The 54,035-nt window shown below is 60.6% G+C and carries 57 protein-coding genes, 1 tRNA gene and 1 pseudogene (1 of these 59 only partly in view); 47 read left to right on the plus strand and 12 right to left on the minus strand.

The window, feature by feature from the left end; translation table 11 throughout:
• The 21 genes from HX869_RS00880 to HX869_RS00980 form a co-directional block, all read left to right on the plus strand.
• Nucleotides 1–344 carry the 3' portion of a YceD family protein gene (locus HX869_RS00880; protein WP_004371317.1) on the plus strand. 184 nt of this gene lie to the left of the window's left edge, so the window shows 344 of its 528 coding nt (coding positions 185–528); the start codon falls outside the window, past its left edge; its stop codon occupies nt 342–344.
• 13 nt (nt 345–357) lie between these two features.
• Nucleotides 358–540, plus strand: coding sequence for a 50S ribosomal protein L32 (gene rpmF / locus HX869_RS00885; RefSeq protein WP_004371305.1), 183 nt, complete (start codon nt 358–360; stop codon nt 538–540).
• A 4-nt stretch (nt 541–544) separates the two neighbouring features.
• A complete protein-coding gene (gene plsX / locus HX869_RS00890; protein ID WP_080673274.1) occupies nt 545–1,555 on the plus strand; it encodes a phosphate acyltransferase PlsX in 1,011 nt (336 codons plus the stop codon).
• Between the two features lie 126 nt (nt 1,556–1,681).
• Complete coding sequence (fabD, locus tag HX869_RS00895) at nt 1,682–2,620, plus strand: ACP S-malonyltransferase (RefSeq protein ID WP_023659248.1); 939 nt, start codon at nt 1,682–1,684, stop codon at nt 2,618–2,620.
• 30 nt (nt 2,621–2,650) lie between these two features.
• Nucleotides 2,651–3,394, plus strand: a complete 744-nt coding sequence (fabG, locus tag HX869_RS00900; RefSeq protein ID WP_004371297.1) for a 3-oxoacyl-ACP reductase FabG — start codon at nt 2,651–2,653, stop codon at nt 3,392–3,394.
• Nucleotides 3,395–3,586: 192 nt separating this feature from the next.
• Nucleotides 3,587–3,823 (plus strand): acyl carrier protein, encoded by a 237-nt coding sequence (gene acpP, locus HX869_RS00905; RefSeq protein WP_004371293.1) that lies wholly within the window; start codon nt 3,587–3,589, stop codon nt 3,821–3,823.
• A 110-nt stretch (nt 3,824–3,933) separates the two neighbouring features.
• Entirely contained in the window at nt 3,934–5,178 is a 1,245-nt protein-coding gene (fabF, locus tag HX869_RS00910) for a beta-ketoacyl-ACP synthase II (RefSeq protein ID WP_004371291.1), read from the plus strand.
• Complete coding sequence (gene pabC / locus HX869_RS00915; protein ID WP_008434963.1) at nt 5,178–5,993, plus strand: aminodeoxychorismate lyase; 816 nt, start codon at nt 5,178–5,180, stop codon at nt 5,991–5,993. Before fabF ends, pabC begins: the two co-directional genes overlap by 1 nt.
• A 1-nt stretch (nt 5,994) precedes the next feature.
• Nucleotides 5,995–7,113, plus strand: a complete 1,119-nt coding sequence (gene mltG, locus HX869_RS00920) for an endolytic transglycosylase MltG (protein ID WP_023659249.1) — start codon at nt 5,995–5,997, stop codon at nt 7,111–7,113.
• A 19-nt stretch (nt 7,114–7,132) separates the two neighbouring features.
• Nucleotides 7,133–7,765 carry a dTMP kinase gene (gene tmk, locus HX869_RS00925; RefSeq protein ID WP_008434959.1) on the plus strand — a complete coding sequence of 211 codons (633 nt, stop codon included), beginning with the start codon at nt 7,133–7,135 and terminating at the stop codon, nt 7,763–7,765.
• A complete protein-coding gene (locus tag HX869_RS00930; RefSeq protein WP_004371282.1) occupies nt 7,758–8,747 on the plus strand; it encodes a DNA polymerase III subunit delta' in 990 nt (329 codons plus the stop codon). The genes tmk and HX869_RS00930 overlap by 8 nt, the downstream gene beginning before the upstream one ends.
• A 63-nt stretch (nt 8,748–8,810) precedes the next feature.
• Nucleotides 8,811–9,596, plus strand: a complete 786-nt coding sequence (locus HX869_RS00935; RefSeq protein WP_017475806.1) for a TatD family hydrolase — start codon at nt 8,811–8,813, stop codon at nt 9,594–9,596.
• 438 nt (nt 9,597–10,034) lie between these two features.
• Nucleotides 10,035–10,688 (plus strand): TetR/AcrR family transcriptional regulator, encoded by a 654-nt coding sequence (locus HX869_RS00940; protein WP_004371278.1) that lies wholly within the window; start codon nt 10,035–10,037, stop codon nt 10,686–10,688.
• Nucleotides 10,689–10,827: 139 nt separating this feature from the next.
• On the plus strand, nt 10,828–11,796 hold the full coding sequence (locus HX869_RS00945) for a GTP 3',8-cyclase MoaA (protein WP_004371275.1): 969 nt from the start codon (nt 10,828–10,830) through the stop codon (nt 11,794–11,796).
• Nucleotides 11,797–11,871: 75 nt separating this feature from the next.
• Nucleotides 11,872–12,477 carry a DUF4823 domain-containing protein gene (locus tag HX869_RS00950; RefSeq protein WP_063027950.1) on the plus strand — a complete coding sequence of 202 codons (606 nt, stop codon included), beginning with the start codon at nt 11,872–11,874 and terminating at the stop codon, nt 12,475–12,477.
• 17 nt (nt 12,478–12,494) lie between these two features.
• Entirely contained in the window at nt 12,495–13,055 is a 561-nt protein-coding gene (locus tag HX869_RS00955; protein WP_102604967.1) for a DUF1285 domain-containing protein, read from the plus strand.
• Nucleotides 13,056–13,125: 70 nt separating this feature from the next.
• On the plus strand, nt 13,126–13,839 hold the full coding sequence (locus HX869_RS00960) for a GntR family transcriptional regulator (protein WP_080673275.1): 714 nt from the start codon (nt 13,126–13,128) through the stop codon (nt 13,837–13,839).
• The gene (locus tag HX869_RS00965) at nt 13,836–14,837 is read left to right on the plus strand and encodes an ADP-ribosylglycohydrolase family protein (protein ID WP_004371263.1); all 1,002 of its coding nucleotides are present in this window, start codon (nt 13,836–13,838) and stop codon (nt 14,835–14,837) included. Before HX869_RS00960 ends, HX869_RS00965 begins: the two co-directional genes overlap by 4 nt.
• A gap of 198 nt (nt 14,838–15,035) precedes the next feature.
• A complete protein-coding gene (locus HX869_RS00970; RefSeq protein WP_008434943.1) occupies nt 15,036–16,502 on the plus strand; it encodes a cytosine permease in 1,467 nt (488 codons plus the stop codon).
• Nucleotides 16,495–17,415 (plus strand): PfkB family carbohydrate kinase, encoded by a 921-nt coding sequence (locus HX869_RS00975; RefSeq protein ID WP_178902606.1) that lies wholly within the window; start codon nt 16,495–16,497, stop codon nt 17,413–17,415. Before HX869_RS00970 ends, HX869_RS00975 begins: the two co-directional genes overlap by 8 nt.
• Nucleotides 17,416–17,453: 38 nt before the next feature.
• Nucleotides 17,454–18,182: a class I SAM-dependent methyltransferase gene (locus tag HX869_RS00980; RefSeq protein WP_177116814.1), complete on the plus strand. Its 729-nt coding sequence runs from the start codon at nt 17,454–17,456 to the stop codon at nt 18,180–18,182.
• 128 nt (nt 18,183–18,310) lie between these two features.
• Here HX869_RS00980 and HX869_RS00985 read toward each other — a convergent pair whose 3' ends face one another.
• The 5 genes from HX869_RS00985 to HX869_RS01005 all read right to left on the minus strand — a co-directional run bounded on the left by HX869_RS00985 (nt 18,311) and on the right by HX869_RS01005 (nt 21,436).
• Nucleotides 18,311–18,691: a Rho termination factor N-terminal domain-containing protein gene (locus HX869_RS00985; protein WP_178902607.1), complete on the minus strand. Its 381-nt coding sequence runs from the start codon at nt 18,689–18,691 to the stop codon at nt 18,311–18,313.
• A 57-nt stretch (nt 18,692–18,748) separates the two neighbouring features.
• Entirely contained in the window at nt 18,749–19,015 is a 267-nt protein-coding gene (locus tag HX869_RS00990; RefSeq protein WP_087692767.1) for a hypothetical protein, read from the minus strand.
• A gap of 48 nt (nt 19,016–19,063) precedes the next feature.
• Nucleotides 19,064–19,411, minus strand: coding sequence for a hypothetical protein (locus tag HX869_RS00995; RefSeq protein ID WP_008434934.1), 348 nt, complete (start codon nt 19,409–19,411; stop codon nt 19,064–19,066).
• A gap of 85 nt (nt 19,412–19,496) precedes the next feature.
• Nucleotides 19,497–20,690 carry an MFS transporter gene (locus tag HX869_RS01000; RefSeq protein ID WP_177081040.1) on the minus strand — a complete coding sequence of 398 codons (1,194 nt, stop codon included), beginning with the start codon at nt 20,688–20,690 and terminating at the stop codon, nt 19,497–19,499.
• Nucleotides 20,691–20,776: 86 nt separating this feature from the next.
• Complete coding sequence (locus tag HX869_RS01005) at nt 20,777–21,436, minus strand: HD domain-containing protein (RefSeq protein WP_178902608.1); 660 nt, start codon at nt 21,434–21,436, stop codon at nt 20,777–20,779.
• A gap of 112 nt (nt 21,437–21,548) precedes the next feature.
• Between HX869_RS01005 and HX869_RS01010 the strand changes: the two genes are divergently transcribed.
• The 6 genes from HX869_RS01010 (at nt 21,549) to HX869_RS01035 (ending at nt 27,487) form a co-directional block, all read left to right on the plus strand.
• Nucleotides 21,549–22,028 (plus strand): GNAT family N-acetyltransferase, encoded by a 480-nt coding sequence (locus HX869_RS01010; protein ID WP_004371239.1) that lies wholly within the window; start codon nt 21,549–21,551, stop codon nt 22,026–22,028.
• Nucleotides 22,029–22,177: 149 nt separating this feature from the next.
• Nucleotides 22,178–22,999 carry an SDR family oxidoreductase gene (locus HX869_RS01015; protein ID WP_004371237.1) on the plus strand — a complete coding sequence of 274 codons (822 nt, stop codon included), beginning with the start codon at nt 22,178–22,180 and terminating at the stop codon, nt 22,997–22,999.
• A gap of 31 nt (nt 23,000–23,030) precedes the next feature.
• On the plus strand, nt 23,031–24,011 hold the full coding sequence (locus tag HX869_RS01020) for a substrate-binding domain-containing protein (protein ID WP_008434927.1): 981 nt from the start codon (nt 23,031–23,033) through the stop codon (nt 24,009–24,011).
• Nucleotides 24,008–25,516 (plus strand): L-arabinose ABC transporter ATP-binding protein AraG, encoded by a 1,509-nt coding sequence (araG, locus tag HX869_RS01025; protein ID WP_178902609.1) that lies wholly within the window; start codon nt 24,008–24,010, stop codon nt 25,514–25,516. The genes HX869_RS01020 and araG overlap by 4 nt, the downstream gene beginning before the upstream one ends.
• 16 nt (nt 25,517–25,532) lie before the next feature.
• On the plus strand, nt 25,533–26,498 hold the full coding sequence (gene araH, locus HX869_RS01030) for an L-arabinose ABC transporter permease AraH (protein WP_004371231.1): 966 nt from the start codon (nt 25,533–25,535) through the stop codon (nt 26,496–26,498).
• Between the two features lie 185 nt (nt 26,499–26,683).
• Nucleotides 26,684–27,487 (plus strand): IclR family transcriptional regulator, encoded by an 804-nt coding sequence (locus tag HX869_RS01035; protein WP_004371229.1) that lies wholly within the window; start codon nt 26,684–26,686, stop codon nt 27,485–27,487.
• A gap of 139 nt (nt 27,488–27,626) precedes the next feature.
• Here HX869_RS01035 and HX869_RS01040 read toward each other — a convergent pair whose 3' ends face one another.
• Nucleotides 27,627–28,679 (minus strand): NAD(P)-dependent alcohol dehydrogenase, encoded by a 1,053-nt coding sequence (locus HX869_RS01040; protein WP_177019619.1) that lies wholly within the window; start codon nt 28,677–28,679, stop codon nt 27,627–27,629.
• Nucleotides 28,680–28,860: 181 nt separating this feature from the next.
• On the opposite strand from HX869_RS01040, the gene HX869_RS01045 reads away from it, so the two are divergent.
• Nucleotides 28,861–29,751: an AraC family transcriptional regulator gene (locus HX869_RS01045; RefSeq protein WP_004371227.1), complete on the plus strand. Its 891-nt coding sequence runs from the start codon at nt 28,861–28,863 to the stop codon at nt 29,749–29,751.
• 192 nt (nt 29,752–29,943) lie between these two features.
• Here HX869_RS01045 and HX869_RS01050 read toward each other — a convergent pair whose 3' ends face one another.
• Complete coding sequence (locus HX869_RS01050) at nt 29,944–31,608, minus strand: electron transfer flavoprotein-ubiquinone oxidoreductase (protein WP_177022185.1); 1,665 nt, start codon at nt 31,606–31,608, stop codon at nt 29,944–29,946.
• 554 nt (nt 31,609–32,162) lie between these two features.
• Here HX869_RS01050 and HX869_RS01055 point away from each other — a divergent pair.
• The 14 genes from HX869_RS01055 to HX869_RS01120 all read left to right on the plus strand — a co-directional run bounded on the left by HX869_RS01055 (nt 32,163) and on the right by HX869_RS01120 (nt 43,833).
• Nucleotides 32,163–32,912 (plus strand): electron transfer flavoprotein subunit beta/FixA family protein, encoded by a 750-nt coding sequence (locus HX869_RS01055; RefSeq protein ID WP_004371224.1) that lies wholly within the window; start codon nt 32,163–32,165, stop codon nt 32,910–32,912.
• 2 nt (nt 32,913–32,914) lie between these two features.
• Nucleotides 32,915–33,844, plus strand: a complete 930-nt coding sequence (locus HX869_RS01060) for an electron transfer flavoprotein subunit alpha/FixB family protein (protein WP_004371223.1) — start codon at nt 32,915–32,917, stop codon at nt 33,842–33,844.
• An 83-nt stretch (nt 33,845–33,927) separates the two neighbouring features.
• Entirely contained in the window at nt 33,928–34,743 is an 816-nt protein-coding gene (locus tag HX869_RS01065; RefSeq protein WP_178902610.1) for an ABC transporter substrate-binding protein, read from the plus strand.
• 9 nt (nt 34,744–34,752) lie between these two features.
• Nucleotides 34,753–35,115, plus strand: a complete 363-nt coding sequence (locus HX869_RS01070) for a DUF4398 domain-containing protein (protein WP_178902611.1) — start codon at nt 34,753–34,755, stop codon at nt 35,113–35,115.
• Complete coding sequence (locus tag HX869_RS01075) at nt 35,112–35,924, plus strand: OmpA family protein (protein WP_004371220.1); 813 nt, start codon at nt 35,112–35,114, stop codon at nt 35,922–35,924. The genes HX869_RS01070 and HX869_RS01075 overlap by 4 nt, the downstream gene beginning before the upstream one ends.
• Before the next feature lie 312 nt (nt 35,925–36,236).
• A complete protein-coding gene (locus HX869_RS01080; RefSeq protein ID WP_008434911.1) occupies nt 36,237–37,676 on the plus strand; it encodes a PLP-dependent aminotransferase family protein in 1,440 nt (479 codons plus the stop codon).
• Between the two features lie 104 nt (nt 37,677–37,780).
• Nucleotides 37,781–38,281, plus strand: coding sequence for a hypothetical protein (locus tag HX869_RS01085; protein WP_004371218.1), 501 nt, complete (start codon nt 37,781–37,783; stop codon nt 38,279–38,281).
• Nucleotides 38,282–38,444: 163 nt separating this feature from the next.
• Nucleotides 38,445–38,699 (plus strand): YkgJ family cysteine cluster protein, encoded by a 255-nt coding sequence (locus HX869_RS01090; RefSeq protein WP_178902612.1) that lies wholly within the window; start codon nt 38,445–38,447, stop codon nt 38,697–38,699.
• A gap of 44 nt (nt 38,700–38,743) precedes the next feature.
• Nucleotides 38,744–39,349, plus strand: coding sequence for an START domain-containing protein (locus HX869_RS01095; RefSeq protein WP_004371215.1), 606 nt, complete (start codon nt 38,744–38,746; stop codon nt 39,347–39,349).
• 79 nt (nt 39,350–39,428) lie between these two features.
• Nucleotides 39,429–39,689: a hypothetical protein gene (locus HX869_RS01100; protein ID WP_008434908.1), complete on the plus strand. Its 261-nt coding sequence runs from the start codon at nt 39,429–39,431 to the stop codon at nt 39,687–39,689.
• A gap of 213 nt (nt 39,690–39,902) precedes the next feature.
• Entirely contained in the window at nt 39,903–40,244 is a 342-nt protein-coding gene (locus HX869_RS01105; RefSeq protein WP_003193463.1) for a ribonuclease E inhibitor RraB, read from the plus strand.
• Nucleotides 40,245–40,669: 425 nt separating this feature from the next.
• Nucleotides 40,670–42,079, plus strand: coding sequence for a circularly permuted type 2 ATP-grasp protein (locus HX869_RS01110; protein ID WP_178902613.1), 1,410 nt, complete (start codon nt 40,670–40,672; stop codon nt 42,077–42,079).
• A 3-nt stretch (nt 42,080–42,082) separates the two neighbouring features.
• Entirely contained in the window at nt 42,083–43,033 is a 951-nt protein-coding gene (locus HX869_RS01115) for an alpha-E domain-containing protein (RefSeq protein WP_004371204.1), read from the plus strand.
• On the plus strand, nt 43,030–43,833 hold the full coding sequence (locus tag HX869_RS01120; protein WP_178902614.1) for a transglutaminase family protein: 804 nt from the start codon (nt 43,030–43,032) through the stop codon (nt 43,831–43,833). Before HX869_RS01115 ends, HX869_RS01120 begins: the two co-directional genes overlap by 4 nt.
• A 104-nt stretch (nt 43,834–43,937) precedes the next feature.
• Here the strand turns inward: HX869_RS01120 and HX869_RS01125 are convergent, their stop codons facing one another.
• Nucleotides 43,938–44,741 carry a cytochrome c gene (locus tag HX869_RS01125; RefSeq protein WP_177041404.1) on the minus strand — a complete coding sequence of 268 codons (804 nt, stop codon included), beginning with the start codon at nt 44,739–44,741 and terminating at the stop codon, nt 43,938–43,940.
• A gap of 681 nt (nt 44,742–45,422) precedes the next feature.
• Between HX869_RS01125 and HX869_RS01130 the strand changes: the two genes are divergently transcribed.
• From HX869_RS01130 to HX869_RS01140, 3 genes are all read left to right on the plus strand, one after another.
• Complete coding sequence (locus HX869_RS01130) at nt 45,423–46,628, plus strand: acetyl-CoA C-acetyltransferase (RefSeq protein ID WP_178902615.1); 1,206 nt, start codon at nt 45,423–45,425, stop codon at nt 46,626–46,628.
• Between the two features lie 16 nt (nt 46,629–46,644).
• Nucleotides 46,645–48,792 (plus strand): 3-hydroxyacyl-CoA dehydrogenase NAD-binding domain-containing protein, encoded by a 2,148-nt coding sequence (locus HX869_RS01135; RefSeq protein ID WP_178902616.1) that lies wholly within the window; start codon nt 46,645–46,647, stop codon nt 48,790–48,792.
• A 203-nt stretch (nt 48,793–48,995) separates the two neighbouring features.
• Entirely contained in the window at nt 48,996–49,724 is a 729-nt protein-coding gene (locus HX869_RS01140; RefSeq protein WP_087692757.1) for an amidotransferase, read from the plus strand.
• A gap of 165 nt (nt 49,725–49,889) precedes the next feature.
• Here HX869_RS01140 and HX869_RS01145 read toward each other — a convergent pair whose 3' ends face one another.
• From HX869_RS01145 to HX869_RS01155, 3 genes are all read right to left on the minus strand, one after another.
• On the minus strand, nt 49,890–50,861 hold the full coding sequence (locus HX869_RS01145; protein ID WP_004371189.1) for a magnesium and cobalt transport protein CorA: 972 nt from the start codon (nt 50,859–50,861) through the stop codon (nt 49,890–49,892).
• A gap of 71 nt (nt 50,862–50,932) precedes the next feature.
• Complete coding sequence (locus HX869_RS01150; protein ID WP_178902617.1) at nt 50,933–51,688, minus strand: 1-acyl-sn-glycerol-3-phosphate acyltransferase; 756 nt, start codon at nt 51,686–51,688, stop codon at nt 50,933–50,935.
• 213 nt (nt 51,689–51,901) lie between these two features.
• The gene (locus HX869_RS01155; RefSeq protein WP_004371187.1) at nt 51,902–52,591 is read right to left on the minus strand and encodes a crotonase/enoyl-CoA hydratase family protein; all 690 of its coding nucleotides are present in this window, start codon (nt 52,589–52,591) and stop codon (nt 51,902–51,904) included.
• Between the two features lie 333 nt (nt 52,592–52,924).
• Between HX869_RS01155 and HX869_RS01160 the strand changes: the two genes are divergently transcribed.
• Both HX869_RS01160 and HX869_RS01165 read left to right on the plus strand, forming a co-directional pair.
• A tRNA-Ser gene (locus HX869_RS01160) sits at nt 52,925–53,014 on the plus strand.
• Between the two features lie 202 nt (nt 53,015–53,216).
• Nucleotides 53,217–53,462: a hypothetical protein gene (locus HX869_RS01165; RefSeq protein WP_178902618.1), complete on the plus strand. Its 246-nt coding sequence runs from the start codon at nt 53,217–53,219 to the stop codon at nt 53,460–53,462.
• Nucleotides 53,463–53,588: 126 nt separating this feature from the next.
• Here HX869_RS01165 and HX869_RS01170 read toward each other — a convergent pair.
• Nucleotides 53,589–54,035 (minus strand): annotated as a pseudogene (locus HX869_RS01170) (hypothetical protein); the annotation flags it as partial.

Here is a 54,035-nt window from a genome sequence, read left to right on the forward strand (position 1 = left end):
ACAGCTTTATCGACACCGAAGTCAAAATGGTTTGCCAGCGTTGTCTTGAGCTGGTCACCCTGCCGATCCACAGCGAATGCAGTTATGCTGTGGTGAAAGAGGGTGCGAATACCCAGTCGTTGCCGAAAGGTTATGACGTGCTGGAACTGGGCGAAGATCCTTTGGATCTGCAGTCACTGATCGAGGAGGAGCTTTTGCTCGCCTTGCCCATTGTGCCTGCTCATCATCCGGAAGAATGCCAGCAGCCGGCGGGTCTCGATGAGCCCGAACCGAGCGAGGACGAGGTAACGCGGTCCAACCCGTTCAGTGTATTGGCGCAGTTAAAGCGTGACCCAAACGTTTAGGAGTTAATCAATTATGGCTGTTCAGCAGAACAAAAAATCCCGCTCTGCCCGTGACATGCGTCGTTCGCACGACGCCCTGACGGCAAGCACTCTGTCTGTAGAAAAAACCACCGGTGAAGTTCACCTGCGTCACCACGTATCGCCAGAAGGCGTATACCGTGGCCGTAAAGTGATCGACAAGGGCGCTGACGAGTAATCACTTGTCTGCTCAAGTCATCGCGATTGACGCAATGGGCGGGGACTTCGGTCCCCGCAGCATTGTTCAGGCCTGCATTGCTTGCCTGTCTGCCACGCCCTCGCTGCACCTGACCCTCGTCGGTCAACCCTCCTTACTTGAAGAACTGATTGCCAGCCATCCGGCGGTGGATCGCGCGCGCCTGACTATTACACCGGCCAGCGAAACCATCACCATGGATGAAAAGCCTGCGCAGGCCTTGCGCGGCAAGCCTGATTCTTCGATGCGGGTGGCGCTTGAGCTGGTACGCGACGGCAAGGCCCAGGCCTGTGTCAGTGCCGGCAATACCGGGGCGTTGATGGCGTTGTCCCGGCATGTGCTGAAAACCCTGCCGGGCATTGACCGGCCGGCGATGGTTGCGGCTATTCCGACCCAGCAGGGCTATTGCCAGTTGCTGGACCTGGGGGCGAACGTCGATTGCAGTGCCGAGCATCTGCTGCACTTTGCCCTGATGGGCTCGGTGGCGGCCGAAGCGCTGGGCGTGGCCCGGCCTCGGGTGGCGCTGCTGAATATCGGCACCGAAGACATCAAGGGCAACCAGCAGGTCAAGCTGGCGGCGACGCTGTTGCAAAGCGCGCGAGGCCTGAACTACATCGGCTTTGTCGAGGGTGACGGTCTGTACCGCGGCGAAGCCGACGTGGTGGTGTGCGACGGTTTTGTCGGCAATATCCTGCTCAAGTCCAGCGAGGGCCTGGCGACGATGATTGCTGCGCGCATCGAGGCCTTGTTCAAGCGCAACCTGGCGTCACGCCTGGTGGGCGCCCTGGCGCTGCCCTTGATGCGGCGCTTGCAGGCTGACCTGGCTCCGGCGCGGCACAATGGTGCGAGTTTCCTCGGGTTGCAGGGCATCGTGGTGAAAAGTCATGGTTCGGCGGGGGTGCAGGGTTTTCAAAGTGCCATCCAGCGCGCCTTGATCGAGATCCAGGAAAACCTGCCGCAACGCTTGCACGGCCGCCTTGAGGATCTGTTGCCTTAGGCGAATCGGGCCGGAAATGCTTAAATGTGACCGGCCAGTTCAATTGACCATCCAATCTGTCAGTTTCTTGCGCTCCCACGTGTGGGGCGCCAATTTCCGACGACCAGATCATTAGGGGCTTGTTACATGTCTACATCCCTCGCATTCGTCTTTCCAGGGCAGGGTTCGCAGTCCCTCGGCATGTTGGCCGAGCTGGGCGCGGAACATCAGTTGGTCCTGGACACTTTCAAGGAAGCCTCCGATGCCTTGGGTTACGACCTGTGGGCACTGACCCAGCAAGGGCCGGAAGAGCTGCTCAATCAAACCGACAAGACCCAACCCGCCATCCTCACCGCCTCCATCGCCCTGTGGCGTCTGTGGCTGGCTGAAGGCGGCGCACGTCCGGCCTACGTTGCCGGTCATAGCCTGGGCGAATACAGCGCCCTGGTGGCCGCTGGCAGCCTGACCCTCGGTGAAGCGGTCAAGCTGGTGGAGCGTCGTGGCCAGTTGATGCAGGAAGCGGTTCCTGCCGGGCAGGGCGGCATGGCTGCCATTCTCGGCCTGGAAGATGCTGACGTGATTGCCGCCTGCGCCGAAGCGGCCCAGGGCGAAGTGGTCAGCGCCGTGAACTTCAACTCCCCTGGCCAGGTGGTGATCGCCGGCGCCAAGGCGGCGGTAGAGCGCGCCATCGAAGGCTGCAAGGCTCGTGGCGCCAAGCGTGCGTTGCCGTTGCCGGTCAGCGTGCCGTCCCATTGCGAACTGATGCGCCCGGCTGCCGAGCGTTTCGCCGAGTCGATCGCTGCGATCAACTGGCAGGCGCCGCAGATTCCGTTGGTGCAGAACGTCAGTGCCGCCGTGGCCTCTGACCTGGAAACCCTCAAGCGCGATCTGCTGGAGCAGCTGTACAAGCCGGTTCGCTGGGTTGAGTCGGTGCAGACCCTGGCCGCCAACGGCGCCACCCAATTGGTAGAGTGCGGCCCGGGCAAAGTCCTCGCCGGCTTGAACAAGCGTTGCGCCGAAGGCGTGTCGACTTCCAACCTCAATACCCCGGATGCCTTCGCTGCCGCTCGCGCAGCCCTGGCCTGACGTTAATTTCCGAACCTAGGAGAAGCCTGCATGAGTCTGCAAGGTAAAGTTGCACTGGTCACCGGCGCAAGCCGTGGCATTGGCCAGGCGATCGCCCTGGAGCTGGGCCGTCTGGGCGCTGTGGTCATCGGTACCGCAACCTCCGCCGCCGGCGCTGAACGTATTGCCGCGACGCTGAAGGAAAACGGCGTCCAGGGCACCGGTCTTGAGCTTAACGTGACCAGCGATGAGTCCGTGGCGGCCGTATTGGCTGAAATCACGGCGCAATTCGGTGCACCGGCTATTCTGGTGAACAATGCCGGTATTACCCGCGATAACCTGATGATGCGTATGAAAGACGACGAGTGGCATGACGTCGTTGATACCAACCTGAACAGTCTGTTTCGCCTGTCCAAGGGTGTTTTGCGCGGCATGACCAAGGCTCGTTGGGGTCGAATTATCAATATTGGCTCTGTTGTGGGTGCCATGGGCAACGCAGGCCAAGTAAACTACGCAGCCGCCAAGGCCGGTCTGGAAGGTTTCAGCCGTGCATTGGCGCGTGAAGTAGGCTCGCGGTCGATTACGGTCAACTCGGTGGCCCCAGGGTTCATCGACACCGATATGACCCGCGAATTGCCTGAAGCGCAGCGTGAAGCGTTGCTGACGCAGATTCCGCTGGGCCGTCTGGGCCAGGCTCAAGAGATCGCGAATGTGGTCGCTTTCCTGGCATCCGACGGTGCGGCATACGTGACTGGGGCTACAATCCCGGTGAACGGCGGGATGTACATGAGTTAAATTGTGACGGATCGCTTCAAAAAAATGTCATACGAGCTGTCTAAAATCCGTTATAAAGCTGCAATCTATTTATAGGCAGATGGCCAATAGGGTACGAGGGTGAAGCTTTCAGTTGAAAAGCTGAAAAGTCTTTCTATACACTTACCCACTGGCCAGCTGCCTGAATTTGTCCATTAGGAGTGAAAACAAGGTATGAGCACCATCGAAGAGCGCGTCAAGAAAATCGTTGCCGAGCAACTGGGCGTTAAAGAAGAAGAAGTGACCAACAGCGCTTCCTTCGTTGAAGACCTGGGTGCCGACTCCCTTGACACCGTTGAGCTGGTGATGGCTCTGGAAGAGGAATTCGAGACCGAAATCCCGGACGAAGAAGCTGAAAAAATCACTACCGTTCAAGCTGCTATCGACTACGTTACTAGCCACCAGGCGTAATAGTTTGTAATCGTCGCTTGCTGTGATGGAAAAACCGCACTGCCCTATGGCGTGCGGTTTTTTCCTTTAAGCCTGATGCAAAGTGTCGTCATTAGAAAAAGGAGAGTGCTGTGTCGCGTAGACGCGTCGTAGTCACCGGTATGGGTATGTTGTCGCCACTGGGTACGGATGTGCCGAGCAGTTGGCAGGGCATTCTGGCTGGCCGCAGTGGTATTGGTCTGATCGAACACACGGACCTTTCTGCCTATTCCACCCGTTTTGGCGGCTCGGTAAAGGACTTCAATGTCGAGGAATATCTCTCGGTCAAAGAGTCCCGCAAACTCGACCTGTTCATTCAATACGGCCTGGCAGCCGGTTTTCAGGCGGTGCGTAATGCCGGCCTGGAAGTCACCGACGCCAACCGTGAGCGCATCGGCGTGGCCATGGGTTCGGGTATTGGCGGTCTGACCAATATCGAAGAAACCAGCCGCACCCTGCATGAGTCCGGCCCTCGCAGAATTTCACCGTTCTTCGTGCCTGGCTCGATCATCAATATGATTTCCGGTTTCCTGTCCATCCACTTGGGTGCCCAGGGGCCCAACTACGCCATTTCCACGGCGTGCACCACGGGCACTCACTGCATCGGCATGGCGGCGCGCAATATCGCCTATGACGAGGCCGACGTGATGATCGCCGGCGGTGCCGAGATGGCCGCCTGCGGTTTGGGCATGGGCGGCTTCGGCGCGTCCCGTGCGTTGTCGACCCGCAATGACGAGCCGACCCGTGCCAGCCGTCCGTGGGACAAGGGCCGCGACGGTTTTGTTCTGGCCGACGGTGCCGGTGCGCTGGTACTCGAAGAGCTGGAGCACGCGAAGGCCCGTGGCGCCACCATCTACGCCGAGCTGATTGGTTTCGGCATGAGCGGTGATGCGTACCACATGACCTCGCCTCCGTCGGACGGCGCGGGTGCTGCACGCTGCATCACCAATGCGTTGCGTGATGCCAAGGTCAACGTTGACCAGGTGCAGTACATCAATGCCCATGGCACTTCGACCCCGACCGGCGACCTGGCGGAAGCCGAGGCCATCAAGTCGGTATTCGGCGAGCATGCCTACAAGCTGGCGGTCAGTTCCACCAAGTCCATGACCGGTCACCTGTTGGGTGCGGCGGGCGCGGTCGAGGCAATCTTCAGCGTGCTGGCCATCAAGGATCAGGTCGCTCCGCCGACCATCAACCTCGATGAACCGGATGAGGGCTGCGACCTGAACTTCGTGCCTCACGAGCCGCAGAAGATGCCGATCGACGTGGTGCTGTCCAACTCGTTCGGTTTTGGCGGTACCAACGGTTCCCTGGTGTTCCGCCGGTTCGCCGAGTGATGGAGAGCTGGGTCGACGGTCAGCCGGCGGGCGCAGTGCCCCTGAAAGACCGTGGCCTGGCATACGGTGATGGGCTGTTCGAGACCATTGCCGTCAAGGCCGGGCAGCCCGTGCTGCTTGACCGCCACCTGCAGCGCCTTGAAGAAGGTTGCAGGCGGCTGGCGATTGTTGCGGATCAACCCCTGATCCGCAGCGAATTGCTGGCCTACGCCGCCGCCCTCGGTGACGGTGTACTCAAGTTGATCCTGACCCGTGGCGACAGCCAGCGCGGTTATGGCATCAGTGCTGGCGCTCCGGCGCGGCGCATTCTGCAAGGCAGTCCACCTGCCACTTATCCCCCGGAACATGCAGCGTCAGGCATCCGCCTGTTTGCGTGTACCACGCGTTTGTCCGAGCAACCGTTGCTCGCCGGCCTCAAGCACCTCAATCGACTGGAACAGGTGTTCGCCCGCGCCGAATGGCAGGATGCCGAACACGCCGAAGGTTTGATGCTGGATATGTCCGGTCGAGTCATCGAAGGCGTCTTCAGCAACCTGTTTCTGGTGCGTAACGGCGTGTTGCTGACCGCTGATCTGAAACGCTGCGGCGTCGCCGGCGTCATGCGGGCCGAGGTGTTGGCCCAGGCGCAGGCGTTGGGCATTCCGACGAGCGTGGCCGATATCAGCCTTGAGCAGCTGCAACAGGCCGATGAAGTCTTGGTGTGCAACAGCGTATATGGCATTTGGCCGGTGCGCGGATGTGCTGCGATGAGCTGGCCGGTTGGGCCGCTCACCCGTAAACTGCAGGGCATTGTTCGCGCACTATTGGATATTTGATTTGAGACGTAAATTTGTATTGTTGCTGGAGATCGGTCTGGTCCTGGCGGGTTTGCTGCTGGGCGCTTCGGCCTGGAAGCTGAACTCGGCCCTTGAGCAGCCCTTGAATCTGACCCAGGAGCAATTGCTGGACGTACCGGCTGGCGCGACGCCCACCGGCACCTTCAATCGCCTGGAAAATGACGGCGTGCTCAAGGATGCGTTCTGGTTGCGTCTCTACTGGCGCTTCAACCTCGACGGCCAGCCGCTGCACAGCGGCGAATACCGCATGACCCCGGGCCTCACCGCCGAGGGCCTGATCGGCTTGTGGCAGCGTGGCGAAGTGGTGCAGTACAGCATTACGCTGGTGGAAGGCTGGAACTTCCGCCAGGTGCGCGCGGCCCTGGCCAAGCATGAAAAGATCGAGCAGACCCTGTCCGGCCTGAGTGACAGCGAGGTGATGGAAAAACTCGGCCACCCGGGCGTATTTCCTGAAGGGCGCTTCTTCCCGGACACCTACCGCTTCGTGCGCGGCATGAGCGACGTCGAACTGCTGAAAAAATCCTACAACCGTCTGGACGATGTCCTCGCCCAGGAGTGGAGCAAGCGCGCGGCCGATGCGCCGTACACCGACCCCTATCAAGCGCTGATCATGGCCTCGCTGGTGGAGAAAGAAACCGGCGTGCCGGAAGAGCGCGGCCAGATCGCCGGGGTATTCGTGCGGCGCATGCAGATCGGCATGCTGCTGCAAACCGACCCGACGGTGATCTACGGCCTCGGCGAGCGCTACACCGGCAAGCTGACCCGCGCACACCTCAAGGAAGCCACGCCCTACAACACCTACGTGATCGCCGGCCTGCCGCCGACGCCGATCGCCATGGTCGGGCGTGAGGCGATTCATGCTGCGCTGAACCCGGTGGCGGGCAGCAGCCTGTATTTCGTTGCCCGCGGCGATGGCAGCCATATTTTCTCGGATAACCTGGATGCGCATAACGCAGCAGTGCGTGAGTTCCAGATGAAGCGCCGCGCCGATTACCGTTCCAGCCCGGCGCCGGCGGCAAAGCCTGCGGACGCGCCTCTGGATACGCCCGCCGAGCCGGCTCCGGCACCCGATGACGCCGCGCCGCAAAGCCCGCAATGACTCTGACTAAGGACTGCCTGTGACTGGCTTGTTTATTACCCTGGAAGGCCCGGAAGGCGCCGGCAAGAGCACCAATCGTGAATACCTGGCCGAGCGCCTGCGCGCCGAAGGTATCGAGGTGCTGCTGACCCGTGAGCCTGGCGGCACGCCACTGGCCGAGCGTATCCGTGAAGTGCTGCTGACCCCGGGCGACGAACAGATGAACCCCGACACCGAACTGTTGCTGGTGTTCGCCGCCCGCGCCCAGCACCTGGCCGAAGTCATTCGCCCGGCACTGGCCCGGGGCGCCGTGGTGATTTGTGACCGGTTTACCGATTCCACCTATGCCTATCAGGGCGGCGGCCGTGGCTTGTCCCTGGAGCGCATTGCGGCCTTGGAGACCTTCGTCCAGGGCGATTTGCGGCCCGACCTGACCCTGGTGTTCGATCTCCCGGTGGAAGTCGGCATGGCCCGTGCCACCGCCCGGGGTCGCCTCGATCGTTTCGAACTGGAAACCCGAGTCTTTTTTGAAGCTGTGCGCGGCGCGTTTCTCAAGCGCGCCGAAGCCGACCCCGCTCGTTACTACCTGTTGGACGCCGCACAACCGTTGACTCAGGTTCAGCAGTGCATTGACGCCCTGTTGCCGAAGCTTGTGGAGCGTGTCCGTGGCTGAAGCCTACCCGTGGCAGGACAGCCTCTGGCAGCAACTGGCGGGCCGTGCCCAGCACGCCCACGCCTACCTGCTCCACGGCCCGGTGGGCATCGGCAAGCGCGCCCTGGCCGAGCGGCTGATGGCCAGCTTGTTGTGCCAGCGGCCCAACGGCCTGGAAGCCTGCGGCGAATGTAAATCCTGCATGCTGCTCAAGGCCGGCAGCCACCCGGACAACTATCTGCTGGAACCGGAAGAGGCCGACAAGGCGATCAAGGTCGACCAGGTGCGTGATCTGGTCAGCTTCGTGGTGCAGACCGCGCAGATGGGCGGGCGCAAGGTGGTGCTGATCGAACCGGTGGAGTCGATGAACATCAACGCCGCCAACGCCTTGCTCAAGAGCCTGGAAGAACCGTCCGGCGATACCGTGCTGCTGCTGGTCAGCCACCAGTCCAGCCGCCTGCTGCCGACCATTCGCAGCCGCTGCGTGCAGCAGGCCTGCCCGTTGCCGAGCGAAGCCATGAGCCTGCAGTGGCTGGCCCAGGCGTTGCCGGACTGCGGCGAGGCGGAGCGCGTCGAGTTGCTGACCCTGGCGGCCGGTTCGCCCCTGGCGGCGGTCAAGCTCCAGGCCCAGGGCGTGCGTGAACAGCGTGCGCTGGTGGTGGACGGGGTGAAGAAACTGCTCAAGCAGGAAGTGTCGGCCACGCAACTGGCCGAAAGCGCCTGGAAAGACATTCCCTTGCTGCTGCTGTTCGACTGGTTTTGCGACTGGTCGAGCCTGATCCTGCGCTACCAGCTGACCCAGGACGAAAACGGCCTTGGGCTGCCGGACATGCGCAAAGTCGTGCAATACCTGGCGCAGAAGAGCGCCCAGGACAAGGTGCTGAACATCCAGGACTGGATCCTCGCCCAACGCCAGAAGGTCCTCGGCAAGGCCAACCTCAATCGCGTGCTGTTGCTTGAGGCCTTGCTGGTGCAGTGGGTCGGTTTGCTCGGCCGCCGTTAATTTCAGTGGCCGACGGGTGTATCGTTGGCCAGACACTTTCCGTGACTCAAGTTGTAGATCCCTATGCTCGTAGATTCCCATTGCCACCTTGATCGCCTCGACCTAGCCCAGCACGGCGGCTCCCTCGACGCCGCCCTTGAAGCTGCGCGCCAGCGCGGGGTAGGGCACTTCCTGTGCATCGGCGTCAGCGCGGAAAACGCCGCCGACGTCAAAGCCCTGGCCGATCGTTATGCCGATGTCGACTGCTCGGTGGGCATTCACCCGCTGGACCTCAAGCCCGGCGAAGCCCCGGCCCTCGACTGGCTGCTCGGTGAACTCAATCACCCGCGCGTGGTGGCCATCGGTGAGACCGGCCTGGATTACCACTACGAACCGGAAGCTGCCGAGTTGCAGCAGGCGTCGTTCCGTCTGCACCTGCAAGCCGCCCAGCAGACTGGCAAGCCGGTGATCGTCCACACCCGTGGCGCCCGTGCCGACACCCTGACCCTGCTGCGCGAAGCCGCGCTGCCCCAGGCTGGTGTGCTGCATTGCTTCACTGAAGACTGGGACATGGCCAAGGCCGCGCTGGACCTTGGTTTCTACATTTCCTTGTCGGGCATCGTGACCTTCCGCAACGCCGATGCCCTGCGCGATGTTGCACGCCAGGTCCCGGCAGACCGCCTGCTGGTGGAAACCGATTCGCCGTACCTGGCGCCAATTCCTCATCGCGGCAAACCCAACCTGCCGGAATATGTACGGGATGTGGCGGATTACCTGGCGATGCTGCGGGGCGAGTCCTACGAGCGCTTTGCCGAGCAGACCACCGAGAACTTCAAGCGCCTGTTCCCGCTGGCCCACGTCGGCCACTGAATCGCAGGCAAAAAAAACCCGGGTTCTGGGGGGTGAATCCGGGCTAAGACCATTAGGAGTAAAACAAGGGTACGCAGTCCGTCGGTACCCAGGTCGACGCGTCACTTGGGGGAGATGCCACGCCGACATTTCAAGTATTGATCAGTATCCGATTCAGTCCAGCCACATCTGATCGTTTTTTAAACAGATTTGGAATACGCCCGCTTCGGTTGAGTTCTCATTGGATGCGATGCACACGCGCCAATCACCTGTTTTATTTCTGACTCGAATCGGCACATTCGTTGGCGTGCTGTAAGTTAAGTGCAAAGGTTGTTCATATAGGCGTTGCCCAACGACCGTTCAGTCGGGATAATCCCGCGCACCGGGTAAAACGTTCCGACAAGCACGGCTTGGGGAGCGAACGCCCTTCCAATATCCATCTCTGCAGACCTTTTTCTTATGCACAAAGAACCCCGCAAGGTCCGTGAGTTTCGCCGCCGCGAGCAGGAAATTCTCGACACCGCACTCAAGCTGTTCCTCGACCAGGGTGAAGACAGCGTCACCGTCGAGATGATTGCGGATGCCGTGGGTATCGGCAAAGGCACCATCTACAAGCACTTCAAGTCCAAGGCCGAGATCTACCTGCGCCTGATGCTCGACTACGAGCGCGACCTGAACGAGCTGCTGCACTCGGCCGATGTCGACAAGGACAAGGAAGCGCTGTCCCGCGCCTACTTCGAGTTCCGCATGCGTGACCCGCAGCGCTACCGCTTGTTTGATCGCCTGGAAGAAAAAGTGGTGAAGGGCCATCAGGTGCCGGAAATGGTCGAGGAGCTGCACAAGATCCGTGCCTCGAACTTCGAACGCCTGACCCTGCTGATCAAGGGCCGTATCAGCGAAGGCAAGCTCGAAGACGTGCCACCGTATTTCCACTACTGCGCCGCCTGGGCGTTGGTGCACGGCGCCGTGGCGTTGTACCACTCGCCGTTCTGGAGCAATGTGCTGGAAGATCAGGAAGGTTTCTTCCAGTTCCTGATGGACATCGGCGTGCGCATGGGCAACAAGCGCAAGCACAGCACCGATTTGCCGAACGCCGAAACGCCGGCCACTTGAATCATTCGCCAGCGTGATGGCGATATGATTTCCTGCCCAGCGCAGTAACCCAGGAATATACTCAGGCAAGGACCTTGCTAAAACTTGATTTTTCAGTCAGGTTTTAGTGCGCCCGAATTATCCTCTGCCGGAGTGATCCATGATCGTTGATCGTCAAGGCAGGCGATTCCGCAATTTGCGGATCAGCCTGACCTCAGCCTGCAATTACGCCTGTACCTACTGCGTGCCCAACGGCAAGCGGCTGGTGGCTGCGCAGGACGAACTGTCGGCCGAGGCGATGGCGCGGGGTGTCGAGTACCTGATCGAGGCCGCCGGCATCGAGCGCCTGCGGATTACCGGCGGTGAACCGTTGGTCAGCCCCAAGCTGGAAGCCTTCATGGGCGCGGTGGGGCAGATGGGGCTCAGTGATATCAGCCTGACCACCAACGGCCAACTGCTGGCGCGCAAACTGCCGCTGCTGGTGGACGCCGGGATTCGCCGGATCAACGTGTCCCTCGACACCCTGGACGCCGACGCCTTCCGCAGCATCGCTCGCGGTGGCGACCTGGCCACCGTGCTCGATGGCATGGACCAGGCGAGCGCCGCCGGAATCAAGATCAAGGTCAACATGGTGCCGCTGCGCGGCCAGAACCTCGACCAGGTGATGCCGCTGCTCGACTACTGCCTGGAGCGTGGCTACGAGTTGCGCTTTATCGAATTGATGCGCATGGGCCACCTCGCCAACGATTCCAACGCGTTCCTGCAGCAATTCGTCAGCCTTCAGCAATTGCTCAGCCTGATCGGCGAACAGTACGAATACCTGCAAGCCAACGCCCCGGTGGACGCCACTGCCGTGCGCTACGAAGTGCCCGGCAAAGGTTTCTTCGGTGTCATTGCCAACGAAAGCGTGCCGTTCTGCCGGACCTGTTCGCGTTTGCGCCTGTCGTCCACTGGCTGGCTGCATGGCTGCCTGTCGTCGAGCAACCGCCACTACGTCGGCGACCTGCTGGACAAACCCCGCCACCAGGCCCTGCCGGCCTTGCAGCGCTTGTTGGTCAAGGCCTTGGGTGACAAGCAGGAAGTGGCCTTCTCCGGCGGCGCCACCATCATGAAGATCATCGGCGGCTAGTCTCGCAAGCTGGCGCAAAATCTGCATCTCGTGCCCATTCGCCGGTTTTCCGTCACCGGCCTCTGGAGAATTAGGATGCGTAGTCTGGTTTTGGTGCTGGCGTCACTCGCGCTGGGTGGCTGCATGACCGTCAGTGATATGGCCGAAGGCACGCGCTATCAGATGAGCGATGCCGGGCTGCTGGACCACAGCGATACTCGCCGCGTCAATTCGGTCCGCATACAGCCGGACTCCTTCGTCTTCATCGCCCAGGGCGCCTTCACCCCGCCGGGCAGTGCTTATCCACGGCCTAACGTGGTGGCCGAGGAAGCCTTCAACGGCTTTGTCGAATATTTCCCGATGGTCCGCCGCGCCCGCAAGCCGGAAGGCCTAGAGCAGGCGATGTCGGAAGCCCGCGCGGCGGGTGCGCATTACCTGCTGTACTGCCGCTTCGCCCAGGCGGATGACCGTATCGGCAACGCCGATGAATGGTCTGACCAGGAGGCGGTGGATCGCCTGGGTATCGACACCGGAACCATCCAGGTCATGTTGATCGAGACCAGTACCCAGTATTTGATTGATACTGTGCGCATCCATAGCCGTGGCGGTTTACTGACGTTCCACGACAACAAGCCAGATGACCTGATCGGCAAGCCCCTGGCGCACTACGCGCGCAGCCTGTTGGGCATGAGCGATCAGTAAGACACAAGGAGAGCAGCATGACCGATTCGGCCAAGGCCAATGAGTTGTTGGCGCAATTGCCCAAGGGCAAGGGGCCCGCGCCGGTGCATCTGTGGAACCCGGCGTTTTGCGGCGATATCGACATGCGCATCGCCCGCGACGGCACCTGGTTCTACATGGGCACACCGATTGGCCGCAAGCCGATGGTCAAGCTGTTCTCCAATATCATTCGCCGCGATGGCGATGATTATTTCCTGATCACCCCGGTGGAAAAGGTCGGGATCAAGGTCGATGACGCGCCCTTTGTCGCCGTGACCCTGGAAGTCGAAGGGCAGGGCGAGAGCCAAGTCCTGCGCTTTACCACCAATGTCGATGAACAGGTCGAAGCCGGTATCGAACATCCGCTGCGGGTGATGATTGACCCGGAAACCCAGGAACCCTCGCCGTACCTGCGGGTGCGCACCAACCTCGAAGCCTTGGTCCATCGCAATGCGTTCTATCAGTTGGTGGAGTTGGCGGTGACCCGTCCGATCAACGGTAAGAACTGGCTTGGCGTCTGGAGCGGCGGGGTATTTTTCCCCATCGGCCTGGAGCCCTGAGGCTGATTTCTCGCTCTCCCTGAAATAAATCGCTTGCTGTAGCCGGGCGCTTTCGGTTATCAATTTGTACATGATTAGACATGTCCGATTTGATAAGAAAAAACGCGTCGTCGACGAGCTGATCCGCCGTATCGAGGGTGGAGTGATGGCTGACGGTGTCCTGCTGCCGGGCGAGCACCAACTGGCCGAAGAGTTTTCCGTCAGCCGCGGCACCCTGCGTGAAGCCCTGGCCGAACTCAAGCGCCGCAGCTACATCGCCACCCAAAGCGGTGTCGGCTCCATCGTCACCTTCGACGGCATGGTGCTCGACCAGCGCAGCGGCTGGGCCCAAGCCCTGGCCGACACCGGCGCGGTGGTGACCTCCGAAATCCTGCGCCTGGAAGCCGTCACCCGTCCGGACCTGCTCAGCCGTCACGGCAGCGACCAATTCATCGCCCTCGACCGCCGCCGTCGCGCTGCCGACGGCACGTTCGTGTCCCTGGAGCGCTCGCTGATGCCGGCCTCGGGTGGCCTGGAAAGCCTGCCGCAAGTCGGCCTGATCGATAATTCCCTGACCATCACCCTGGCGGCCTATGGCTATGTCGGCGCCACCGGCAACCAATGGATCGGTGCCGAGCCTCTGAACGAAGAAGACGCCCAGCTCCTGGGGCGCCCGGTGGGCACGGTGTTCCTCAAGGCCCTGCGCACCACCTACGACCGCCAGGACCGCTTCATGGAATCCGTCGAAAGCCTGCTCGACCCTCTGCATTTCCGCTTGCACCTTCAATTTGGAACACCGACATGACCGCCACCACCCGCGCCCTCGGCGCCTTCTACGGCCTGGCCTTGGGCGATGCGTTGGGCATGCCCACCCAGTCCCTGAGCCGCGAGCAGGTCAAGGCGCGTTTCGGCGCGATCACCGGCCTGGAAGATGCCGACGCCGATCAGCCGATCGCGCCGAACATGCCCAAGGGCTCGATCACCGATGACACCGAACAGGCGATCCTCGTCGGCCAGTTGCTGGTGGACGGGCAGGGCAGGATTGAACCCACCGAACTCGCCCAACGTTTGATCGACTGGGAAGCGGTGATGCGCGCCAAGGGTTCCCAGGATTTGCTGGGCCCCTCGACCAAACGGGCGATCGACATGATCCTGGCGGGCCATACCCCGGAAGAGTCCGGGCGCTACGGCACCACCAACGGCGCCGCCATGCGCATCACCCCGGTGGGCATCGCGGCGGACGTCAACGACCCGGCGCAGTTTATCCAGGCGGTGATCCAGGCGTGCCAGGTCACCCATAACACCAACCTGGGCATCTCCAGCGCGGCGGCGGTGGCGGCGGTGGTTTCCGCCGGGATCAACGGCGTCGATCTGGGCGAAGCGCTGAACATCGGCACGCAGATCGCCCAGCAGGCGGAAAACCACGGCCACTGGATTGCCGGCGGGCGCATCGCCACCCGCATCAGTTGGGCGCGCACCTTGAGTGTCGACAGCGGCGACAAGGCGCTGTTTACCGACCTGCTTTACGAATTGATCGGCACCTCCGTGGCATCCCAGGAATCGGTGGTCGTGTCGTTTGCCCTCGCGCAGCAAGTCGCGGTGGGTGAAATGAACGCCATCGAAGCCCTGTGCATGGCCGCCAGCCTCGGCGGCGACACCGACACCATCGCCGCGATTCTCGGCGCGATGCTCGGTGCGTGCCTGGGGATGCAGTGCTGGCCTGAGGCGATGATCGAACAGGTCAAGCAGGTCAACCGCCTGGACCTGGAACCCTTGGTCCAAGGCCTGCTCGAGCTGCGCTGAGCACCGCAGATCGAAAAATGTGGGAGCTGGCTTGCCTGCGATAGCGGTCGATCAGTTGATGAATCATCGACTGACACCACGCTATCGCAGGCACGCCAGCTCCCACACTGATCCAGTCGAGTCAGGATGACCGGCACACAGATTCAACTTGCCAACCTGCCACAACCACAAAAAAACAGGCATCAGGAGCACCCCACCATGAGTACGTCCTCTTCCGGCCAAAGCGCCGGGCAATTGGAAACACGCGGCATCGAGCCGGTCCCGGAAGGCGAGTGCAACGGCCATCCGCTGCAACTGTTCTGGGTCTGGTTTGCGGCCAACATCAGCATCCTCGGCTTGCCCCTGGGCGCGACCCTCGTAGCGTTTCGCGGCCTGGCGATCTGGCAGGCAATCATCGTGGCGATCCTCGGCGCCGCCGGCTCGTTTGCGGTGGTGGGCATCATCTCCATCGCCGGCCGTCGTGGCCGTGCACCGAGCCTGACCCTGTCCCGGGCGATCTTTGGCGTACGCGGCAATATCGGCCCGACCCTGGTGTCGCTGATGTCGCGCCTCGGCTGGGAAACCGTCAACACCACTACGGCTGCGTTCGTGCTGTTGTCGTTGTGCTCGATCCTGTTCAATTCGCCGGTTGCCGCCAAAAGCGCTCCGGTACTGACCCTGCTGTTCATCGGCATCTTCGTGCTGCTGACCCTCGCCGTGTCGGGCCTGGGCCATGCCACCTTGCTGGTGATCCAGAAGTGGGCCACCTACGTATTCGGCGCACTAAATATCCTGGTGGGCGGTTTCCTCTGCGCCACCATCGACTGGAGCGCGGTATTCAACGCCACGCCTGCGCCGTTGAGCGCGATGATCATCGGCGTCGGCACCATGGCCGCCGGTACCGGTATCGGCTGGGCCAACGCCGGTGCCGACATGTCGCGCTACCAGCACCGCAGCGTCAAGGCCGTGCGCCTGGTGGCCTCCGCGGCATTCGGTGCGGGGATTCCGCTGGTGCTGTTGATCACCCTCGGCGGTTTGCTGTCGGTGGGCAACAACGACCTGGCGTCGGCCACTGACCCGATCATCGCGATCCGCGACATGCTGCCGACCTGGATGGCGGTGCCGTACCTGATCACCGCGTTTGGCGGGCTGTTGCTGTCGAATAACCTGTCGGTGTACTCGGCGGGGCTCACCACCTTGACCCTCGGCTTGAAGGTCAAGCGCGTACACGCGGTGATCGTCGACATCGTCGCGATCTTCGCCGGTTCGATCTACTTCATGCTGATCGCCGACAGTTTCTACGGCCCGTTCATCACCTTCATCTCGTTGCTGGCGGTACCGATCACCGCCTGGGTCGGGATCTTTGTCGTCGACCTGATTCATCGCCACTACTACAGCCCCAAAGACCTGCTGGACGTAACGCCAAGCAGCGCCTACTGGTACCGTGGCGGAGTTGAATGGCGTGCGTTCGGCGCCTGGGCGATTGCGATCGTGCTGGGCTTCAGCTTCACCACCATCGGCACCACGGCCGAGAATATCTGGTTCGCCGGTCCGCTGTCCGATTCGTGGCTGGGCCACAACGGCCTGGGCTGGATCGTCACCTTCCTGGTGGCCGGCGGGATTTATGCGGTACTGGGTGGCGCGGCTGATCGTCGTCCGGCTTTGGTAGAGAGCGCTAATGTCTAGATTGCTGCACAGCGGCCAGGTCATCGTCGACCTGGTCATGTCCCTCGACACATTGCCCGCCACCGGCGGCGATGTATTGGCCAACTCCGCCAGCTTCGAAGCCGGCGGTGGCTTCAACGTGATGGCCGCGGCCCGACGCAATGGCTTGCCGGTGGTCTACCTGGGCCGCCATGGCACCGGCCGCTTCGGCGACCTGGCGCGCGCGGCGATGCAGGCCGAGGGCATTGAAATGGCCTTGGCCGCCAGCGACGACAAGGACACCGGCCTGTGTGTGTCCCTGACCGAAGCCACCACCGAGCGTACCTTCATTTCCCATATCGGCGCTGAGGGTGACTTGCTCGCGCAAGACCTGGCCAATGCGGTACCACGCGACGACGACTACGTGTACGTCAGCGGCTACAGCCTGCTGCTGGAAGGCAAGGCCCAGGCGTTGCTCGATTGGCTGTTGGCGTTGCCGCGCGAGATCAAGGTGGTGTTCGATCCGGGCCCGCTGGTGAAGGCACCGGACTCGGCCTTGATGGTCGCCCTGTTGCCGCGTATCGATATCTGGACCAGCAACGGTCCGGAAGCGCTGGCCTTTACCGGCGCGAGCGATCTGGCGGGGGCATTGCTCAAGCTCAACGAGCACTTGCCCGCCGACACCTTGCTGGTGGTGCGCGATGGACCGAATGGCTGCTGGATCAGCCGCAATGGCCAGGCCGAGCATGTGCCGGGATTCAAGGTCAAGGCGGTGGACAGCAACGGTGCCGGCGATGCTCACGCCGGGGTGTTTATCGCTGGCCTGGCCAATGGTTTGGCGCCAGCTGTCGCGGCACGTCGCGCGAACGCGGCGGCGGCCTTGGCGGTCACGCGCTGGGGGCCGGCCACCTCACCGGGCATGGCTGAAGTGGATGCGTTGTTGAGCGAGGGCTGATTCGGCAGAATAGTCGCCATTCAGCACGGAGCAGCGTCATGACTCAGAACATCTACGACACCGAGGTTTTCTTCGAGGGCTACAGCAAAATGGGCCGCTCGGTAGAAGGCCTCGCCGGCGCGCCGGAGTGGCCGGCGTTGCAATCCATGCTGCCGCCGATGCCAGGGTTGAAAGTGGTGGACCTGGGTTGCGGCTACGGCTGGTTCAGTCGCTGGGCGCAGGAGCAGGGCGCCGAACAGGTGCTGGGGCTGGATGTCTCGCAAAAGATGCTGGCGCGGGCAAAGGAGATGACCTCGTCGTCGGCCATCACCTACGCCATTGCCGACCTGGAAAAACTCGAGCTGCCTGACGCCACTTTCGACCTGGCCTATAGCTCATTGGCTTTCCATTACATCGTCGATCTTAAGGGCCTGTTCGCGCGTATCCATCAAGCGTTGGTCCCGGGCGGGCGGTTGGTGTTTTCCATCGAGCACCCGATTTTCATGGCGCCCCGGCAACCGGGCTGGCTGATTGATGAGCAAGGGCGCAAGAGCTGGCCGGTGGACAGCTACCAGTTGCAAGGACCACGGGTGACAAACTGGCTGGCGGAGGGTGTGATCAAGCAACATCGCACCGTGGGCACGTTGCTGACGCTGTTGATCCAGGCGGGGTTTACCCTGACTCATGTCGACGAGTGGGGCCCGAGCGAAGCGGACCTGAAAGCCCGCCCCGCACTGGCAGAAGAGCTTGAACGCCCAATGATGCTACTGGTGGCCGCCCACCGCTGATTCCTTGGGTGAAAACCCGACCAAAAATGTGGGAGCGGGCTTGCTCGCGAATGCGGTGGCTCAGCCAATGAATCTGGCACTGATACACCGCTTTCGCGAGCAAGCCCGCTCCCACATTTTGTTCCGCGTTAACCGGCCTTTTTCAGCGCCTCAATCAACTCATCCTTGCGCATGGTCGAGCGCCCGGGAATGTCCTTGGCACGCGCTTCTCTCAGCAAGCTTTCCTTGGTCTGCGTACCCAGCGAAACCCTGCTGTTACGCGGATGCCCCTCACGGCTGGCAGCAGCCCGCTTGGCCGACTCATGCCGGTCCAGGGACTTCTTTGCCGGCGCCTTGCGCTGGCCTGAACCGCCGGCCTTTTCGCCGCCGCCAGACTGCTTGTTGACGGTGGCCCAGGCCCGCGCCTCGGCTTCTTCTTTCGACAAGCCCTGGTGCTCATAACTCTCTTCGATATGGGCGGCCTTGCGCTTCTGTTCGGTGGTGTATTTGGCTTTGCTTCCACGAGGCATTGCGATACTCCTTCTGGCCCTCATACAAGATACAAGGGCCAGACCAGGCAAGGTGTGTTATTGGCTCGCTTCGCTTTCAAGCTTGCGAGCCGCTTCCACGCCGGACGCGGTGAGCTTGATCGGCAGGTTCAGCGAATGTTCACCGGCATCGTTGCAGGTCACATGGCCTTCCTTGATCCACCCGCGGTCCTGCAAGGTGGCCAAGGCGCTGGCCACCACTTTTTCACCTCGGTAGTTGTCCAGCACTTCTTTGCCCAACCCACTGGGATGAGCGTGGAGCAGACGGGTGAGGACTTCTTTTTCAAGGTTGTGATCGACGTTCATGCATACCTCTTCACTGGGAAATGGTTGGGTGTTCGTCTTTCTTGCGCATTAAGGCGCGGGCTGTTTTGGCGCGCCGGGGATGTTGGAGTCATCGCCTTTATTGATCGAGGGCGAAGTGGCACCTGGTCCCATTTTGCCGTTGGGCACCGCACCGCTGTTGCGATTGGTGTCGTCGCCCTGGGTGCGTGGGTCCCTGCTGTTGTCGATGATGGCGCCGCCGTTGGTGTCCATGCCGGTACCCATCGAGTCCTTCGACTCCTGGGCGGCCGGGTTGGGCGGGCTACCGACAGGGTCGGTCGGGCCGGTGCTGGAACCTGTGGAGGCGGCAAAGCTGCTCAGCGAAACAGCAGACAGCAAACCGGTGAGGGCGAGGGCGGCAAATTTGGAAGTCGTCATGATGGTGTCTCCATATGATTAATGTCCTTACCTGATATTGGTCCGCCCTCGTTTGTGATTCGTGCCTCGATACCGACGAACGGTCTTAGGTCGCTTGTAAGATTTTGTGTGACGAGATTCGGCGCCAGATCAACCGCGCCACCGTGATCAGCCAATTGAGCAGCGCCACCGCCAGTACGCTCATCAACAGGGTCGGCATGCCGTATTCGACGATGACCTTGCCCGCCAGCAGCGGGAAACCGAACACCCCGATAAAGTACGCCAGGCTGAACAGCAGCAACGCCTGGGAGGTGGTGCCGGCGGGTGCCTCGTTGGCGGCCAAACCATTGATCACCGAATACGTCAGGCCGTAACCGACGCCCAGGGTGACGGCTGCCAGCAGGTAGCTGTAGTTGCCGCTGACTCTGAACCCGAACAGGAAAATCGACACCAGCATCAACCCCGACAACACACACGCCGCCCAATACGGATCACGCTTGACCACGATGCCGGCGATCAGCAGGCGGCTGGTAATCGCCGCACTCATGAAGCCCAGGAAGAACAGCGAATAGTCCAGCCCGTGCAACGCCGCGTAGCTGGTCTGGAAACTCGACAGCCCGCCAAACACGCAACCGCCGAGGCCCACCATGATGATCGCGAACACCGCTTTCGATGACAGCACCTGGCGCGTGGCCGACCAGGAAATCTTCGCCACCGGCGCGGTGTGTTGACTCAGCGCGCGACCCAGTCGCCAGAAAATCAGCACACCCACCAGGCTCGCCAGCGCTGCTATATGAAAGGCCGCCGTCAGCGAAAAATCCAGGGCACTTGCCGCCCGCCCCAGCAGTGGCCCGGAGCCGATTCCGGTCATCATGCTGCCCGACAGCAGGGCAAAATACTTGGCCCGTTGCGCCGGTTCCACCAGCATCGCGACGATGATCGGCCCCAACGTGTAGAACACGCCCCAGCCCAATCCCAACGACAAGCCAAAAAGCATCAAGCCCTCGCCGAACCCCGGCGCCAGCGCAAAGCCCAGGCACGCCACCACCAGCAATACGCCGAGCAGGGCGATCGACCTGGCAGCCCCCAGCAGGTCGGCCAGATGCCCGGAAACCAGCACCGCCACAAAGGTGCTGAGCATCGCCATGGAGATCACGCTGCCGGCGTCGTGTTCGTTGCCGCCGCGCGAATGGATCAGCAGCGACAGCAAGAATGTCGAGCCATAGGACAGGGAAAGCAGGTAGCTGGCGAGGCAGAAAAGGGCGAACAGTTTTCCGCCGACGGCAGGTGAGGCGTGCATGGAAGAGCCTTGCATCTGTTGGATTTATGCCCAACTTTTTACCATGCACGGCACGTGGGATTGTTCTGTGGTTCGCGGTGCTTGCGTTAGCCCGCAGCGGAGTATGGTGTGCCGATTTCTTCGATGAACAGATCCATGAATCCCTTCAGCCGTTCATGGCGCGCCAGGGCCATGCGTTGCCCCGTCGGCGTCTGAAATCCGCCCGCCAGATGCAGCAGCTTGGTCTGGAAATGGTCGAGGCAAAAGCGCTTGTCGTTGTACTCACGGCGCTGTGCCGTTGGGTCTGCCGGATCATACAGCCCGCTGCCCATGCGCCCGGCGATGTAAAACGTGCGGGCCACGCCGATCATGCCCAGGGAATCCAAGCGGTCGGCATCCTGCATAATCTTTGCTTCAAGCGTCACCGGCGTCAGGCCCGCCGAAAAACTGTGAGTCTCGATGGCATGCGTCACCGCTGCAATCGTCTCGGGCTGCCACGCCAGCCCCTGCAAAATCTGCCCGGCCTTGTCCGCCGCCAATGTTGAGGCCTTGGAACGCAACGGCGAATTCTTCTCCACCGCGACGCAGTCATGGAGCAGCACCGCCGCCAGCAGCACCTCCAGATCGCCACCTTCCTCTGCCTGGATCGACCGCACGTTGTGCCACACCCGTTGCAAGTGGGACAGGTCGTGGGCGCCGTCTTCGGAAGGCTCAAGGGCGTGAGGCAATAACGTCGCGGCGAGGTCGGTCAAGGGCGTGAAGGGCATGGGGGTTCTCAAAGGTCGATGGCCTGCAGGTTAGCCGTGAATCAAATTGCACTGCAATCGGTCATTAAAGCGCCTTAGTATGTGTGCTCTCTTTCCCTGACAAGGCCTGCCCATGACCATCGAGATTCGCCCCGCCGTGCCCAGCGATGCTGCGCAGATCCTGACCTTCATCACCGAGCTGGCCGACTATGAAAAAGCCCGGCACGAAGTGATCGCCAGCGTGGTGGACATCGAGCGCAGCCTGTTCAGTGAAGGTGCCACCGCCCACGGCCTGATCTGCCTGCGCGACGGTTTGCCGATCGGCTTTGCGGTGTTTTTTTTCAGCTATTCCACGTGGCTGGGCAGCAACTGCCTGTACCTCGAAGACCTGTACATCAACCCCGAGCAACGCGGTGGCGGGGCGGGCAAGAAGTTGCTGCGCCACCTGGCGAAAATCGCCTGTGACAACGGCTGCGGGCGTTTCGAGTGGAGCGTGCTGGACTGGAACGAGCCGGCCATCGCGTTCTACAAATCCATCGGTGCCCAGCCCCAGGAAGAGTGGGTACGCTACCGCATGGAAGGCGACGCCCTGAGGGATTTCGCACAGGGTTAAGTGTGCATAAAGGACCGGCTTTTAAAGCCGGTTTTTTTATATATTTGCTCACTATATGGGATGATAATTTATATATTGAGATATTCAGGTTTCTGGGTTTATAGTCTTGCGCATCAGCACTCACTACCAAAAACAAAACAGGTGAAGCGATGCAGGCACAACCGTTGTCGTTACCTCCGGTGCCCGAGCCGACGTACGGCGAGCGACTGAAGAACAAAGTCGTGGTCATCACCGGTGCCGCCCAAGGCATTGGCGAGGCTATCGTCGCCTGCTTCCAGGCTCAGCAGGCGCGCCTGGTGATCGGTGATATCCAGGGCGAGAAGGTCGAGCAGGTCGCCGCCCACTGGCGCGAACACGGCGCCGAGATCTACGCACAACCTGTCGACATCACTTCCAAGGATCAATGGCGCGCCCTGGTGGACGTCGCTATCGAACGCTTTGGCCGCGTCGATGTGCTGGTCAATTGCGCCGGCGTCAACGTGTTCCGCGACCCGCTGGAAATGACCGACGAAGACTGGCGCCGCTGCTTCGCCATCGACCTCGACGGCGCCTGGTACGGCTGCCGTACCGTGTTGCCGCACATGATCGAGCAAGGCATCGGCAACATCATCAACATCGCCTCCACCCACTCCAGCCACATCATTCCCGGCTGCTTCCCGTACCCGGTGGCCAAGCACGGCTTGCTCGGGCTGACCCGCGCCCTGGGCATCGAATACGCGCCCAAGGGCATCCGCGTAAATGCCATCGCGCCGGGCTATATCGAAACCCAACTCAACGTCGATTACTGGAACGGCTTTGCCGACCCGCACGCCGAGCGCCAGCGTGCCTTCGACCTGCACCCGCCCAAGCGCATCGGCCAGCCGATTGAAGTGGCGATGACGGCACTGTTTCTTGCGACCGATGAGGCGCCCTTTATCAATGCCACCTGCCTGATGATCGATGGTGGGCGGTCGGTGATGTACCACGATTAAAACTTTTCCAAATAACAAGAAGAGGTGGTTCATGCTCAAGAAAACACTAGGCACCCTTGCCCTCACGATGGCGCTCAGCGGCCTGGCCTCTGCCGAAGAAGTAAAGATCGGCTTCCTGGTCAAGCAGGCGGAAGAGCCCTGGTTCCAGACCGAATGGGCCTTCGCTGAAAAAGCCGGCAAGGACCATGGTTTCACCGTGATCAAGATCGCCGTGCCCGACGGCGAGAAAACCCTGTCCGCCATCGATACCCTGGCCGCCAACGGCGCCAAGGGTTTCGTGATCTGCCCGCCGGACGTGTCCCTGGGCCCTGCGATCATGGCCAAGGCCAAGCTGAATAACCTCAAAGTGCTGGCGGTAGACGACCGCTTCGTCGACGCCAAGGGCAAGCCCATGGAAGACGTGCCTTACGTCGGCCTGGACGCCTACAAGATCGGCCAGAAACAAGGCGAAGCCATGGCCACCGAAGCCAAGCATCGCAACTGGGACTGGAAGGACACCTACGCCGTCATCAATACCTTCGACGAGCTGGAAACCGGCAAGAAGCGCACCGACGGTTCGGTAGAAGGCCTCAAGGCCGCCGGCCTGCCGGTTGACCATATCCTGTTCACCGCGCAGAAAACCCTCGACGTGCCGGGCGCCATGGACTCCACCAACTCGGCCCTGGTGAAACTGCCCAGCGGCGCGAAAAACCTGCTGATTGGCGGCATGAACGACAGCACCGTACTGGGCGGCGTACGCGCCACCGAAAGCGCCGGCTTCAAGGCCACAAACGTGATTGGCGTGGGCATCAACGGCACCGACGCCATCGAAGAACTGAAGAAATCCGACACCGGTTTCTACGGCTCGATGCTGCTCAGCCCCGATGCGTCCGGCTATAAAACTGCGACCTCGATGTTCGAGTGGGTGACCAAAGGCACTGAGCCTGCCAAGTTCACCGCACTGGATAACGTGACCCTGATCACCCGCGCCAACTTCAAGGAAGAGTTGAGCAAGATCGGTCTGTGGAAATGAACAGCGCCGCTGCAGAGAGCCTGCGCTTCAACGGCATCGGCAAGGAGTTTCCCGGGGTGAAGGCCCTGGCGCAGATCAGCTTCGAAGCGCGGCCCCATTCGGTGCATGCGCTGATGGGCGAGAACGGCGCGGGCAAGTCGACCTTGCTGAAAATCCTCGGCGGTTTTTATCCGCCCAACAGCGGCAGCTTGCAGTTGGGCGAACGCAGCGTGAGTTTCAAGTCGGCGGCCGACAGCATCGCCAGCGGCATCGCAGTGATTCACCAGGAGCTGCAACTGGTGCCGGAAATGACCGTCGCCGAGAACCTGCTGCTGGGGCATATGCCGTCGCGCTTTGGCGTGGTCAATCGCGGGGCGATGGTGCGCAAGGCACGGGAACTGCTCAAGGGCCTGGCGGATGAAATCGATCCGAACATGCGCCTGGGCAGCCTGTCCCTCGGCCAGCGGCAACTGGTGGAAATCGCCAAGGCCATGTCGCGCAACGCCCATGTGATTGCGTTCGACGAACCCACCAGCAGCCTCTCGGCCCGTGAGATCGAGCGGCTGATGGTGATCATCGCCCGGCTGCGGGATGAAGGCCGGGTGATCCTCTACGTGTCGCACCGCATGGAGGAGGTGTTCCGCATTTGCGACGCGGTGACGGTGTTCAAGGACGGGCGCTTCGTGCGCACGTTCGAGGACATGACGCAGTTGAGCGTCGACCAGTTGGTCAACTGCATGGTCGGGCGCGATATCCAGGATATCTACGACTACCGGCCGCGCGAGCACTGCGGTGAAGCGCTGCGAGTCGAAGGTTTGCTCGGGCCGGGGTTGCAGGAACCGGTGAGCCTGCAGGTGAACAAGGGCGAGATTCTCGGGCTGTTCGGCCTGGTGGGGGCCGGGCGTACAGAGTTGTTGCGCCTGCTCGCCGGGCTGTCCCGCAGCACCCAGGGGACCCTGGTGCTGCATGGCCAGGCGCAGACGTTCAAGACACCACGGGATGCGATTGCGGCGGGGGTGTTGCTCTGCCCCGAAGACCGCAAGAAGGAAGGCATCGTGCCCCGCGCGAGTGTTGCGGAGAACATCAATATCAGTGCGCGGCGTGACCATGCGCGCTTCGGCTGGCTGATCCAGGGCGGCTGGGAACGCACCAACGCCCAGCGGCAGATCAGCGCGCTGAACGTGCGCACGCCGTCGGCGGACCAGCCGATTCTGTTCCTGTCGGGCGGTAACCAGCAGAAGGCAATTCTCGGCCGCTGGTTGTCGATGCCGATGAAAGTGTTGCTGCTGGACGAGCCGACCCGCGGCATCGATATCGGTGCCAAGTCGGAGATCTACCAGATCATTCACAACCTGGCGGCCAGTGGCATCGCGGTGATCGTGGTATCCAGCGACCTGATGGAAGTGATGGGCATCTCCGACCGCATCCTGGTGATGAGCGAAGGCGCCCTGACCGGCGAATTGACCCGCGATCAAGCGGACGAAGCACGGCTGCTGCAACTGGCTCTTCCGCGTACGCGGGACTGAAGAATACGAGGTGGGTATGTCACAGGTAAAAACTGCAAGAAGCTTCTGGCCGGGGTTCAACCAGCGCAAGTTTCTCGATGATTGGGTCATGCTGCTGGCGGCCTTGAGCATCTTTGTGCTCAGCGCCATCTTCATCGACAACTTCCTCTCGCCGCTGAACATGCGTGGCCTGGGTCTGGCGATTTCCACTGTGGGGATTGCGGCCTGCACCATGCTGTTTTGCCTGGCGTCGGGGCACTTCGACTTGTCGGTGGGTTCGGTGATCGCCTGTTCGGGCGTGGTGGCGGGGATCGTGATTCGCGACACCGACAGCGTGTTCTTCGGCGTGTCGGCGGCGTTGGCCATGGGCCTGGTGGTGGGACTGATCAACGGCATCGTGATCGCCAAGCTGCGGATCAACGCGTTGATCACGACGCTGGCGACGATGCAGATCGTGCGTGGGCTGGCGTATATCTTTTCCAACGGCAAGGCGGTCGGCGTGATGGACGAAAACTTCTTCGTCTTTGGTAACGGCCAGCTGTTTGGCGTGCCGGTGCCAATCGTCATCACCGTGCTGTGCTTTGTGTTTTTTGGCTGGTTGCTGAACTACACCACCTACGGGCGCAACACCATGGCCATCGGCGGCAACCAGGAAGCGGCGCTGTTGGCCGGGGTGAATGTCGACCGCACCAAGATCATCATCTTTGCCGTGCACGGGGTAATCGGCGCGTTGGCCGGGGTGATCCTGGCGTCGCGGATGACCTCGGGGCAACCAATGATTGGCCAGGGGTTCGAGTTGACGGTGATCTCGGCGTGCGTGCTGGGCGGGGTGTCGCTGAGCGGCGGGATCGGGATGATCCGGCATGTGATTGCCGGGGTGCTGATTCTGGCGATCATCGAGAACGCGATGAACCTGAAGAACATCGACACCTTCTACCAATACGTGATTCGCGGCTCGATCCTGCTGTTGGCGGTGATTATCGACCGCATGAAACAGCGATAAAAAGGGCGCCACACGACCAATGTGGGAGCGGGCTTGCTCGCGAAAACGGTGTGTCAGTCAGCCTATGCATTAACTGGAAAACCGCATTCGCGAGCAAGCCCGCTCCCACATTTTGATCTCCTCTGTTTTGCTGGTCCGCATTTGCCATAATGCTCGCCGTTTTCGTACTTCCCAATAGGCCCGATATGCAGGAAAACGCCCAAACTCCCGTCAAAGAAGCCGCGCCCACCGGCACTCAAACCCTGCTTCGTGGCCTGGGCGTGGTGCAGGCAGTGGCGGCCGGTGCGCGGGATCTGAAGGAAATCGCCAAGCGCATCGGCACCACCCGCAGCACCACTCACCGCCTGGCCAGTTGCCTGGTGGAAGAACGCTACCTGCGCGTAGTGCCGCAAGTCGGTTATCTGCTGGGCCCCAAATTGATCGAGCTGGGTTTCCAGGCCCGTGAAGAACTGCCTTTGGTCAGCCTGGCAGTGCCGTATCTGGACGAGTTGTCGGCGTTGACCGGCGATACCATCCACCTGGCTATTCGCGAATACGACGACGTGCTGTACCTGCACAAGAACCCTGGCCGCAACGGCCCGGAAATGCGCTCGCGCGTCGGCCATCGCATGCCGCTGGCGCGCACCGGGATCGGCAAGGCGTTGCTGCTGGATGACAGCGTGGAAGAGTGGCAGCGCCTGTATCAGGTCAGCTTGCCGACGGGCGGGAAGAATCTGCAGTGGCCGCAGCACCCCGAGCAATCCTGGGCGCAGTTTGAACAGCGCATGCAGGAATACGTGGCGGGCGGTTATGCGTTCGACCTGGAAGACAACGAACCGTCGATCCGTTGTGTCGCGGCACCGGTGCGCGATGCCAGCCGGCGAATCGTCGCCGGCATCAGCATCGCCAGTACCGTGCCCTACATGCCGCTGGAGAAAATGGCCGAGCTGATCCCTGTGATCAAACAGGTCGCAGCACGGCTGTCAGCGGAGTTGGGCGCGAAGGCCTGATCAGGCCGTGATCGTTCCCACGCTCCGCGTGGGAATGCCGCTTCGGACGCTCCGCGTCCAGCAGGACTTGAGCCCTGCGCAACGGTGACGCAGAGCGTCACAGCATGCGTTCCCACGCAGAGCGTGGGAACGATCATGATCAGGCCTTCAGGGTCGCCATGTCGATCACGAAGCGGTACTTCACATCACCGGCAATCATGCGGGTGTAGGCTTCGTTGATCTGGCGGATGTCGAGCATCTCGATGTCGCAGGTGATGCCGTGCTCGGCGCAGAAATCCAGGACTTCCTGGGTTTCGGCAATCCCACCGATCAACGAACCGGCCAGCACCTTGCGGCCCAGCACCAGCTTGGCAGCGTTGACGGGCGGGTCGACCGGCTCGATCAAACCTACCAGGATGTGCACGCCGTCAAAGCGCAGTACGTCGAGGTAGGGATTCAAGTCGTGCTGCACCGGGATGGTGTCCAGCAGGAAGTCGAAATGCCCGGCAGCGGCTTTCATCTGGGCTTCGTCGGTGGACACGATCACGTGGTCGGCGCCCTGGCGACGGCCTTCTTCAGCCTTGCTCGCGGAGCGGGTGAACAGCGTCACTTCCGCGCCCATGGCCTTGGCGAACTTGATGCCCATATGGCCCAAACCACCCATGCCCAGAACGCCAACCTTGTCGCCAGCCTTCACGCCGTAGTGCTTGAGCGGCGAGTAGGTGGTGATGCCGGCGCAGAGGATCGGCGCGGCGCTGGCCAGGTCGAGCTTGGCCGGGATCTTCACCACGAAGTGCTCGCTGACCACGATGCTGTCGGAGTAGCCGCCCATGGTGTTGCTGCCGTCGACCCGGTCCGGGGTGGCGTAGGTCATGGTCGGGCCTTCGAGGCAGTATTGCTCGAGGTCCGCGTGGCAGGCGTCGCAGTGACGGCAGGAGTCGACCATGCAGCCAACACCCACCAGGTCGCCGACTTTGTGCGCGGTGACGCTGGCGCCGACGGCGGTGACTTTACCGACGATCTCGTGGCCCGGCATCAGCGGGTACACGGCGATGCCCCATTCGTTGCGTGCCTGGTGGATGTCGGAGTGGCAGACGCCGCAGTAGAGAATTTCGATCGCCACGTCATCGACGCGCGGGCTACGGCGTTCGAAGGACATGGGGGCGAGGGGAGTGGTGGCCGATTGAGCGGCATAACCGATGGCGGTGTACATGGAGAAACCTCGCAGGTGCAGTAACAGGTGAGGTGGCGCATTCTCCGCGCCGTGCCTGGGTGCGGCCATGGCGATTGCTCCGAGTCTCATGCCTATTCGTCCGGGAGTGCACCTGGATTGGATCGTTGTGGCGCCAGACCTGCGATGATGGTCTCATCCCCTTTTTCGCGAAGTTTTTGCCATGTTGTTGACCCGCCATGTCGATGCCAATGCCGCGTTGGTTGCCTTGATCGAACCCCTGACACCCCGTGATGGGTTCTCGCCCACGAACCTGCCGGGCGTGCAGGTATTGCGTGCCAGTTGCGATGTGGCGCGGGGCCCGCAGATTTATGAACCGAGTCTGATGATCGTCGCCCAGGGCAGCAAGGTCGCGTACCTGGGCCCGCGTACCCTGGAGTACGGCGCGGGGCATTACCTGATTCAGGCGATGCCGGTGCCGTTCGAATGCGAGACTTTTGCCATGCCGAATGCACCGCTGTTGGGGGTGACGGTGGGCATTGATCGGGTGGTGCTGGGTGAGTTGGTGATGGCGATGGGGATCCAGAGCGGGCCACCGCCAGCGGCGCAAACGTTGGAGTCGATGAGTTCGGTGGTGCTGGACGACGCCATGCGCGGCTGCGTCGAACGCCTGTTGCAGTGCCTGCACGATCCGCTGGAGAGCCGGATCATGGGCCCGGCGCGGGTGCGGGAATTATTGTTCACCGCATTGCGCGGGCCACAGGCGGATGTGTTGCGCGCGCTGGTGGAGCAGCAGGGGCAGTTTTCGCGGGTGGCGACCTCGTTGAATCACCTGCATGCCCATTACGCCGAGCCGCTGAATATCGAGACGTTGGCAGGTTATGCGCACATGAGTGCGTCGACCTTTCACGAACACTTCAAGCGCTGCACGCTGTTGTCGCCGGTGCAGTACCTCAAGCGTTTGCGGTTGCTCAAGGCACAGCAGTTGCTGTTGGTGGAGGGCATGGGCGTGGCGCAGGCGGCCCACAGTGTGGGGTATCAGAGCACGTCGCAGTTCAGCCGGGAGTACAAGCGCTACTTCGAGCGCAGCCCTGGGGATGAGCGGGCGGCGTAACTCTCCCGGGCACAATTCGGTCAAAAATGTGGGAGCGGGCTTGCTCGCGAAAGCGGTGGTTCAGCCAAAACATCTGTGACTGATACACCGCTTTCGCGAGCAAGCCCGCTCCCACATTTGACCGAGTCGATGGGTCTTTTTCCGGGCTACAAAAAAGGCCCCCATTTGGGAGCCTTCTGTTCAAGCAGCGGATTACATATTCGGGTAAGTCGGCCCACCCGCACCTTCCGGCGTCACCCACGTAATGTTCTGCGAAGGGTCCTTGATGTCACAGGTCTTGCAGTGCACGCAGTTCTGGGCGTTGATCTGGAAGCGCTTCTCGCCGTCTTCCTTGGTGATCACTTCATACACGCCGGCCGGGCAGTAGCGCTGCGCCGGTTCATCGTAAAGCGGCAGGTTGGTGCCGATCGGGATGCTCGGGTCTTTCAGCTTCAGGTGGCACGGTTGTTCTTCTTCGTGGTTGGTACCGGAGATGAACACCGAACTCAGCTTGTCGAAGCTCAGCTTGCCGTCGGGTTTCGGGTAGTCGATCTTCTTGCTGTCCTTGGCCAGCTTGAGGCAGGCGTAGTCCGGCTTGGTATCGTGCAGGGTAAACGGCATTTTGCCGCCGAGGATGTTCTGGTCGAACCAGTTGAAGCCGGCACCAATGATCGGGCCGAACTTGTGCATCGCCGGGCCGAAGTTACGGCTGGCGAACAGTTCTTCGTAGAGCCAGCTGTTCTTGAAACTGTCGACGTAAGCGGTCAGTTCGTCACCGCCTTCGGATTCGGCGAACAGGCGGTCAGCCACGGCGTCAGCGGCGAGCATGCCGGACTTCATCGCGGTGTGGCTGCCCTTGATCTTGGCGAAGTTCAGGGTGCCCAGGTCGCAGCCGATCAGCGCGCCGCCCTTGAACACCATTTTCGGCAGCGAGTTCAGGCCGCCTTTGCAGATGGCACGGGCGCCGTAGCTGATGCGCTTGCCGCCTTCCAGGTACTGGGCCAGCACCGGGTGATGCTTGAGGCGCTGGAATTCGTCGAACGGCGACAGGAAGGTGTTGCTGTAGGACAGGTCGACGATCAGGCCGACGACCACCTGGTTGTTTTCCAGGTGATAGAGGAACGAACCGCCGGTGTTCTCGGCGCTCATGATGTCCAGCGGCCAGCCGGCGGTGTGCACCACCAGGCCTGGCTGGTGTTTGGCCGGGTCGATTTCCCAGATTTCCTTCAGGCCGATGCCGTAGTGCTGGGCGTCGGCGTCGCCGTCCAGGTTGAAGCGCTGGATCAGTTGCTTGCCGATGTGGCCACGGCAACCTTCGGCGAACAGCGTGTACTTGCCACGCAGTTCCATGCCCGGGGTGTAGACGCCTTCTTTCGGGTTGCCTTCACGGTCGACGCCCAGGTCACCGGTGATGATCCCGCGCACCACGCCGTTTTCGTCGAACAGCGCTTCCTGGGCGGCGAAGCCTGGGTAGACTTCCACACCCAGGTTTTCGGCCTGCTGGGCGAGCCAGCGGCACAGGTTGCCCAGGGAAATAATGTAGTTGCCTTCGTTGTGCATGGTCTTGGGCACAAAGAAGTCAGGCACTTTGGTGGAAGCTTCGCTGGAGCGCAGTACATAGATGTCATCACGCACAACAGGGGTGTTGAGCGGTGCACCGAGTTCTTTCCAGTCCGGGAACAGTTCGTTCAGGGCACGGGGTTCAAACACGGCACCGGACAGGATATGAGCGCCGACTTCGGAGCCTTTTTCGACCACGCAGACGCTGATTTCCTTACCGGCTTCGGCGGCCTTCTGCTTCAATCGGCAGGCGGCAGACAGGCCTGCCGGGCCAGCGCCGACGATGACCACGTCGAATTCCATGTATTCGCGTTCCACAGGCTATCTCCTACTCAAGGCTCAACGGCTTTTTTTTCTAATGGGTGGAGGTTCGGTGATCCGTCCCACAATGCCTGCATCAATCTCATGCAAAGGGCAGGGGACGACCCACCTTTCTCTCTAGGTGGCGCATTATATCTACACCACTCTCAGCGTCCAATACAAACGTTTGTTTGAATTGCCCGCAAGCTAGGTAAATCAAAGCAACGCGGCTTATAACTGACCATTTTGGCGTATTGACCGGAATAGGCGTTCCGGTCAATATACGGTCGGTTTTGCGCATCCCGTAGGCAGACTGTGGGTTTCAAGGCCACCTCGAAAGACAGGCTGAAGGCAAATAAGGGTGACGCGCGAGCCACGATGGCGCGCAGTTTACACGCCACGATAATGAATGACCTCTCAGTCACCGCTGACGAACGGTCATCACTCCCGTGAGCAAGGTCCCCCGCCGACGATTGCCGGTGTTTTTGGAGGTGCCCTTGTGTGCCGATGAGCATCAAACCGCCAGGTTCGCCTAGGCGACTTTCTTTTCACCGGAGAGTAACGAGGAATCCATGAAGGTTCTTGTAGCTGTCAAACGCGTTGTCGATTACAACGTGAAAGTTCGCGTCAAGGCGGACAATTCCGGCGTCGACCTCGCTAACGTCAAGATGTCGATGAACCCTTTCTGCGAAATCGCCGTGGAAGAAGCCGTACGCCTGAAAGAGAAAGGCGTTGCGACTGAAATCGTCGTCGTTTCCATCGGTCCGACCACTGCTCAAGAGCAGCTGCGTACCGCCCTGGCGCTGGGTGCCGATCGCGCCATCCTCGTCGAATCCGCTGAAGAGCTGACTTCCCTGGCCGTTGCCAAGTTGTTGAAAGCCGTTGTCGACAAGGAACAGCCATCGCTGGTGATCCTCGGCAAACAAGCCATCGACAGCGACAACAACCAGACTGGCCAGATGCTGGCTGCACTGACCGGTTACGGCCAGGGCACCTTCGCCTCGAAAGTCGAAGTGAGCGGCGACAAGGTTGCCGTGACCCGCGAAATCGACGGCGGCGCGCAGACAGTTTCCCTGAAACTGCCGGCCATCGTCACCACCGACCTGCGTTTGAACGAGCCGCGCTACGCGTCCCTGCCAAACATCATGAAAGCCAAGAAGAAGCCTCTCGAAGTGCTGACTCCGGATGCTTTGGGCGTTTCCACCGCCTCCACCAACAAGACCGTCAAAGTCGAAGCGCCGGCTGCACGCAGCGCGGGCATCAAGGTCAAGTCGGTGGCTGAACTGGTCGAGAAACTGAAAAACGAAGCGAAGGTAATCTAACCATGACTATCTTGGTAATCGCAGAACACGACAACAAGGTCGTGGCTCCGGCCACCCTGAACACTGTTGCCGCCGCCGCCAAAATCGGTGGTGATATCCACGTGCTGGTCGCTGGCCAAAACGTTGGTGCCGTGGCTGAGGCCGCTGCCAAAATCGCTGGCGTGAGCAAAGTACTGGTTGCCGATAACGCAGCCTACGCTCACCAATTGCCGGAAAACGTTGCGCCGCTGGTTGCAGAGCTGGGCGCTGGCTACAGCCACATCCTGGCTGCCGCCACCTCCAATGGCAAAAACATCCTGCCGCGCGTTGCTGCGCAACTGGACGTTGACCAGATCTCCGAGATCGTTTCGGTAGAAAGCGCCGACACCTTCAAGCGTCCGATCTATGCCGGTAACGCCATCGCTACCGTGCAGTCTACTGCGTCGGTAAAAGTCATCACCGTGCGTGCCACCGGTTTCGACCCGGTGGCTGCTGAAGGTGGTTCGGCTGCGGTTGAAGCTGTGGCCGCTGCCCACGACGCTGGCACTTCCAGCTTCGTTGGCGAAGAGCTGGCCAAGTCCGATCGTCCGGAACTGACCGCTGCCAAGATCGTCGTTTCCGGCGGCCGCGGCATGCAGAACGGCGACAACTTCAAGCACCTGTACGCCCTGGCCGACAAGCTGGGCGCTGCGGTCGGCGCTTCCCGCGCAGCCGTCGACGCAGGTTTTGTACCGAACGACATGCAGGTCGGCCAGACCGGCAAGATCGTTGCGCCACAGCTGTACATCGCCGTCGGTATCTCCGGCGCGATCCAGCATTTGGCCGGTATGAAAGACTCCAAGGTGATCGTTGCGATCAACAAGGACGAAGAAGCACCGATCTTCCAAGTAGCTGATTACGGCCTGGTGGCGGACTTGTTCGAAGCCGTACCCGAGTTGGAGAAGCTGGTCTAATCCAGCCGCTTCACTTATAAAGAGCCCGGTCTTTTGACCGGGCTTTTTTTTGCCCGGTAATTTTTCAACTGGAGAACCCTGCCATGGAATTGCGTCCCTGGACTGTACTGCTGGCCCTGTCACTGCTGCCGGCGGTGTCGCTGGCGGCGGGCAAATGTGATCGCCTGGTGATCACCGGCAGCCCGGACGCCCCGCCTTATCTGTGGCGTGATCCCCAGGACCCCACGCACTTGATCGGCGCCACCGCCGACATGCTGCAGCAAGTGGCCAAGGACCTCGGGGTGAAAATCGACCTGCTGTACGGCGGCAAACGTTCCCTGGCGCTGGAAGAAGTGCGCAGCGGGCGCATGGACATCCTCGCCGACGCGCCATTGACCCTCGACGCCCTGGACTCCCTCGACTACATCCACCCGGCATTGGTGCAAACCGATTATCTGGTCTGGACCCGCAAGGATTCCTCCCTGGCCTACAGCCAGGCCAGCGACCTGCAGGGCCACAAGGGCGCGGTGTCGGAAAGGGCGCGCCTGAGCCGCGACTTTGAAACCTTCGCCGGTGAGCAACTGACCCTGCAGCGCCTGCCCAGCCTGACCCCGGCGTTCCAGAAACTGCTATTGGGAGAAGTGGACTACGTGCTCGCCGGACGTTATTCCGGCATGGCCATGGCCCAGACGTTGGGCATGAGCAACGACCTGGTGGCGCGGGAAATCCCCATCGACCAGCCGGGCCTGTACCTGGCCATTTCCCACAACTCCGCCTGCAACGATCCGTGGTTGCGCGGACAGCTCGCCAAAAAGATGACAGAATTGCCCGCGTCCGGTCTGGCGGAAACCGCGCTGCAGAGCAATCTTGAGCGCTGGAAAGCGCAGTTGCAGCAACCCGTCGGCACCCCAACAAAGTAGGGATTTTCAGTGACTATTCGACCTCTTTTCGCGGCCCTCGCCGTTGTAGCTCTGGCGGGATGTGCAGCCGATCCTGCGCCGAATGAACAAATGCGCCTGACCCGGCAAGCCCTGGAACAAGCCAGCGCCGTGGGCGCCGTTGCCAGCGATTCGCCCGAGCTGAAGCTGGCGGAAGACAAGTTCACCCAGGCCCGTGCCGACATGGCCGATGAATCCTACAAGGACGCCCGCATGCAGGCTGAAGAAGCCGAGCTGGACGCCCGCCTGGCGGAAGCGCGGGTGCTGACCCGCAAAAGCCAGGAGCAACTGAACGTGCTCAACACCCGCATCACCCGCCTGCGCAAGCAGTTGCAGTTGGGAGACGCCCAATGAGCCCGTTGATGCGTGGGTTGAGCTGTGTGGTGTTGCTGGGCAGTGCGCTGGGTGGTTGTGCGACGCACCCCGACAGTAACCTCGCCTTGCAACAGGCCAGCACTGACTTCCAGAAGGTCAAGGAAGATTCGAATGTGCTGCGTATCGCACCCAAGGACGTGATTCGCGCCGGTGAGTCCCTGGCCCGTGCCGACCGTTTCTCCAGCTTCTGGGGCAGCGGCGCCGATGTGGCGCATTACGCCTACCTGAGCCAGCGCTACAGCGCGATTGCCCGGGAACACACCGAGCAGGCACTCAACCAGGAGCGTGGGGTCAAGCTGGAGCTGGAACGCCAGCGCCTGCAACTGGCCCTGCGTGAAGCCAAGCTCTCCAGCGTTCAGCAACAGGGCAAATGGATTGAGGCGCAGATATCCAGCCTGACCACCGTCCAGCCTGATCGCGGGCTGGTGATGACCCTGGGTGACGTGCTGTTCGATACGGGTGATGCAGAGCTGCAAAACTCGGCCAACCGCACCGTGCTCAAAGTGGTGCAGTTCCTGCAACTGAACCCCAAGCGCGTGGTGCGCATCGAGGGTTACACCGACAATACCGGCGGCGAACAGGAAAATATCAAACTGTCCCGGGACCGCGCTCAAGCGGTTGCGGATGTACTGAGCGACCTGGGGATCGACGAAAAACGCATTCAGGTCGAAGGCTACGGCGATCAGTATCCGGTCGAAGCCAACGCGTCTGAGCGGGGCAGGGCGCAGAACCGTCGGGTAGAAATTGTGTTCTCCGACGAAAAAGGCCAGCTGGGCGCTGCTCGCTGAACCTGATTCTCAAGGTGAAAGGTGATTCCTGTGGGAGCTGTCGAGCCCCAGCGAGGCTGCGACAGGATCGCCTCGGTGCACCTGCGAGACCGCAGCGCCTGCATCGCAGCCTCGCTGAAGCTCGACAGCTCCCACATAAGCCCGGTCGCTGATCGGGTTTTTTATGCCCGCGATTCAGTTCGCAACCCTTACAGTTTTTTCTATCACTGCCGCCCGCGCTCGACTATTGTGGCAACTGTCCCCGTACACTTCTAAACTGTGCCGGTATGTTTCACACAAAAATAAAATACCCGTGAAATCGAGTGCTGCGTCATGACCAATCTGTTGCTCTACCAACGTATCGCCCAGCAGCTGGCTGAGGATATCCGCCGCGGTGTCTATCAACCGGGCGAGCGCGTGCCTTCGGTACGCAAAATGAGCTCCCAGCTCAACGTCAGCCACGCCACCGTGTTGCAGGCCTACGCGAACCTGGAAGACCAGGGTTTGATTCGCGCGCGGCCGCAGTCCGGGTATTACGTGCACCAGACGCCGGCGCTCACTGCGCCCACGCCGGACATCGCCCGGGTCGAGCGTCCAGGGTTGGTCACCCGCAGCAGCATCATTCAACAGGTGTTGGTGGAATCCCGTCGCGAAGGCGTGTTCCCGCTCGGCGCCGCCGTGCCGAGTGTCGACTACCTGCCTGTGCGCGCGCTGCATCAGCAACTGGCCAAGGTCACGCGTTTCCAGAGCCCGCGGGCGTTCAGCTACATGTTCAGCCCGGGTTTCGAGCCGCTGCGGCGCCAGGTGGCGATCCGTATGCGCGATGCCGGGGTGGTGGTCGACCCCTCCGAAGTGGTGATCACCCATGGGTGTGTCGATGCATTGCAGATGTCGCTGCGGGTGCTGACCCGCCCCGGCGACCTGATCGCCGCCGAATCGCCGACCTATTACGGCTTGCTGCAACTGGCCGATCTGCTGGGCCTGAAGGTCATCGAAATCCCCAGCGACCCGGCCACCGGCATGAGCCTGGAAGCCCTGCAACTGGCAGCCAACCAATGGTCGATCAAGGCCCTGGTGCTGACCACGCGCCTGAGCAATCCCCTGGGCGGCACCATGCCCGAAGAGCGGCAGAAACAGTTGCTGCGCCTGGCCTCGGATTTCGATATCCAGGTGGTCGAGGACGATATCTATGGCGAACTGATGTTCGAACTGGGCCGCACCAAGGCCCTGAAAGCCTACGACCGTCTGGACCGGGTCATCTATTGCTCGAGTTTCTCGAAGACCCTGTCACCGGGCATTCGCATTGGCTGGATGATTGCCGGCAAGTACCAGCAGGAAATCCAGCGCCTGCAAATGTTCAGCACCCATTCGGCCTGCAGCGTGACCCAGATGGGCACGGCGGCGTACCTGGAGAATGGCGGTTACGACCGCCACCTGCGCTATATCCGCCAGGAGTACCGCAAGAACCTCAGCGCGTTCCAGCTGGCCGTGCAGCAGTATTTTCCCGAAGGCACCCAGATGACCCGCCCGACCGGCGGTTTTATCCTGTGGGTCAGTTTGCCTGGACGGGTCAATACCCAGGAACTGCACGTGCGCGCCTTGCAGCAGGGCATCAGCATTGCACCGGGGCTGATCTTCAGTAATACGGAACAGTTCAACCACTGTATTCGCCTGAACTGCGGCACCCCGTGGAACCGCGAGGCGGAGCGCGCCTTGATGACCCTCGGGATGCTGGCAAGCCAGTTATGCCAGGAGACTGCGGCGGGTTTTTGAGGCATGGAAAGGGGACACGACGGGTAGCTGGCTAATTACCATGCTTGTCATACCGTCCTCAACAAGCGAGCATATGGCCTTCTGCCGTTAATGCTGCTGGCGATATGACTTATACCTTTCCTGCTGCCCTGCTGATCTGCGTGTTAAGCCTGTGTAACGCTGGCGCTGTCCTGGCGGCTCCCGCCGGTGAAGCGGCACCTGCTGCCAGCTCCCAGCAAACGGTGCCGGCGAAAAAAGCCGCTGCGGCCAAGAAGGCACCGGTCGCGAAGAAAGCCCCCGCAAAGAAAGCAACGCCGGTTAAAAAACGTGCGCCTATCGCCAGCAAGTCAAAGTCGGCCCACGAAGTCGCCAAGACGCCGCTGCCGCCCGCAGAGCTGGATTTGAGCCTGCCGTCGAACATGGTTCGCCACCTGCAACCCCTCGGCACCATGCCGCAGCCGAAGAACGTGCCGCTGCTGCCGCCGATGTTTGCCGAAAAGCCCACTGACAACAGTGCCTTCCAGATCAACGGGCGCCTGCTCAGCAATGAAATGCAGCTGCAACTGCGCAACGAAGAACGCCGCGAAGTTGAAGGTGCGGCGCTGGATTTCCAGTTCAAGCAATAAACCCGACGAGTAAACGTGACGCGCACCCCTGACCTTCTGTCGCAGACTGGTCAGTCACTTTTGTTTTCGGTGAAAAACCCCTGTTAAGCCAATTTAAAACGTCTGTTTAAGGGCGTAGTCTTACGTGGCCATCAACACTTGAGTTGTCGAGGATCTGTTCGTCATGAAATGCCGTCAAGGCTGTGGCGCTTGCTGCATTGCCCCATCCATCAGTTCTCCGTTGCCGGGAATGCCTGCCGGCAAACCGGCGGGCGAACGCTGCCTGCATCTTTCGGTCGAACAACTGTGCCAGTTGTTTGGCCAGCCTGAGCGGCCGGCAGTGTGTAGTTCGTTCCAGGCGGATATCGAGGTCTGTGGCAGTAGCCAGGCAGAAGCGATCAGGTTGATCGGCTGGTGGGAACAGATGACGGCGGCTTAGTGGGCTGTTCAAAGTACTGAACTTCAACAATAAGGAATAAGACCATGGGTTCACTGAAACGAATTGCTGTGTTGTGCGGTTTTACCGCGTTGTTCGCTGCCGCAGCGCATGCTGAAGACTGGCAGACGGCCAAGGATGAAGACGGCATCAAAGTGTCCTTGAGTGAAATTGCCGGTTCCAAGTACAAGGCTTATCGCGGTGTGACGACCATCAAGGCGCCGCTGGCCAAGATCCAGGCGCTGCAGGAAGACGTGGCGGGGGCCTGTTCCTGGATCCACGAATGCAAGTCGCAGAAACTGCTCAAGCAGGAAGGCGACAAGAGCTGGACCTACACCCAGTTCAAGGCACCGTTCCCGGTGACCGATCGTGACTCGATCCTGGAAATCACCACCACCAAGGCTGCCGATGGCACCGTCACCCGCAAGCTGTTGGAAGTGCCGACCTACCAGCCAGAAGTCAAAGGCTACGTGCGCGTAGCCCAGGTCGATGGTTACTGGAAGCTGGTGCCTAAAGGCGACAACCTGACCGAAGTGACCTACCAGGTGCACACCGAGCCAGGTGGCAGCGTGCCGTCTTGGTTGGCCAACAAGTTCGTGGTGGACGCACCGTTCAACACCTTGAAAGCCCTGAAAGAACACGCTGAAAAATAACTGCAGTTGATCAGGTGCCTCCTGCCTTGAGTGGAACGATTTCCAGGCCCTCAAGGTCCAGATAGATGTAAGCCCACCCATGGGTTTTATCGAGGAGGCTCTGATGCCAAAGTGGAACGTTTCCTTCACCAATGATCATGGTGAGTCGGTAGTCGAGCAATTCGAGTGCGAGCAAAAACCCACGCTTGAAGAAGCTGCGCGCCTGGTTCGCGCCCGCGTATCACCGGTGCTGGAGGAACTGGATCTCAACGATCTGGAGGGGCGTATCGCCGAACCCACGGTCAAGATTCTGAAAGATCAAAACAGCATCAAAGACCTCAACGTCGAACCCGCCGCCTGAATATTCCCTGTACGCCTTTAAACAGACTCTGGTGGAGGTGATAGCTTCGCGCTACTCTGCAATGGAGATCAGCGAATGAATCGCTAAGGTCTGGTCTTGTCAGCTACATGCTTGTCTCCCAGCGGCGACGTCACTGCCGTAACACCCGCGCCCTTGCAGCGCGGGCCTTGGGAAGCACGGAAAGTCTATCCATCGGTTTGAGGAGGACGTTTCATGAGCACAGCCTATCAAGAAGACATCAGCACCAACGTGTTGCGCCGCATGAAAGAGGGCGGCTTTGACTTCTCGCGTTTCCACCCCATCGAGTTCTACGCCATTTTCCCGGATGAGGAACGTGCGCGGCGGGCTGCGGGTCGGTTTCGTGGGGAATCCCTGAATGCCCAGGTCAGCGCGCGGGATGACGGCGCCTGGTACCTGGAATTGAGCAAAATCATGTTCGCCACCTACGACGGCATAGGAGACTTCGAGCAGGACTTTGAGGCGGTGGTCGAGCCCTTGGGCGGAATCATCGAGGGATGGGGCGTGAAACAGGAGGTGCGTGGGTTACCCATGTAGCGGCATGAGCAATAACACAGCGTATCGGCTGACCTTTGGGTCGGCCGTTTTTGTTTCTGGCGCGGGAAAAATCCTGCGCAAAAAAAAGCCACCCGAGCAGGGTGGCCAAAGGGAAGATCGCAAAGGAGGAGAGCGATTCGGTACAAGCGGTAATGCGCAATGGATGAAGCTGTAGGACGCGTCCTGTTCAGCTGATGGAGGTGATTATCCGCGGGGTTTGCCGGGCAGTGAAATCAACTCTGACTATGCTGGTGATAGTCATGGCCTGCATTGCAATGAGGCGCCGCCCATGACAGCGGGCATTTGCTGCACCGGGACGGTGCGATGAGACCTGCGTCTATATCCAACTGATTGATACTTAAGTGTTTATGCCGCTGGCACGGGCCTTGCGATGGTTCTGGCGTCCGGGTGACAAGGAGTACGGCATGATCCGCACTTATTATGATGAGATGTACGACGGGGCAGGGCAGGTGCGCCCCCATTACCGCGAATTTGCCCGCTGGTTGGCCGACACGCCGGCCGAACTGCTGGCCCAGCGCCGGCGCGAAGCCGATTTGCTGTTTCACCGGGCCGGTATCACCTTCACCTTGTATGGCGATGAGCAAGGTACCGAGCGCCTGATCCCCTTCGACACGATCCCCCGCAGCATCCCGGCCAGTGAATGGCGGATCGTCGAGCGCGGCTGCATCCAGCGGGTCAAGGCGCTGAACATGTTTCTCGCCGACCTCTACCACGAACAACGCATTATCAAGGCCGGGATCATCCCCGCCGAGCAAGTCCTGGCCAACGAGCAGTACCAGTTGGCGATGCAGGGCCTGGACCTGCATCGGGATATCTATTCCCACATCTCAGGTGTCGACCTCGTACGCGATGGCGACGGCACTTACTACGTCCTCGAAGACAATCTGCGCACCCCCAGCGGCGTGAGCTACATGCTCGAAGACCGCAAGATGATGATGCGCCTGTTCCCCGAACTGTTCGCGGCCCAGCGCATCGCGCCCATCGACCACTATCCCAACCTGTTGCTCGACACCCTGAAAAGCTCCAGCCCGCTGGATAATCCCAGCGTGGTGGTTCTCACCCCGGGGCGTTTCAACAGTGCGTTCTTCGAGCATGCATTCCTGGCCCGGGAAATGGGCGTGGAACTGGTGGAAGGCGCCGACCTGTTCGTGCGTGATGACCGCGTGTTCATGCGCACCACCGATGGTCCCAAGGCGGTGGATGTGATCTACCGTCGCCTCGACGACGCGTTCCTCGACCCGCTGGCCTTCAACCCGGACTCCATGCTCGGCGTACCGGGCCTGCTGGCCGCGTATCGCTCGGGCAACGTGGTGTTGGCCAATGCCATCGGCACCGGGGTGGCGGATGACAAGTCGGTGTACCCCTTCGTCACCGAGATGATCCGTTTTTACCTGGATGAAGAACCGATCCTGAAGAATGTTCCGACGTTCCAGTGCCGTAATCCCAGTGAACTGTCCCACGTACTGGCCAACCTTCCGGAACTGGTGGTGAAGGAAACCCAGGGCTCCGGTGGCTATGGCATGTTGGTCGGTCCGGCCGCCTCGGCGGCGGAAATCGAAGCCTTCCGCGCACGCATCAAGGCCAAGCCCCACGCCTATATCGCGCAACCGACCCTGTGCCTGTCGACATGCCCGACCTTCGTCGAAAACGGCATCGCGCCACGCCACATCGACCTGCGCCCGTTTGTGCTGCAAGGCAAGGAAACCCGTGTGGTCCCCGGCGGCCTGACTCGTGTGGCGCTGCGGGAAGGCTCGCTGGTGGTCAACTCGTCCCAGGGCGGCGGCACCAAAGACACCTGGGTGGTCGAGGATTGAAATATGTTGAGTAGAACTGCCTCGGATTTGTATTGGATGTCACGCTACTTGGAGCGCGCGGAAAACCTCGCGCGGATGCTCGATGTCAGTTATTCGCTGTCGCTGATGCCCCAGGACGGGCGCGGCGATGGCCTGCATGAACTGGCGATGCCGCTGCTGATCACCGGCACCCTCGACGATTACCGCGAGCGCCACGGTGAACTGCACGCCGAACGCCTGCTGCACTTCTTCGCCCTGGATGCGGCGAACCCGGCCAGCATCTACAGCTGCCTCGGCGCTGCACGCGCCAGTGCCCATGCCGTGCGTGGGCGAATCACCGCCGACATGTGGGAAAACATCAACGCCACCTGGCTGGAAATTCGCGACATCGCCCAGCAAGGCCTGAGCCGCTACGGCATGAGCCGGTTCTGCGAGTGGGTCAAGGAACGTTCCCACCTGTTCCGCGGTGCCACCTACGGCACCATCATGCGTAACGACGCCTTTCGTTTTATTCGCCTGGGCACCTTTATCGAGCGCGCCGACAACACCCTGCGCTTGCTCGACGCCCGCTATGAAATGGCCGGCGACCAGGCCGAAGCGGTCACCGATGGTACCGCCCATGCCTACTATCAATGGAGTGCGTTGTTGCGGGCGTTGTCGTCGTTCGAGGCCTACACCGAAATCTACCGTGATGCCCCCGGCGCCCGACAAGTCGCCGAGCTGTTGCTGCTGCGCGCCGACGTGCCGCGGTCGCTGCGGGCCTGCAGTGAAGAGATCGACCAGATCCTTGGCAGCCTGCCCGGCATCAACGGTCGCCCGGCCCAACGCCTGGCAGCGGAAATGGACGCACGCCTGCGCTATACCGCCATCGACGAAATTCTCGAGGAAGGCCTGCACGCTTGGCTGACCGACTTCATCCCGCTCGTGCGCGAGCTGGGCGATGCTATTTACAGTTCCTACCTGGAGGCGGCATGAGACTTTCCATCAGCCACGAAACCACCTACCACTACGAAGACCAGGTGCGTGCCAGCATCCAGTACCTGCGGCTCACGCCCCACGACAGCGAGCGCCAGCATGTCCTCAGTTGGCAGTTGGACTTGCCCCGGCCGGTACGGGCGCAACTCGACCCGTTCGGCAACATCCTGCACGTGTTGACCCTGGACGAGCCCCATGAAGCCATCATCATTGGCGCCCGTGGCCAGGTGGATATCGACGAATTGCGCGAGGCCGAACATGAAAGCCAGTCGGCCTTCCCGTTCCTGCGCTGCACCCGGTTGACCGAGCCGGACGAGGCCCTGCGCAGCTTTGCCGAAAAGCATTGCCATCAACGCCGCGACCGCAGCGTATTGATCGACCTGATGCACGCGCTGAACCAGTACATGACCTATTCGCCCGGCTCTACCGAAGTCGACACCTGTGCGGCCAAGGCGTTTGCCGGGCGTGCCGGGGTGTGCCAGGACCACACCCACGCCTTCCTCGCCTGTGCCCGCAGCCTGGGGATTCCGGCGCGTTATGTGTCGGGGTATTTGTACAGCGAAGACTGCGAGCACCTCGCCAGCCATGCCTGGGCTGAAGCGTGGCTGGATGACGCCTGGTACAGTTTTGACGTGACCAATCAACTGGCGCGGCCGGAGCGGCATTTGAAGCTGGCGGTGGGTCTGGATTACCTGGACGCCTGCCCGGTACGAGGCATGCGTCGTGGGGGAGGGCATGAGCAGATGCATGCCAAGGTATTTGTAGCGCCGACACCGGTGATTTCGGTGCAGCAGCAGTAGGATCCAGGGAGAGAGGGAGCTGTGTGTAGCAGGAAAGCTCTCTGTGCCAGGAAAGCTTTTTGTGGCGAGGGAGCAAGCTCCCTCGCCATAGATTTACCTGAGCCTTAAGGCTGCTTTCTGCCCGCCATATGCTTCAAATACCCCACCAGCAGATCCAGGTCCGCATCCGGCAGCACGCTGGTGGCAAACGCCGGCATCTTCGCCTGTGGCCAGTGCCGCATGCTTTGCGGATCGCGGATGTAGCGCTTGAGGAAATCCCCGGCAAAATATTCAGTGGGGTTGTAAGGAATATTCAGGTCCGGCCCCACCTGCGCATCGCCGGCCCCGTTCAGGCGATGACATGCCAGGCAGTTCTTCTGGAACAGTGCGAACCCCTGATTCACCGGGTCATTCGCCGCCAGTTTCGGATCCGGCAACAACGCCGGGAAGCGCTCCGCCACCGTCTTCAACTGCTTGATCCCGGAAATCTGAAACGGCCATTGCTCAGGGCTGATATGCCCGGCCTGTGGATCGGTCCACACCAGGTAAAACGGCCCGGCACTGGGCTTGCCGTCTGCCAGTGGCGGCCACGGATGCGCCGGATCTTCCACCGCCAGCCAGGCCCGCGCGCCGCTTTTTGATAGCAGCGGTGCCGCCGTCAGTTCCGCGGCAAAGCCGTCGAGGGCCACTGCCTGCAGATGATTTTCCGGCGTGATGCCCGGCAACAGTGCTGCCAGCGGCACTGCGCGATACGTCATGTTGCGCTTGTAGGAAACGTCATCAACGATCTGCACCGTCTGCACATCCGGACGCTTGAGCAGTTCGGTGGTTTCCCAGGTTTTGCTGGCGTGATCCAGCTCGACGGTCAATTTCGCGGCGTGCGCCGGCAAGGCCAGCAGCAGGATCAGGAGGACGATGATCTGTTTCAAGGAAGGGCCACATATCGGAAAAGGCGGTGGAACTCACGATACCGCAAAATCACAAAATCTCGGCGCGCAAAACGGCAGCCCCTGACGGGATCGCTATACGCAATATCCCGAAAGGCGCTGCCAAAGGCTGCGATCCTGGCGCTGTGTCTGCGCAGAATATGGGGTGTGAGAGGTCACCCAATGACCTTGGTGAGGTTGGGCAAGATCAGAATCAGGGTGGTGGCGAACAGAATAAGTCCCGCCTGACGTACTTTCGAATGCTTGAACATGGCTGACTGCCTTTTGTTGTTATTCCTGAGCGTCAAATGCGTGCCGGTCGATTCAACTATGACGGTGCTACATGACTCTTTTCTTACAGTTCCTACAGGTGCTCCAGCAAAACCCGGCAGCAACCTTTAACTTCTCTTACAGATTCAACCTTAGAGCCCTCGTTCTATATGGCTTAGATCCATTTCGTCTCATCACCTGAAGAAAACTTATTAAAAAGGCATGAGGCCAATTGCCAGCCAGACGCCAGCCCTACGGCTAGACAGCTAAAACGATTAATCAGCCGATTCCCGTAGCCTCCTACCGTTCGTCTGAGCGTGAGCGTCAAGGTCAATGAGCGGTTCGGTCATTGAATCCGGCGCCCTGGCGCCTAAGGTAAGGACACGATTCGTTGCATAGTGATTCGAGGACGTCATGACCCAAGCTTTGATCTTTGATGCGATACGCACGCCCCGGGGCAAAGGCAAGGCGGATGGCGCCCTGCACAGCGTCAAGCCGGTGAACCTGGTGGCCGGTTTGCTGACGGCACTGCAACAGCGCACCGACCTCGACACCCGGCAAGTGGATGACATCGTCCTGGGCTGTGTCACACCGATTGGCGACCAGGGCGCCGACATCGCCAAGACCGCCGCCTTGGTGGCGGACTGGGATATCAGCGTCGCCGGTGTGCAGATCAACCGGTTTTGCGCCTCGGGCCTGGAAGCCGTGAACCTCGGCGCGATGAAAGTGCGCTCCGGCTTTGAAGACCTCGTGGTGGTGGGCGGCGTCGAGTCCATGTCCCGAGTGCCCATGGGCAGTGACGGCGGCGCCTGGGTGCTCGACCCGCAAACCAATATGCACAGCCACTTCACCCCGCAAGGCATCGGTGCCGACCTGATCGCCACCCTGGAAGGCTTCACCCGCCAGGACGTCGACGCCTTTGCCCTGCACTCACAGCAGAAAGCGGCGCGGGCCAGATCAGACGGTTCCTTCAACAAGTCGCTGATCGCCGTGCAGGACCAAAATGGCATTGTGCTGCTGGATCAGGACGAATTCATCCGTGCCGACTCCACCTTCGAAGGCCTGGGCAAACTCAAGCCCAGCTTCGAAATGATGGGCCAGATGGGCTTCGACGCCACGGCGTTGCGGGTCTACAGCCACGTCGAACGCATCAATCACGTGCACACACCGGGCAACAGTTCCGGGATCGTCGATGGCGCGGCGCTGATGCTGATCGGTTCTGAAGCAAAAGGTCGCGAACTCGGCCTGCAACCCCGGGCGCGGATCGTCGCCACCGCTGTCACCAGTACCGACCCCACCATCATGTTGACCGGCCCGGCACCGGCAACCCGCAAGGCACTGGCCAAGGCGGGTTTGCGGGTTGAAGACATCGACCTGTTCGAGGTCAACGAAGCGTTTGCGTCGGTGGTGCTCAAGTTCATCAAGGACATGGGCATCGACGCCGCCCGGGTCAACGTCAACGGTGGCTCCATCGCCATGGGCCACCCGCTGGGCGCCACGGGCTGCGCGATTCTCGGCACCTTGCTCGATGAGCTGGAGGTGCGCCAGCAGCGTTATGGCCTGGCCACCCTGTGTGTCGGCGGCGGCATGGGTATCGCCACTATCATCGAACGCCTCTGAGCCTAAGGAATCAGTCATGACCGATGCCATTCGTTACGAAAAGGGCCAGGACCAGATTGTGGTGCTGACCATCGACATGCCCGGCCAGAGCGCCAACACCATGAACGGGGTGTACCGCGAGGCCATGGCGGCCACCGTCGCCCGCCTGGACGCCGAGAAGGATTCGATTGCGGGCGTGATCATCACCTCGGCGAAGAAGACCTTCTTTGCCGGCGGCGACCTTAATGAACTGATCAAGGTCGACAAACCCCACGCCAAGGATTTCTACGACAGCGTGCTAGGGCTGAAGGCGCAACTGCGCACCCTGGAAACCCTCGGCAAACCGGTAGTGGCCGCGATCAACGGCGCAGCGCTGGGCGGTGGCTGGGAGATTTGCCTGGCGTGCCAGCACCGTGTGGCGCTGGACCACAAGTCGGTACAGATTGGCCTGCCGGAAGTCACCCTCGGGCTTTTGCCGGGTGGCGGCGGCGTGGTGCGCATGGTGCGGATGCTGGGCCTGGAAAAAGCCTTGCCCTACTTGCTGGAAGGCAAAAAGATTACGCCGCAGCAGGCGCTGCAAGCCGGGTTGATTGATGAGCTGGCGGCAGACCGTGATGAGCTGCTGGCCAAGTCCCGGGCGTGGATTCTGGCCAACCCCGAGGCGAAACAGCGCTGGGACATCAAGGGCTATCAGATCCCGGGTGGTACGCCGTCCAACCCGAAAGTCGCGCAAATGCTTGCCATTGCGCCATCGATCCTGCGCGCCAAAACCAACGGCTGCTTCCCGGCCCCGGAGAAAATCCTCTGCGCCGCCGTGGAAGGTGCCCAGGTGGATTTCGACACGGCGCACTTGATCGAGACCCGCTACTTCACCGAGCTGGTCACCGGGCAAGTGGCGAAAAACATGATTGGCACCTTCTGGTTCCAGCTCAATGAAATCAATGCCGGCAGTTCGCGGCCCCAGGGCTTTGCGCCGTATGTGACACGCAAGGTCGGCGTGCTCGGCGCCGGGATGATGGGCGCGGGCATTGCCTACGTCAGCGCTTCGGCGGGCATTGAGGTGGTGCTCAAGGACGTCAGCCAGGCGGCGGCAGAGAAGGGCAAGGCCCACTCGGCCACGTTGCTGGACAAGAAGGTCGGGCGTGGGCAATTGACCGCCGAACAGCGGGAAACCATCCTCGCGCGGATTGTTCCTACCGAATCCGACGCCGATCTTGCCGGCTGCGACCTGATCATCGAAGCCGTCTTCGAGGATCGGGAACTCAAGGCCAAGGTCTCGGCGGCCGCGCAAAACGTGGTGGGTGCCGAAGCGGTGATCGCCTCCAACACCTCCACCTTGCCCATCAGCGGGTTAGCCACCGCCGTTCCAGACCAGGGCAAGTTTATCGGCCTGCATTTCTTCAGCCCGGTGGACAAAATGCCCCTGGTGGAAATCATCAAGGGCGCCCGCACCAGCGACGAAACCCTGGCGCGGGGATTCGACTTCGTACTGCAAATCAAGAAAACCCCGATCGTGGTCAACGACAGCCGCGGCTTCTTCACTTCAAGGGTGTTCGGCACCTTCACCAATGAAGGTATCGCCATGCTCGGCGAAGGCGTGGCCGCACCGATGATCGAGACCGAGGCGCGCAAGGCCGGGATGCCGGTGGGGCCGCTGGCGGTCTCTGACGAAGTTTCCCTCAGCCTGATGAGCCATATCCGTCAACAGACGGCCAAGGACCTACAGGCCGAGGGCAAGCCGTTACCGCAGCACCCGGCGTTTGCCGTGATCGACCTGTTGCTCATTGAATACAAGCGCCCGGGCAAGGCGGCGGGTGGCGGTTTCTACGAATACCCGGCGGGCGGGCAGAAACACCTGTGGCCGGAGCTGAAAAGCCGCTTCGAAAAGCCCGGCCAACAGATCTCGCCGCAAGACGTGCGCGACCGTTTGCTGTTCATCCAGGCCATCGAAACCGTGCGCTGTGTGGAGGAGGGCGTATTGATGTCGACGGCTGATGCCAACGTCGGCTCGATCTTCGGTATCGGCTTTGCCGCCTGGAGCGGCGGAGCGCTGCAATTCATCAACCAGTACGGCCTGAACGATTTCGTCGCCCGCGCCCGCTACCTGGCCGAGCAATATGGTGAGCGCTTCACGCCGCCGGCGCTGCTGTTGGAGAAAGCTGCACAGGGTGAAGCGTTTCGGTGATCCAAATGTGGGAGCGGCGGTGCGACGATTCGACTTGCTCGCGAAAGCGGTGGATCAGCTAACGAGTGTGTTGACTGACACACCGCATTCGCGAGCAAACCCGCTCCCACATTGAGCATGGCGATGGGGCTTGCCTTGGAAGGGTATTTCAAGGCAGGCTCTGGGGGTGTTCATTATTCCCATCGCCGTGTCAGGTATTTTTTATGTCGTTACGCGTGTGCATCCTGGAAACCGATATCCTGCGTCCTGGGCTGATCGATCAGTACCAAGGGTACGGGCAGATGTTCAAGCGCCTGTTCTCCAAACAGCCGATTGCCGCCGAGTTCGTCATCTATAACGTGGTGCAGGGTGAATACCCGGCGGATGAAGAAGTGTTCGACGCGTACCTGGTGACGGGCAGCAAGGCCGACTCCTTTGGCACCGATCCGTGGATCCAGACCCTCAAGACCTACCTGCTGGACCGCCATGCCCGCGGCGACAAGCTGATCGGCATCTGCTTCGGCCACCAGTTGCTGGCGCTGCTGTTGGGTGGCAAGACCGAGCGGGCGACCAAGGGCTGGGGCATGGGCATCCATGACTACAAACTGAACGCCAAGGCACCGTGGATGAGCCCGGTGGTGGAAGAACTGACGCTGTTGATCAGCCACCAGGACCAGGTCACCACCTTGCCGGAAAACGCCACCGTGATCGCCTCCAGCGAGTTCTGCCCGTTTGCGGCGTACCACATTGAAGACCAGGTGCTGTGCTTCCAGGGCCACCCGGAATTTATCCACGACTATTCCCGCGAGTTGCTGGAGATTCTTCAGACAACGCTGGGGGAGAAGGTCTACACCAACGGTGTGGCCAGCCTGGAACGAGACCACCACGGCGTCACCGTGGCGGAATGGATGATGCGGTTTGTGGCGCACAAACCAAAAGCAGGAGCGGCCTGAAACCGTCCAGGGCAAGAAGCACGGTCTTCAAGGCAAAGCAGATTAATGTAGGAGCTGGCTTGCCTGCGATAGCATCACCTTGGTGTAACTGACAAACCGAGGTGCCTGCATCGCAGGCAAGCCAGCTCCCACACTTTTGATCTTCAGCAAATTGAGCTGGGTTTGTTACAGCCAGCCTGAACGCTTGAAGCTGGCCCACAAACTTGTACACCCCACCGCAATAAACCCCAGCACCGCGAAATACCCATAGTGCCATTGCAGCTCCGGCATGTTCTGGAAGTTCATCCCGTAAATCCCGGCCACCGCCGTCGGGAACGCCAGAATCGCTGCCCACGCGGCAAACTTGCGTTGCACCACGCTTTGGCGCGAGGCTTCCAGCAACACCCCAATCTCGATGGTCTGGCTGGCGATATCCCGCAAGGTGGTCAGGTCTTCCATCTGCCGGGTGACGTGAATCTGCACATCGCGAAAGTACGGACGCATGTTCTTGTCGATAAACGGGAAGCTCAGTTTCTGCAATTCCTGACTGATCTCCACCATCGGTGCCACATAGCGCTTCAGTCGCAGGACATCGCGGCGCAGGCCGTGGAGCTTCTGGATATCCGCTTCACTCAGGGAGTTGCACAACACGTTGCGCTCCAGTTCATCGACCTCGGCATGAATCGCCTCGCTCACCGGCTGGTAGTTCTCGGTAACAAAATCCAGCAGCGCATAGAGTACGAAATCTTCCCCATGCTCCAGCAACAGCGGTCGCGCCTCACAGCGCTGGCGCACATAGCCGTAGGATGCCGAGTGGCCGTTGCGGGCGGTGATGATGTAGCCGTTGCCGGCAAAAATATGGGTTTCGATAAACTCCAGCTTGCCGTTATCGCGCACCGGCGAATAGGTCACGATAAACAGCGCGTCGCCGAAGGTTTCAAGCTTGGGGCGGCTGTGTTTTTCCAGGGCGTCTTCGATGGCCAGTTCGTGCAGGTTGAACTGGCGCTGCAGGTTGGCCAGTTCCAGGGCGCTGGGCTCCTCCAGGCCGATCCACACAAAGTGGTCAGGCTTGGCGGCCCACGCGGCGCCTTCGTCGAGGGTGATATCAGTGACTTTCTTTCCGGCGCTATAGACGGCGGCCGCAACAACTCTACCCATAGTGCTGATCGCTTCTTCTTGAATGGCAGATGACAACTGTCAGGCAGCTTAGCTGCCCTGCCCAATCAGAGTCAGCAAATTCGGCGGGGTTCAGCCGTGATTGCAGGCGTGGTTTGCAGCTCGCGGTCCATCGCCTCGATGCAGTCGCGCATTTGCTCGCGACAGGTCTGCATTAACAGCGGCATGTCATCCATCGTCAGCCCCTTCGTAGGAATCGGCGGCAACGAGCGAATCAGAATATCGCCACTGTTCCAGCGATTGAGCTTCATCTGCTTCACATAGGTGCTGACACACACCTGCACAATCGGCACGCCTGCGGCGATCGCCATCTGGAACGCGCCTTTCTTGAACGGCAGCAGGGTTTCACCGAAGTTGCGCGTGCCTTCCGGGAACACCCAGATCGAGGTGTCGGCATGCTGCAAGGTGTGGGTGGTGGTCAGCATCGAACGCCGCGCCTTGTGCGCATTGCCCCGGTCGATCAACACATTGCCCGCCAGCCAGAACAACTGTCCGAACAACGGCACCCACTTCAGGCTCTTCTTGCCGATACACACCGTGCGGTACGGCACCACGGTGCCGAACACAAACAGGTCGTAGTTGGATTGATGGTTGGCGATGATCACGCAACTGCTGGGCTTGTGACGCAGCGAGTCGACATCGGCCTTCACTCGCAGGCGCAATAGCCACATCGCCGGCACCGCATACAGGCGCGCGCAGTAACGGCTGTTGTCCGGATTGAACGGCCGACAGATCCCCAGCAGCACGCCCAGTACGCCCGCAATCATAAAATGCAGGCCCATCAACAACATGCGTAACAAAAAAAGCATCGACACAGCCCATCGGGACAAAAGGTGGCGCAGTGTACGGATGTGCACTGTATTCGGCAATTGCCCCTATAGAGTCAGAAGATAGGCGATGTTTAAGCGCATGTTTCAACATGCTGTGACAGACACTGTCTAGAGCGGTTGTAGGCAAACCGGAATTCTTTGTAAGAAAAAGCCCGACTCAAGGTCGGGCTTCGATTCAGCAGGCGTGTTTGATTAACCCAAGTGCCCCTGATCCTGAATGATCGCGTCATCCAGGGCTTCCAGCAGCGCCTTACGCACCTTCAGCTTGGTGTGCTTGTGGGCGTTCATATTGATCTTCTTCAGTTGGCGAGCGGCTTCCAGCGCTGCGGCCTGCAACTCTTCCGGCGCGACCACCTTATCCAGGAACCCGGCGCTCAACGCGTCCTGCGGGTTAAACATCTCGGCATTGATCACCGATCGGTGGAAGGCCGACTTGCGCAGACGATCCCGCGCCAGCTCGATCCCGGCGTGGTGCATGGTCATGCCGATCATCACTTCATTCAGGCCAATGCTGAAAGGCCCGTCCACACCGATCCGGTAATCCGCCGACAACAACAGGAATGCCCCCTTGGCCACCGCGTGCCCGGGGCACGCCACGATCACCGGGAAGGGGTGCGACAACAGGCGGCGGGCGAGGGTGGAGCCCGACGTCACCAGGCTCACGGCTTCTTTAGGGCCGGCGGTCATCACCTTCAAATCATAGCCACCGGACAAAATCCCCGGCGTGCCCGTGATGATCACCACCGCCCGATCCTTCTCGGCCTGATCCAGCGCTTGATTAAACGCACTGACCACTGCCGGCGAAATGGCATTCACCTTGCCGTTGCTCAGGGTCAGGGTCGCGATACCGTCTTCGAGGTGGTAGGCAATCAACTCACTCATGACGCGATTCCTTGTAATGCTTGTAATAGAAGGACAGACGGCAGACGTTACCCACCGCGCCCGCCCTGGTAAAGCGCCATGACTGACTACCCAGTCAGACTTTTCCCCCATGCCCGCCCGCAGGCGGCCTTCGGCAAGGCGCAGCAGCTACCATAGACAAGCGCCGCGAGTGCCCGAGAATGGCAGAATCGCCGTGGTGTGCGTGGCGCCGCAGAGGGCTGGAACGGCATAACCGCCTAAGCGCATGAAAATTCTGAAAAAAACCTTTGCCATCGGAAAAGCTTTCGACTACATTAGCGCGCCTCGACAGACTGAATCAGTTTGACGAGATACGGTGAAGTGTCCGAGTGGCTTAAGGAGCACGCCTGGAAAGTGTGTATACAAGAAATTGTATCGAGAGTTCGAATCTCTCCTTCACCGCCAAATTTGAAACGACTAAACCCCTGAAAACGTTAAAGTTTTCAGGGGTTTTGTGTTTTCAGAGAGTCAAAAACGACCCATATGGGAACATCCATGGGAATGCTTGTAGCCGTACGGCTGTAAGCGGGCCGCCGCCCAGGGCGATAAATCCATCGTGATCATTCGTCGGAAAACAGAACGCCCGGCCGGGCCAAGGAGTTATTCAATGCGTATGACGTTCCGCAGCGCTTGTCGCAATTCTTGCCTGGCAGCGGTGGTGTATTTCCTATACGTCGGATTTCAGAAAGGGTTTGACGTCTTTGGCTGGTACGGCGTCGGGTGGTCATGGGGGGATTGGTTTGTGCTCGCAGTGTTGGTCGCTTTCATTTCGTTGATGCTGTTCAGCGAGTGGTGCCTGCAACGCAAGCATTTAAAAGCCAAGACCCTTGAGCATGGCGGAGACTCCATATAAGTAAGCTTATGGCGTAGCGGGCCCCATGCTACGCCAGGCGTGGAGGATGTGCTTGCATCGACCCCTGCTACGTCGAGCCGCTGTTTGTGGCAGTCGACGTGGCCGGGGGATAAGTGCCGCTAATTGCTATATCAGCAAAGGTGATGGTGGTGGTGGAGGCGCCGGTGGAGTTGGTGGGGGTGGTGCTGGAACAAGTCCCATCAGGTCAACTATTTGACTCGCCAATTCAGGTTCAACAGCTGTCAGAAATTCGTTGGCTAGCTTCACGTAAAAGTCATAAACATCATCATCTGAGATGATCCAGCCCACCTGCGCGTTCTCGAGCGCTGCCGTGAATAATTTTGCCGCATCGGAATCGTCAAAGTGCCCTATATATTTAGTAAGTTTTGAAATTACAAAATGCGTAGTTGAAAAACTGCCGCTCTCTATCAATTGCTCAATTGCCTCATCTTTTTGTTTAAGAAAAGCTAAGTGCTCGGGTGAGACTAACTTTTCTGCTGCTTCAACTGCTGCGTCAAATGCTACTTCAGCAGCCGGAGGCAGCGGAGGAACGGGTGGTGGTGGTGGTGGTGG

This window comes from Pseudomonas sp. P7779, assembly GCF_013386315.1.
Taxonomy (GTDB): domain Bacteria; phylum Pseudomonadota; class Gammaproteobacteria; order Pseudomonadales; family Pseudomonadaceae; genus Aquipseudomonas.

Bases quoted from the DNA above. Each gene is read 5' to 3' on its own strand.
- HX869_RS01110 (WP_178902613.1), top strand. From the start codon at position 40,670: ATGATCCGCACTTATTATGATGAGATGTACGACGGGGCAGGGCAGGTG.
- HX869_RS00995 (WP_008434934.1), bottom strand. From the start codon at position 19,411: ATGACGACTTCCAAATTTGCCGCCCTCGCCCTCACCGGTTTGCTGTCT.
- HX869_RS00975 (WP_178902606.1), top strand. From the start codon at position 16,495: ATGTCTAGATTGCTGCACAGCGGCCAGGTCATCGTCGACCTGGTCATG.
- HX869_RS00940 (WP_004371278.1), top strand. From the start codon at position 10,035: ATGCACAAAGAACCCCGCAAGGTCCGTGAGTTTCGCCGCCGCGAGCAG.
- HX869_RS00970 (WP_008434943.1), top strand. From the start codon at position 15,036: ATGAGTACGTCCTCTTCCGGCCAAAGCGCCGGGCAATTGGAAACACGC.
- HX869_RS01060 (WP_004371223.1), top strand. From the start codon at position 32,915: ATGACTATCTTGGTAATCGCAGAACACGACAACAAGGTCGTGGCTCCG.
- HX869_RS01120 (WP_178902614.1), top strand. From the start codon at position 43,030: ATGAGACTTTCCATCAGCCACGAAACCACCTACCACTACGAAGACCAG.
- HX869_RS01090 (WP_178902612.1), top strand. From the start codon at position 38,445: ATGAAATGCCGTCAAGGCTGTGGCGCTTGCTGCATTGCCCCATCCATC.
- HX869_RS01095 (WP_004371215.1), top strand. From the start codon at position 38,744: ATGGGTTCACTGAAACGAATTGCTGTGTTGTGCGGTTTTACCGCGTTG.
- HX869_RS01035 (WP_004371229.1), top strand. From the start codon at position 26,684: ATGCAGGAAAACGCCCAAACTCCCGTCAAAGAAGCCGCGCCCACCGGC.
- HX869_RS00960 (WP_080673275.1), top strand. From the start codon at position 13,126: ATGATTAGACATGTCCGATTTGATAAGAAAAAACGCGTCGTCGACGAG.
- HX869_RS00980 (WP_177116814.1), top strand. From the start codon at position 17,454: ATGACTCAGAACATCTACGACACCGAGGTTTTCTTCGAGGGCTACAGC.
- HX869_RS01055 (WP_004371224.1), top strand. From the start codon at position 32,163: ATGAAGGTTCTTGTAGCTGTCAAACGCGTTGTCGATTACAACGTGAAA.
- HX869_RS01005 (WP_178902608.1), bottom strand. From the start codon at position 21,436: ATGCCCTTCACGCCCTTGACCGACCTCGCCGCGACGTTATTGCCTCAC.
- HX869_RS01100 (WP_008434908.1), top strand. From the start codon at position 39,429: ATGGGTTTTATCGAGGAGGCTCTGATGCCAAAGTGGAACGTTTCCTTC.
- HX869_RS00985 (WP_178902607.1), bottom strand. From the start codon at position 18,691: ATGCCTCGTGGAAGCAAAGCCAAATACACCACCGAACAGAAGCGCAAG.
- rpmF (WP_004371305.1), top strand. From the start codon at position 358: ATGGCTGTTCAGCAGAACAAAAAATCCCGCTCTGCCCGTGACATGCGT.
- HX869_RS01080 (WP_008434911.1), top strand. From the start codon at position 36,237: ATGACCAATCTGTTGCTCTACCAACGTATCGCCCAGCAGCTGGCTGAG.
- araH (WP_004371231.1), top strand. From the start codon at position 25,533: ATGTCACAGGTAAAAACTGCAAGAAGCTTCTGGCCGGGGTTCAACCAG.
- HX869_RS01000 (WP_177081040.1), bottom strand. From the start codon at position 20,690: ATGCACGCCTCACCTGCCGTCGGCGGAAAACTGTTCGCCCTTTTCTGC.
- HX869_RS01150 (WP_178902617.1), bottom strand. From the start codon at position 51,688: ATGCTTTTTTTGTTACGCATGTTGTTGATGGGCCTGCATTTTATGATT.
- HX869_RS01130 (WP_178902615.1), top strand. From the start codon at position 45,423: ATGACCCAAGCTTTGATCTTTGATGCGATACGCACGCCCCGGGGCAAA.
- HX869_RS00955 (WP_102604967.1), top strand. From the start codon at position 12,495: ATGACCGATTCGGCCAAGGCCAATGAGTTGTTGGCGCAATTGCCCAAG.
- HX869_RS01010 (WP_004371239.1), top strand. From the start codon at position 21,549: ATGACCATCGAGATTCGCCCCGCCGTGCCCAGCGATGCTGCGCAGATC.
- HX869_RS00990 (WP_087692767.1), bottom strand. From the start codon at position 19,015: ATGAACGTCGATCACAACCTTGAAAAAGAAGTCCTCACCCGTCTGCTC.
- HX869_RS01075 (WP_004371220.1), top strand. From the start codon at position 35,112: ATGAGCCCGTTGATGCGTGGGTTGAGCTGTGTGGTGTTGCTGGGCAGT.
- fabG (WP_004371297.1), top strand. From the start codon at position 2,651: ATGAGTCTGCAAGGTAAAGTTGCACTGGTCACCGGCGCAAGCCGTGGC.
- HX869_RS01020 (WP_008434927.1), top strand. From the start codon at position 23,031: ATGCTCAAGAAAACACTAGGCACCCTTGCCCTCACGATGGCGCTCAGC.
- HX869_RS01105 (WP_003193463.1), top strand. From the start codon at position 39,903: ATGAGCACAGCCTATCAAGAAGACATCAGCACCAACGTGTTGCGCCGC.
- HX869_RS01085 (WP_004371218.1), top strand. From the start codon at position 37,781: ATGACTTATACCTTTCCTGCTGCCCTGCTGATCTGCGTGTTAAGCCTG.
- HX869_RS01065 (WP_178902610.1), top strand. From the start codon at position 33,928: ATGGAATTGCGTCCCTGGACTGTACTGCTGGCCCTGTCACTGCTGCCG.
- HX869_RS01155 (WP_004371187.1), bottom strand. From the start codon at position 52,591: ATGAGTGAGTTGATTGCCTACCACCTCGAAGACGGTATCGCGACCCTG.
- HX869_RS00935 (WP_017475806.1), top strand. From the start codon at position 8,811: ATGCTCGTAGATTCCCATTGCCACCTTGATCGCCTCGACCTAGCCCAG.
- HX869_RS01145 (WP_004371189.1), bottom strand. From the start codon at position 50,861: ATGGGTAGAGTTGTTGCGGCCGCCGTCTATAGCGCCGGAAAGAAAGTC.
- HX869_RS00965 (WP_004371263.1), top strand. From the start codon at position 13,836: ATGACCGCCACCACCCGCGCCCTCGGCGCCTTCTACGGCCTGGCCTTG.
- HX869_RS01140 (WP_087692757.1), top strand. From the start codon at position 48,996: ATGTCGTTACGCGTGTGCATCCTGGAAACCGATATCCTGCGTCCTGGG.
- HX869_RS01045 (WP_004371227.1), top strand. From the start codon at position 28,861: ATGTTGTTGACCCGCCATGTCGATGCCAATGCCGCGTTGGTTGCCTTG.
- pabC (WP_008434963.1), top strand. From the start codon at position 5,178: ATGGAGAGCTGGGTCGACGGTCAGCCGGCGGGCGCAGTGCCCCTGAAA.
- HX869_RS00945 (WP_004371275.1), top strand. From the start codon at position 10,828: ATGATCGTTGATCGTCAAGGCAGGCGATTCCGCAATTTGCGGATCAGC.
- fabD (WP_023659248.1), top strand. From the start codon at position 1,682: ATGTCTACATCCCTCGCATTCGTCTTTCCAGGGCAGGGTTCGCAGTCC.
- HX869_RS00950 (WP_063027950.1), top strand. From the start codon at position 11,872: ATGCGTAGTCTGGTTTTGGTGCTGGCGTCACTCGCGCTGGGTGGCTGC.
- HX869_RS01040 (WP_177019619.1), bottom strand. From the start codon at position 28,679: ATGTACACCGCCATCGGTTATGCCGCTCAATCGGCCACCACTCCCCTC.
- HX869_RS01115 (WP_004371204.1), top strand. From the start codon at position 42,083: ATGTTGAGTAGAACTGCCTCGGATTTGTATTGGATGTCACGCTACTTG.
- HX869_RS01015 (WP_004371237.1), top strand. From the start codon at position 22,178: ATGCAGGCACAACCGTTGTCGTTACCTCCGGTGCCCGAGCCGACGTAC.
- HX869_RS01135 (WP_178902616.1), top strand. From the start codon at position 46,645: ATGACCGATGCCATTCGTTACGAAAAGGGCCAGGACCAGATTGTGGTG.
- HX869_RS01165 (WP_178902618.1), top strand. From the start codon at position 53,217: ATGCGTATGACGTTCCGCAGCGCTTGTCGCAATTCTTGCCTGGCAGCG.
- araG (WP_178902609.1), top strand. From the start codon at position 24,008: ATGAACAGCGCCGCTGCAGAGAGCCTGCGCTTCAACGGCATCGGCAAG.
- acpP (WP_004371293.1), top strand. From the start codon at position 3,587: ATGAGCACCATCGAAGAGCGCGTCAAGAAAATCGTTGCCGAGCAACTG.